The sequence below is a fragment of the Paenibacillus dauci genome (genome assembly GCF_000971985.1).
GTDB classification, from domain to species: Bacteria; Bacillota; Bacilli; order Paenibacillales; family Paenibacillaceae; genus Saccharibacillus; species Saccharibacillus dauci.
Genome location: NZ_LAQQ01000001.1, coordinates 1,211,098 through 1,268,768, shown reverse-complemented (window position 1 = coordinate 1,268,768; position 57,671 = coordinate 1,211,098). Strand labels below are relative to the sequence as shown.

Here is a 57,671-nt window from a genome sequence, read left to right as displayed (position 1 = left end):
GGGTCATGGCTCTACATTTATACTGACACTGCCGAAGTATACACCATCCCAAGATTCCCTCTAAAAAAGGTTTGTGCGAAACGGAAAGCGGATGATTTTATCCAAGCGCGAAGTAACTTTGGGCAGGGGAATTGACAGTGTCATACCCGCTGAATTAAGCTAGGGGTGACAAGGATAATGAGCAGAACCAAAGAGGGGTTTTCCCTATGAAAATAGACTGCGAATGAAGATAGCGGGAGAGTCTGCGGATGTATGTGATCCGCCACCGAAGGAGCAAGTCGGCGGGAATGCCAGCCCCCGGCCAATCTCTCAGGTACCAGGAACCGCTGCCGGACGCAACTCTGGAGAGAGCGCAAGCCACCCAAGGGGTATGACAGGAGCAATGTCAGTAGGCAATACTGACAATTCCGTCCAAACTCTCAGGTAACGAGGACAGAGCAATAGGCCCTTGCAGGCCATGCTCTGTCCTTTTTTGTTGTTAATTGATTCAGATATGGCAATATGTTCATATTTAGCGGAGACAGACGGCAGGGCGGAGAATATCTGCAGCACACTCTGCCGAAAAACAACTTGTTCAAAATAACAATTCACAGGCGCATATGCGGGAAAGAGGAATCAGAATGCGTTTTAAAAATGTATTCAATATTATCGGTCCATCGATGGTCGGTCCATCCAGTTCACATACGGCAGGAGCAGCACGTCTGGGCCGGGCAGCCAGACAGCTGCTGGGCGTTTGTCCGGAACATGCGGATATTATTCTATACGGTTCATTTGCAGAGACGTACTGGGGGCATGGTACCGATCTGGCGCTGGTGGGCGGATTGCTGGACTACAGTCCGGATGATCCACGTCTGCCGGATGCAGCGGAGGAAGCTGATCAACTGGGAATGACGATTCAATTCGATAAAGGAAGCGGTAATTATCCGCATCCGAACTTTGTACGCATCCGGCTAAAGCAGGGTGAACATACCGCCGAACTGGCAGGTGCTTCGATCGGAGGCGGCAATATCGAGATCCATGAAATGAATGGGTTCGATCTCAGAGGGTCCGGTCAGTACCCTACACTGGCAGTAGAGCATCAGGACAGCAAAGGCGTACTGGCGGATATTACGCGCACCCTGAGCGAATCGGAGCTGAATATCGGCTTTATGGACGTGGACCGCAAATCACGCAGTGGTGAGGCAATGACAGTCATCGAACTTGATAGTGCCCCGGTTCAGGCAGTACTCAATCGAATCGAGCAGTTGCCTTATGTCACCCGTGCGGTAGTTATTAATCTGGATTAATGGAAGGTTGTGAATCGGAATGCAATTCCGTTCGTTAAAAGATATTATCAGACTGTGCGAGGAACGTTCGCTAACGATAGCAGAACTGATGGTGCAAGAGCAGGTCAAGGAAACCGGAGTATCACGCGAAGAAGTCGTTCAGCAGATGACGGATTATTATCATATTATGAAAGAAGCCGTACACAAAGGAATCACGGAAGATACAGTGTCTCGCAGTGGATTAACCGGTGGTGATGCACGCCGGGTATACAATTACCTGAATAATGGCGAAACTGCATCTGGCAGCGATGCAACGCGGGCGATGTCCTATGCCCTCGCCGTATCCGAAGTAAATGCTTCGATGGGTCGCATTATCGCGACACCGACAGCAGGGTCCTGTGGTATTATTCCTGGTGTATTTGTAAGCACACAGGAACGGTTTGGCTGGAGCGATGAGCAGATGGTGATGGGTTTGTTCGCCGCTGGAGCGATTGGCTATGTTATTGCCAACAACTCGTCCATCTCCGGCGCAGAGGGCGGCTGTCAGGCTGAGGTAGGCTCGGCGATTGGTATGGCGGCAGGAGCAGTCGTTGAACTGCGACAGGGTACACCGGAGCAGGCGATGCATGCTGTCGGTCTGGCTCTCAAAAATACGCTGGGACTGATCTGTGATCCGGTAGCCGGACTGGTAGAGATTCCGTGTATTGTACGTAACGGTCTCGGAGCAGTAAATGCACTGGCAGCTGCCGATATGGCGCTGGCCGGCGTACGCAGTGCAATTCCTTCGGATGAAGTGGTGGATGTTATGCTACAGGTAGGGCGTTCGATGCCGAGTGAACATCGCGAAACCGCACGCGGTGGTCTGGCCCAGACACCGACCGGCCGCAAAATTACAGAAGAGCTGCGTCGTCGCAGACAGAATAACGGCAATTAATTTGCTGAATGAGAACTGTGCAAAAGTATAGATTCAATACATGTATTATCAATTGTAGTCATAGAAGATCCTTTTTTATATCATGAAAGGGATCGTATTATACGATAAACACAACAAAGATATATATAAGGCAGCGTCCTGTAAGGGGGCGCTGCCTTTTTTGTATAAATCAATAAAAAAACCGCAGTCATCAACAGGGATGGCTGCGGTTTGTAGGTTATATGATTAATCTTGCAGTACCAGAGGGCGAAGTTTGGCTTCGATCTCTGTACGGTGTGGTTCCAGGAAAGGAGGCAGAGACAGCGTTTCGCCAAGCGAATCCATCGACTCATCAATATCAAATCCCGGTGTATCGGTAGACAGTTCGAACAGGATACCGTTTGGTTCACGGAAATAGAGTGCACGGAAGTAGTGACGATCCACTTTACCGGAGTTCGGGATGCCCAATTTGGATAGTTTCTCCGACCAGGCATTGTACTGCTCTTCATTGGGTACACGGAAAGCTACATGATGGACACCACCACGGCCAAGTCGGGCAAATGGCAGTTCCGGACGTGTCTCGATATGCACTTCGGCACCAGCGCCGCCTTCACCAGTTGCATAGACCTGAATATCGGCATGCTGTTCACCAGCCAGGGATGGATAGGAACCGACGTGACGGAAGCCAAGTATTTCGGTCAGAATCAGTACTGTATTCTCGGGATTGGCTACAGTCAGTGTGACCGGACCCAGACCGAGGATACCATACTCTACGGGCACATCCGAGCCAGACCATGCTTGTCCGGGAGCAACGCCCTGTTCATTGTTGTCAGCAACCAGAATCAGACGGGTGCCTTCAAAATCCTGAAAAGCGAGTGTATCGCGTCCAGCACGAGATTTAATTTCTTCATGGGTTACATTGAGGCTGTCAAACCGGTCGGACCAGTATTGCAGAGCAGCCGTATCAGCTACACGCAGGGAAGATGCAGAAATGCTGGATACACCCTGATACGTAGGACCAATGCCCGGCAGATCGAAGAAGGTCAACTCACTGCCTGGAGAAGCAACACCATCTCCGTAAAAGAGGTGATAGGAAGTAGTATCATCCTGGTTAACCCCTTTTTTGACAAGACGCATTCCCATTACTTTGGTATAGAATTCAAAGTTCTTTTCCGCTTTGCCCGTCATGATTGACACGTGGTGAATACCTAACAGTTCCATAATAATCATCCTCCTGAGATGGTATATATAAATTGTTTTTGTATTTGAAATCTTAATGTTAAGATAATTATAGCATGAGTTTGGAAGATTGCAATAGGGCAGATGAATTTTTGTGAGAAAAGTATAGCGACTTTATTTATGGGAGCAAAAAGAAAATTCATATGCACTACTGGGCTTAACAAACACCGAATAATTAAACAGGATGAAAAAAACTGATATTCGTGAAGAACCAAAAAAGCTGGATTCGTTTTTCAGTTTTCGATGATTTACACGCTTCTCCATATCAAAAGGGACCTGATCTTTGGATCGGGTCCCTTTTGCGGTTGCTGATTATTTATTTACTCAATGAGTTGTGGAAATAAGATCAACAGTAGAAGACAATTATCAATGATTCGATAGACCGCCGCTTTCTGCCCGTGTAGTTTCCCGAGTTCGGTATGCGTCTGTCTCCAGTCCGATTTCCGGGAAGACTTTATTCAGGTCAGGGAACTTGGCAAGAATCTGCTTATTGTCCGTACGCAGATCCATTTTGCTGTAATCGTAAAATCCTGCCTGTCCAACGGTATTGATAAAGTCATTGCCTGTTATCGTAGTATCTCCTTTTTTGGGAACAACGACACTTGGTGTGTTAACGAGCATATTGTCCATCATTTTGGTTCCGTTTGGATATTCCGGATGCCAGCTTGGATCCAGAATGCTTCCCCATAATGTATGGTCATATCCGTATTTTTCCTGAAGTGTTTTACCATATTGGGCCCATGGATTGCTGTCTGGATTCATCTCGCGCAGCTGATCAGCGAAAATACTCTTGACCCCGTGGGTCTTTTTATCACCGCGCTGGTCGATCTGAATCATGTTCGAATCTACAACCAGATTATTTTTGGCAATATTATCATGACCATTCAGCAAAATACCTTTGGTGGAACCCTGAATAATATTGTACTGGTAATTGTCTCCGCTGTCCGCACCATCGGAATAGAAGCCATTGGAGCGCTTATTATGATGGATAAAGTTATAGCGGAGTACATTGCCATAGGAAGCCCAGTCCTGCGCCGTATAGAACGCACCGGTATCGCCTTCGATCAATGAAGTATTGTGTACCTCATTATATTCAAAAGTCAGATTGTTGCTGTATACATAACGTACAGCATCTTTGGGTACATCATGCATCAGGTTATGGTCAAATGTGACGCCAACCGAGTTACGAACCAGAATCGGCTCCAGATGAGTCAGTTCACCTACATGATGAATATGATTGTTGGTTACACGACTGTTGGCTGCCGTCAGGCTTTTACGATCACCAGCATCATTGACACTGATTCCGAATCCGCCCAGTTCATAAATATCGTTGCTCTGGATCAAATTGGAGGAGCCGCCTACATCGAGAATACCGCCATTCCCCAGGTTGCGCAGGGTATTGGCAGCCAGTGTGATATGATCACTGCTTTTGAGTTCAATTCCGTTGCCCATGCTGCCTTCAATTGTAAAGCCCAGCAGCTGCACATAGGATGCATTCCGGAAAGAAACGACCGGATTCTCATTGTCGGCAATAATAATATTCAGGTTCTGGATTTTGCCGCCTTTTGGATAGTAATAAAGCTTGTGATCCTTGAAGTCGAGAGCCCATTCGCCGGGCTGATCAATTTCGTCCAGATAGTTGAGTGCCCGCCATTCTTCAATACCTGTTCCGATCCGGTAAGGAGCACGGATCTTGGCAGTATATTCTGAATCAGATGCTGACTCATAGACATTGGCACTTACCGTCTTGGCATCATAGACATCCTTGGTTACTGCCGGCTGTTTGATACTCTCATCCGGATAATATACAGGCGAAGGCTGCTCACCGAGATAGGTCACCGGTGAACTGGTCTTAGAACGGTCTGCCTGCAGAGAAGCGGAGGTATCCGCTGAGGTACTGTTCTTCTTCGGAGCAGTCGATTCTTCTGCAGAAGTACGATCTGTATTCGAAGCCTCCGCTGCATCGACAGGAGCAGCCAGCGACTGAAGTGTTACCGGCTTGGCATCTTCTGCTTCCTGCGCAGGGTCTGCAGTTTCGGTCTTGAGCAGGGAGTCATCGGTCAACTCTTCCTTAAGCTCGACAGACTTGGTTGTACCGCCTTCCTGATACATTGTATACGCTGTACTGGATGTATCTACATCATGCAGCGCATCGTCAGCTGAAGGAGGCGTAGTCAGGGACTGCTGATTTTTATACGTATCGGCCAGAGCGGATGTGCTGTTGCGATAATCGACAACCGCTTTGCTCCACTTGGAGCCCATTCCGCCATCCGGAATATCCTTCAGGGTGATAACGTGGTGCTTGGTATCAATTTCCTGAACCGAGCTGGTTATTGGACTCCATACGGTTCTCCAGAATCCTTTGAGATAAAGGGGATGACCGGTTTCCAGTGACTTTTTCCAGCGTTCGGAACGGTTGGTTCCATCCAGATCCAGCGTATTGGTTGTATCATCGTTCTCGGGAATTCCGCCTTCCCCGTAATAAAAGGATTTGGCATCGGCAGAGCCGTTGATAGTCGTCCAGCCTTTACGATGATTGTTCACCGATTCTCCCGGATTCGGCCACTGGGAGATGGGCTGGCGTTCACCATTGGCAATCAGATCAACAATACCCCATTGCTCGGTAAAAGAAGTGCCTCCTCTAAAGTGAAAAATATGCTTGAATCCTTTTTGAGTCATATCCAGCTCATACAGATTGTTGGCATAGACATTGGGATGAACCCTGGCTACTGCGTCCTTGCTGAGCGGCTTCCAGTCGGATGCCGGCACATGTACACCATTAGTGAGTGTCACATGTTCGCCGGGATAACTGCGATAGATAATAGGTCTGTCTGCTGTACCGGAATCCTGGTCATTCAATTCCAGAGTAGAAGTCTCATATTCTCCGCCTTTGATCCAGACGGTTATTCCATGCTCGGGCAGTTTACCCTTTAGCGCACGGATAACATTTCTTGCCTTCTCCAGAGTGGCATATGGTTTAGCTTCGCTGCCATCTCCACTTGTATCACTACCGGAAGTTGCAACATACAGATTCATCCCGGTTGCTGTTACCGCTCCGCTGCTCAGTACGGCAGTCCCCTGGATGGTTGCCTGTTCGGCAATCGCGTAGGGAACGACCGTCGCACTGGACAGCGCGAGTACAGTCGTAAGCGATACAATTTTTTGAAACGTTTTCATGTGTATGAATTCCCTCCATTCTCTTTGTATGCGAGTAATCGGAGCAATAAGGTGTCCCCGTCATGATGCAGTACCTGATTTATAATCTGCAACCACCTCCTTCACAGAATCATTCGACCAAGGCCATTATATATAATAAAAGATTGTCGAGAAATTAGCAAAAACAAAAAAATATATCATTAAATGTAAAAATAGTCTCATAAAATTAATATAAGTGTTTCTTTTTTGTAACCATTTGAGCATAGCTTGTTCAATGTTGTCAAGTTTAGGAGAAAAAATGGTTCGATTGAACAGTAGTAACAAATGCGTATTATCCGTGTATAATACGGTCTGCCATTTAAAAATTAAACAGTGATGATAAAGGAAAAGTCAGGAAAATCCGAATAACTATAATAGCAAATATACCCTTTTGCCCTATGTAATAGTGCTGCATTCCTATCGGCTCTACCAACTTTTATGAAACTTTATAAGTGCATAATGAATACTTGATTTTTATACCCAAAAAAAGCCGAAATCCCGGATGAACAGGACTTCGGCTTTCTGGAGTCAAGGAAATGAAGAAAAAAGATAGTCGTTATGAGTACAAGATAGCTATGCTCTGGATTACAATCTATTCAGTAAATTGAATTAACGATTAGTTAAGCCTCCGGACTGTGCACGAGATATTACTTTGGTACGGTACTGATCCTGTACCAAGCCGATTCTTGGAAAAATAGTGTTGAGTCCGATGAATTTCTCCTGAATTTGTGGGTTGTTGGAGCGGAAATCCATATTTTTGGCGTCGAAAAACTGAGCATCAGCGATATTAGTGAAATTCAGATTATCTTTTACGGTAAAAGTACCATTTTTCGGAGTGGTCACTGCACCGCTTTGAACAAATACATTGTTGGAAATATTGGATCCGTTCGGGAATTCAGGATGCCAGTTTGGATTCAGAATATCTGCCCACAGATTGGTAGTATAGCCATAAGTCGCTTTCAGATCTTTACCGTACTGCAGCCATGCGCCGGAAGTCGGATTTTTACTGATCAGATTCTGGGCATAGGCGCTGGTAGCAGTGTAACCGCGCTGAATACCGCGATCATCGATTTGTCCTGCTTTTTGCGTATCAATTACCATGTTATTGCGGGCCAGGTTATCATGTCCGCCACCCATCAGGAAGCCGGTCTGGGACTGTTGGATAATGTTTTTGCTGACTACATCGCCACTGTCTCCATCATCAAAGTAGAACCCGTTGGAACGTTGGTTGTGGTGGATAAAGTTGTAGCGCAGTACGTTACCGTATGAAGTCCAGTCTTGTGGTGTGTAGAAAGCACCTGTATCACTTTCAACCAGAGAGCTGTTGTGCACTTCGTTGTATTCCATCAGCAGATTGTTGTTAGAAGGATATTTGATAGCCGCTTTTGGGGTATCGTGCACCAGGTTATGATCAACAATAACACCAACCGATTCACGAACTACAATACCTTCAAGGCTGGACAGTGTACCGACTTTGGAAATGTGGTTATTGCTAATTTTGGTATTGGAATTGGCCAGTGTTGCACGGTTGCCAGAGTAACCGACTGTAATTCCACTTGCGCCAACTTCAAATACATCGTTACTTTGAATGATATTGTTGTTGCCATAATAATCTACAATGCCGCTTCCGGTTACATAACATACATTGTTGCCGGCGATTGTGATATGGTGAGAGCGTTGCAGTTCAAATCCATTACCCATACCACCTTCGACGTCAAAGCCGAGAAACTGGATATATGCAGCATCATTGAATTTGACGATGGATGATTTATTGTCGGCGATAGTTACGATTTGTTTGCTCAGATCGCCTGTAGGATAGTAATAGATTTTACCGTCTTTAAAGTCCAATGCCCATTCACCCGGTACATCGATTTCGTCCAGATAGTTGATGGCTTTCCATTCTTCCAAGCCACTGCCGACACGGTAGCCGACGCTTGTATCAGGAATAAATGGCTCGTTGGCAGCTGTCAGGCTATATACGCCGGATGTGACAGTAGATACGAGTGGAGGAAGAGCCAGAGAAGGGGTTCCGTATACATTGGATGACACGCCATCATTGGTAGAAGACAGGTAGGTAACAGGTGATTGTGGAGTGAGTGAAGTAGAGGTGCTGTATACATTGGCAGTAACACTGGAAGGGTTGAGGGTACGATTGGTATTTACAACAGTCGGACTGAATTTGTCGCCCATGCCGCCGCTTGGGATATCTTTGAGGGAGATGATGGAATCTGCAGGATAGATAGCGCTCACTTTACTTGTTACCGGGCTCCATGCTGTTCTCCAGAACCCTTTGAGATAAAGGTCGTGTCCCTGAGCGATGGATTTTTTCCAGCGTTCGGCACGGTTAGTGTTGTCGGCATTCAGATCATCAGTCGAATCGCCGTCTTCTGGAATACCGCCTTCGCCATAGTAGAACGACTTGGAATCGGCTGAACCATTCATTGTCACCCAACCAGCGCGATTGGAGTTGATGGATTGGTTTGCGTTGGGCCACTGGGCAATTGGTTGGCGGATACCGTCAACGATCAGATCGGCGATGCCCCATTTCTCGGTAAATGTGCTGCCACCTTCAAAGCCTGCGATGTTCTGGATACCCAGAGCCGCTGCATCAATCTCACGCAACTGGCTGGCGTTAACAGCAGGATTTACACGGGATGCTGCATCAGCGCTAAGTGGTTTCCACATTGTAGGATCAATACCTTTACCGGTAGTCAGGTTGACTGTTTCACCAGGATAGCTACGATAGATGACTGGTTTGTCTGCTGTGCCGGAATCTTGTGGGAACATATCGAGTGTGGCTGGAAGATTGTACGTTCCGCCTTTGACCCATACGGTTACGCCACCGGTTGGCAGAACGCCTTTATAAGCACGTACAGCCGATCTTGCTTTAGTGATGGATTTATAGGGTGCGTCTTTGGTTCCTTTACCTGTAACATCATTGCCTGTCAGATCAACATAGATATTGGCACCTGTCTGAACGATATTGCCGCTGCTGATCATTCGTGCAGAGGCTGCATAAGTTGTTTGAGTTTGTACTGGCAGGAAGCTAACCAGTAATGCTGCCGATAAAGTGAATGCTGTCCATTTTTTGAAGTTCATCATGATGTATTCCCCCTGATATTATAATTCCGGTATCTGCCCGGTAAATAAATTGAAAGGTAAGAACATTTTTACTTAACCCGTGAAAAGAAGAGTAAAAGTTGGAACGTTCAGCCTCGTAGCTGAATGACCATTTTGTCGAATGACCGGGTACAAAGGAGTAGAGATGGTTCTACTGGCTTATCGTTGCTAGTAGTTCATAGGTGAAGTAAAAATGTTCCTTTCGACATAATTTAGTATATTACAACTTTTAAAGGCTGATAACCGCCTGAACTTCTTATTCTTTATTAGAGGAAATAGAGTAAATTAATAGGACATATAGTATCTAATTCCTATTACATACCAAGCAAATGCCTAATTGGGACCTTATAGACGATTTAGCTCCCTGTATATTCCCATAGATAGGAACTTCTCTACATGCAAAAAGCCCCCGGAATAGTCCGGAGGCATAGTAAAAGGCCTAGTAATAGTACGGATAGTAATATTAACTCACAGGGTTAGCGTACGACGGGACGATAGGAATCCTTGAAAAGTCCAATCTGTGAATAGACTTGATTGATATTGGGGAACACGGAGAGGACTGCACGATTCTTTGTCTGTGGATGTACAGAAGAATCACTGTTGGCGAATCCTTCCAGGTCAGTTAGCCGAATATTCTGAATTCTGGTATTGTGCGCAATCATGACGACTCCTTTTTTCGGACCTGCAATCATTCCGGTATCCACAAGTATATTATCGAAGAACCTGGTACCATTCGGATACTGGGGCTTCCATTTAACATCCAGCACATCCGGCCACAGGTGATGAGTATTATAACCGTATGTTTTGGCGAGGAGTGTACCGTAGCTTTTCCAGGGTTCTTGCATCGATTTCATCTTTTGTAGTAGAAGCCCCTGTTCACTATTTGGTGAATAATTGCGTTCAATACCCCGGTCATCGATCTGGATGGAATAGGAATTGATAATCAGATTGCTGTGAGCCTGATTATAATGACCACCGCCAAAAAGAAAAGCCTTGTAGACATCACTGACAACATTATTATAGTAGGTGTCTCCGCTGTCTCCGTCATCAACATAGAATCCGTTAGCGAATGGACTGTCATCAATATGATTGTAGCGTAGCACATTTCCATACGAAGACCAGTCCTTTGCTGTATAAAAAGCACCCGAATCGCCATCAGTTTGGGAAAAATGATGAATCCGGTTGTACTCGAACAGCAGATCATTATTAGAAATGTAACGGATACCATGTTTCGGCATATCATGCAACAGATTATGCGTAACGCGGACACCAATCGATTCACTGATAATCATGCCTTCTAGATGAATCAGATTTCCAATACGATAGATGTGATTATTTACAATTTGTGTATTGGCAGGAATAAGCTTCATTCGATCACCCGCTTCGCCGACACTGATCCCGAAGCTTCCTGTTTCATAGATATCATTGCTGCGAATATCATTGTCATGTCCATGATAATCGAGAATACCACCACCAGCGACATTACGCACTGTATTGCCTGCCAGTGTAATATGATGGGTCTGCTCCATCTCAATTCCGTTGTCCATTCCGCCTTCAATAGTCAGATCAACCAGCTGGATATGGGAACTATTGAGCATTCGAATAATGGGACCGGAATGATCAGCAATAATGATATCCTGTTCAGCGATTCTGCCAGAGGGATAGTAGTACAGTTTACGATCATGGAAGTCGAGAGCCCACTCTCCGGGAGTATCAATCTCATCCAGAAGATTGATCGCCTGCCACCCTTCGGTGCCGCTACCTACCCGATACACCTGAGCAGTTACCGTAGAAGGCGGCTCAGCATAGACATTATTATGAACAGTGCCTAACTCATAATCGATATGGATTCCTTTCTCGTAAGGGTCAGATTCTCCCCGGTAGGTACTACCAGTTACCGAAAGAAAGCGGGTCTCCTGAAAGAGCGCTCCGGGAGCGTCCGGACTCCATTTGGACCCCATGCCGCCTTCGGGTATATCAAGCAGCCGTATCGTATTTTGTTTCACGTCGATCCGTTCCACCTTACTCATGACCGGATCAAAGTCGGTCCGCCAGAATCCACGCAGATACAGATCATGTCCCTGCTGCATGGAAGCTGCCCAGCGGGTACTGCGCATGCTGCCATCTGTATCCGTATCATTGATAGTGATACCATCGGTTGGATGACCTCCAGGTCCATAATAAAAAGACTGGGCATCAGCAGAGCCGTTCATGGTCGCCCAGCCCGGTAGACCACCGCCAACTCCCTGGTCTGGATTCGGCCATTGAGAGATGGGTTGTCTGGTTCCATTTACGATCAGATCCGGAATCCCCCATTCCTGAACAAATGTCGTACCTCCGGGAAATCCATCAATGTTCTTGATATGAAGTGCTTCCAGATCCAGTTCTCGCAGTTCGCCTGCAGACACTCTAGGGTGAACGCGTGCAGCAGCTTGGGGATTGAGTGTTTTCCAGGCAGCAGCCGGGATAATTTTGGCAGTAGTAATAGTTGCACGCTCACCGGGATAACTGCGGTAGATTACCGGACTGCCGGGAGTCCCGGAATCCTTTTCCAGAAGCTCCAATGGACCGGTAAGAGTGTATTCCCCTTTTCGCAGCCATACGGTTACCCCACCGGGGGGACGCTGCTTGTACGTATTTCGGACAATAGATTGGGCTTTGGACAGTGTGCGATAGGGGCGTTCGAGGGTTCCATTATTGATCGTATCACTTCCAACTGTAGATATGTAGATATTAACCGTTGTTACAGGAGACATAGGCGATTGTGATGAGTCGGATTCAGTCGAAAAAGCAGCTTCACCATCAGCAGCATGTACAGGGATCGTTCCAGACAACAACAGGCTGGTCAAGAGACACAACGATTGCAGTACATAATGACTGCGTTTCATAATTTCACTCCTATTCATAATTGATATTGAATGTGCGATACTGATGTCTGACAACAGGGACAGAGACAGTGGCAATTACGGTTACAATTACGATGAAGTGTTGCTTGGCAATTATATACTGAAATCTGGGTCTTTGATACGGTTTTAACTGTAAAATACAGGTAATATTACTAATATCCTCATATATATCATTTATTCCACATAATTATACGTATTTCCTCATCGATTGGTCAGCTATGTATCATTTGCGAATAGGTATCAAGCGACAAGGATGCGAAAACATTATAGGGTATCAATAAACCTTCTTGATGATAGACATGCCAAAAAGCCCTGGATTAATCCAGGGCTTTGGTTTGAGACTCAAGCTGCTATTCTACTTGTTAGTTGGAGCAGCCTTGTGACTCAGGATCGATCAGGAGTGTGAATCGGGTGCGGAGTGGTTGCTTAATCCATTGTATTGATTGCGTGCAACCGGCTGAACACGGTACTGATCCTTGTAGAGCCCGATTTCGGTAATTACTTTGTTGAGTGAAGGGAATTTGCTAAGAATCGCCTTGTTCTGGGTTCGAAGATCCAGATTGTTATAGTTATAGAATCCAGCCTCATTCAGCGTATTCAAAATGACATTCCCCTGAGCGGCCACATCGCCTTTTTTGGGAATCTTGATTGTTGCTCCGCCCACCATTACGTTATTATTCAGTTTGCTACCATTCGGGTACTGTGGATTCCAGCTGGCGCTCAGCACCGAGCTCCATAGATTGCCTTTCATGCCATACTGTTTGGCGAGTTTCTCACCATATGTTTTCCACGGTCCACTCATCGGATGGAAGCCGCGGAGAAGCTTGGCATATTCGCTGTTCAGTCCATAATTCAGACTATCAGAGCGGTCATTGATCTCCATCGATTCGGTCTCAATCAGCAGATTGCCGATCGCGACATTATGATGACCATTTTCCACGATAAAGGCACGCTTGGTATTCTGGATAATATTGTTCTGATACGTGTTACCGCTGGAACCTCCATCGGCATAGAATCCATTGGAGCGCTGATTATGATGAATCATGTTATAACGAAGTACATTGCCATAGGAAGACCAATCCTGGGCCGTATAGAATGCACCGGTATCACCTTCAACGAGCCCTGTATTATGTACCTCATTGTACTCAAATAACAGTTTGTTGCTAAAGGTGTAACGAATCGCATCCTTAGGCACATCGTGCAGCAGATTATGATCGATCCGCAGTCCAACCGACTCGCGTATAATCAGAGGCTCCAGATGGATGAGTATTCCTGTATTGTAGATATGATTATTGGTGATTCTTGTATTGGCAGCAGTTAATTTGGCTCGGCTGCCTGCCTTGTTGACACTAATGCCAAAGCTGCCGGTATCATAAATATTATTACTCTGAATCATATTCTGACTGCCGCCGGAATCGGTAATACCGCCGTTGCCCATATTGTGTATGGTCAGTCCTGCCAGTGTAATATGATTGCTGTTCTGTACATTGATAGCGTTGCCCAGCCCATTTTTGAGTTCAAATCCAATAAATCGGAGATGGGAGGCACCATTAATACGAATAATCGGATCTGTACGATCGGCGATTACCGTGTTCATTTCCTTAATAGGTTTGGGCGGATAATAATAAATTTTACCGTCTTTGAAATCCATAGCCCATTCACCGGGTTGATCGATTTCTTCCAGCAGATTGAGCAGTCGCCATTCTTCGCTGCCGTCACCTATACGATAATGATTATCGGCAGTTGCTTTATTGGCAACCGCACTGAATTTGGAGCCGATTCCGCCCGCTGGTGTCTGAGACAGATGAATAGAGCGAGAAGAGGGCTGAATCTCATTGAGGCGTATCGTTGCCGGACTCCAGACGGTACGCCAGAATCCCTGCAGATACACACCATGTCCAGTCTGAATCGCTCTTTGCCAGCGTGCCATTCGTCCCAGATTACTCGTATCTTTGTTCTGTTTATCATCATAGTAAAAAGAGTTCTCATTTACGATACCCGAGGCAACCGCCCAGCCTGCACGATTACCAGCAGAAGCATCATCTTTGTTGGGCCATTGGGAGACCGGCTGCATCGCATCGCTGGCAATCAGCTGCAGAATGCCCCATTTTTCGGTGAAATAATCACCACCGGTAAAGCCCTGAATATTCTGGAATCCCAGCTTTTTCACATCCAGCTCCATAAGTTGGCCAGGTTGAATCGCTGGATTCACACGCTCGCGTGCTTCTGCGCTAAGTGGTTTCCAATCGGACGGATTCACGGCTGTTCCGTTGGAGAGCGTGGCTACTTTGCCAGCGTAGGTCCGATAAGTGATCGGTGCCTGAACCGTTCCGGAATCGGCAGCTGTCCATTCGAGTGTAGCAGTGACATTATAATTGCCTTCTTTTACCCAGACGGTAGCTCCACCGGATGGCAGCGGCTTGCTGCGTTTGCGCAGATCATCGCGAGCTGCTTGAATCGTAGCGTAAGGATGCTGCTGGCTACCATCCTGATGCTGCGCATTGGCTGAACTATCCACATACAGATTGATTGGAGTAGAGGGGTTTTCGCCGCTATCAAGCGCACCCTGTCTGGAATCTGCGTGCTCACCCTGCCATAAAGGGAATAATAAGAGCAGGATCAGACCGCTCATCAGTACTACATACTTTATGTTTTTCACCTGCAATACCTAACCTCCCTTTTTTTCTTATTAAAGGTAGTATATGAAGGGAAGAACAGCAGTGTCAATTTTTTGGATGGTTAAACGGCTTAGTCTTTGTACCTGTTTGTTAATTCACCAACTGAATCAAAAAAGAAACCAGTCCGCAGGTAGCAGTCTGGTTTCTTCTATAAAAGCATTTTATGCATAACGACAAAGGAGTTTAGTTACGGTTGGTTAATCCGCCAGTCTCTGCACGGGTCACCACGCGGATACGGTAAGCGTCCTGCTGCAGACCGATTTGCGGGAAGATGCTGTTCAGGTTAGGGAACTTGGACAGAACTTCGGAATTTTTGGAACGCAGGTCCATCTGGTTGTAATTGTAGAAAGAAGCAGAGCTTATGCTATCGATGGTGCTGTTGTTGGCTACAGTGTAATCGCCATATTTGGGCTTGATTACACTGCCTACCTGAACAAGAGCGTTATCGATAATTTTGGAGCCATTGGAGTATTCCGGACGCCATGCAGGATTCAGTATATCGGACCACAGATTGTCGGTATAACCATATTTGGCTTTGAGCTGGGCTGCATAATTCAACCATACACCTGATGTTGGATTCTTGTCGCGCAGTGTATCAGCGAAGATACTGCTCACACCATAGTTTTGGGTGACTGTAGCGCTGATTGCCAGGGTATCGCTGCGATTCTCGATCCGTGCTGTATTGGAAGCGACAATTACATTGTTTTTGGCAATATTATGGTGTCCATTCAGCTGCAGTGCACGATCAGATCCCTGGATAATATTGTTGTAGTAGTTATCGCCGGCATCGCTGCCATCTGCATAAAATCCATTGGCGCGCTGATTGTGATGGATAAAGTTATAACGCAGATCATTACCATAGGAAGACCAGTCTTGTGCAGTATAGAAAGCACCTGTATCGCTTTCCGCGAGTGCCGTATTATGAACTTCATTATATTCAAAAGTCAGATTGTTATTCCGCTCATAACGCATAGCGTCTCTTGGCACATCATGTACCAGGTTGTGATCGACCCATACACCTACAGAGTCACGGATTACGATACCTGCCAAATGAGCGTGTTGTCCGATATGATGAATATGATTGTTGGTAATACGGGTGCTTGCCCCTGTCAGAGTAGCACGGTCTCCAGCATTACCGATACTGATACCAAAACCGCCAGTGTCATATACATCATTGCTTTTAATCATATTGGAATAGCCGTACGTATCGATAATACCGCCATTACCGACATTCATTACTGTATTGCCGGCGATAGTGATGTGATGGCTTTTTTGCAGATCAATTCCGTTACCGAGAGTATCTTCGATCTGGAAGCCGAGGAAGGAGATATAGGATGCGCCATTCATTTTGACAACGGCGTTTGGTTTGTCTGCGATTTCGACATCCATATCGGCAATATTGCCATTTGGATAGTAGTAGATTTTACCGTCTTTAAAATCGAGTGCCCATTCGCCCGGTTGATCAATCTCGTCCAGCAGATTGAGTGCACGCCATTCTTCGGTACCTTCACCTACACGGTAGACAGGATTCGAGCCGGCTACTTCTTTGCTGAATTTGGAACCCATGCCGCCAGCAGGCATATCCAGCAGAGTGATGCTGCCATCGGAAGTATTGATGCTTTGTACTTTGCTCATGAGTGGAGACCAGAGTGTTCTCCAGAAGCCTTGCAAATAAAGGTCATGTCCTTGTGCAATGGAGTTTTTCCAGCGTTCGGCACGATTGGTTCCATCTGCATTCAGTGCATCTATTGTATCTCCGTCTGCAGGAACGCCATCTTCACCGTAATAAAAAGATTTGGCATCTGCCGAGCCGTTGACTGTAGTCCAGCCGCCGCGCTTGCCGCCTGCAACTTCTTCGGGATTCGGCCACTGTGAGATTGGCTGCAGTTCACTGTCAACGATCAGGTCGATAATTCCCCATTTGTCGGAAAAGGAAGTTCCGCCTGGGTAAGAGTTAATATTGGTAAGGCCAAGGGAGCGGACGTCCAGCTCTACCAGCTTGGCAGCACTGACTTTGGGATTTACTCTTTTCTGTGCTTCACTGTTTAACGGTTTCCAAAGTGTAGGATCTACGGATACGCCGTTGGAGATAATTACTTTTTCTCCAGGATAGGAACGATATACAATCGATTTGCCATTGGTTCCGGAATCGGAAGCTGTTAATTCAAAAGTACCGGTGATTTTGTACGTTCCGCCTTTGACCCAGACAGTGATTCCACCAGCGGGAAGCACTCCTTTTTTGGCACGGATAGCATCACGGGCCTGGGGAAGTGTCTTGAACGGCGTATCTTTGCTGCCATCTCCACCAACAGCTACCGAGCCATCTACATAGAGATTAAGTCCTGTATTCGTAGTAGCTCCACTGCTCAAAGTAGTTACATAGCCATTTAATGTACGATCTGCATATACAGAGGCCGGGGATGCAATAGATCCCAGCACTAATGTACTCATTAGAAGAACAGCTGCAATAGACTTCTTTCCAAACATAATAAAACTCCCTTTCTCAACTGGATATCCTGACTGGCTATATGAGATGTTTTTTAGAAAATAAGATTAGTAGAAGATAAGCAGGAATGTGTAATAGTTATTTTGTCGGATATAGCAGTCTATTTATTAATATTTATAGATAAAATTGGTTAAAAAATAACAAAAATCGACTTTTTATGTCAATGAAAGAAAAAAGGGAATCCCGACTATCCGGGATTCCCTTCAGTTATGAGTAGAGAAAGAGAGAGTAAGATACAAATTTATGAGTACAAAGATATATATGACTTAACGATTAATTTATTCATTAAAATAATTATCGGTTGGTTGTGCCTCCAGACTCTGCACGAGATACAACTTTAGTACGGTATTGATCTTGCATCAGGCCGATTCGTGGGAAAATAGTATTAAGTCCGCTGAATTGAGCTTGAATTTGTGGATTATTGGAACGGAAATCTAAATTTTTAGCATCGTAAAATTGAGCATCTGCGATATTGGTCAAATTCAGATTATCTTGAACGGTGAATGTACCATTTTTTGGAGTAGTTACAGCGCCAGTCTGAACAAATACATTATTGGAAACGTTGGAGCCGTTCGGGAATTCCGGATGCCAGTTCGGATTTAGAATATCCGACCAGAGATTGGTGGTATAGCCATAGGTCGCTTTCAGATCTTTACCGTACTGCAACCACGCGCCGGAAGTTGGATTTTTGCTGATTAGATTTTGTGCATAGGCACCTGTAGCAGTATAACCACGCTGGATACCACGATCATCGATTTGTGCAGCTTTTTGAACATCGATCAACAGATTATTACGTGCTAGGTTATCATGTCCGCCACCCATCAGGAAGCCGATCTGAGACTGCTGGATAATGTTTTTGCTTACTACATCGCCACTATCGCCATCGTCAAAGTAGAAACCATGTGAACGCTGGTTATGATGGATAAAGTTGTAGCGTAATACGTTGCCATAGGAAGTCCAATCCTGCGGTGTATAAAATGCACCAGTGTCGCCTTCAACAAGGGAAGTATTATGCACTTCATTATATTCAATTAACAGATTATTGTCGGAAGGATATTTGATAGCTGCTTTTGGCGTATCGTGTACCAAATTGTGATCCACTGTGACACCGACAGATTCGCGAATAACAATACCTTCGAGGCTGGACAGTGTACCTACACGATAGATATGGTTATTGGTAATGCGGCTGTTGGAGTTTGTCAGGTTGGCGCGGTTGCCGGCAAAACCGATTGTAATCCCGCTTGCACCCACTTCAAATACATCATTACTCATAATTACGTTATTATTACCATAATAATCTACAATACCGCTTCCAGTAACATAAGATACGTTATTACCTGCGAGAGTAATATGATGGGAACGTTGTAACTCGAATCCATTACCCATACCGCCTTCCACATTAAAACCAAGGAACTGGATATAGGCAGCATCGTTGAATTTAACGATTGAAGATTTATTATCAGAGATCGTTACGACCTGATTAGTCATATCGCCAGTAGGATAGTAATAGATTTTGCCATCTTTAAAGTCCAGCGCCCATTCGCCCGGCTGATCAATTTCATCGAGGAAGTTGATCGCTTTCCATTCTTCTAGTCCACTGCCGGCACGATAACTAACGCTTGTATCTGGAGTAAACGGTATACTGTTGGGAGCTGTCAGTGCGTATACATTGGAAGTAGCAGTTGCTGATGCACCGATTGAAGGAATAGCCAGGGTCGGGAAGTTGTAAGCATCGGATAAAACCGTAACAGGTGATTGGGCAATAGTAGGAAGAGATGAAATGGCAGGAGTAGAAGTGGATAAATTAATAGATGTCGAGTATACGTTGTTAGTGACATTATTTGACTGGATAGTCGGGTTGGAAGGGACAATCGTTCGGCTATATTTGTCTCCCATACCGCCATTTGGAATATCCTGCAGCGAGATAATGGATTCGGCTGGATAGATGGCACCGACTTTGCTGGTTACCGGGCTCCAGGCTGTTCTCCAGAATCCTTTGAGATAAAGATCGTGTCCTTGTTCGATCGATCTTTTCCAGCGTTCGGCACGATTGGTATGATCCGCATCCAGCTCGTCAGCGGTTTCTCCATCTTCCGGAATGCCGCCTTCACCGTAATAGAAGGATTTGGAATCCGCTGATCCATTGGCTGTTGCCCAGCCAACACGATTGGCACCTGTTGCTTCATTTCGGTTTGGCCATTGAGAGATCGGTTGACGAACACCATCGACGATCAGATCTGCAATACCCCATTTTTCCGTAAAGGATGTTCCGCCTTCAAATCCGGCAATATTTTTGATACCGAGAGCGGCAACGTCAAGCTCGCGCAGCTTGCTTGCACTTACAGATGGATTTACACGGGCAGCAGCGTCAGCGTTCAGTGGCTTCCAGAGCGTAGGGTCGATTCCTTTACCTGTAGTCAGATGGACCGTCTCGCCTGGATAACTGCGATAAATAACAGGTTTGTCAGCTGTACCGGAATCCTGGGGGAACATCTCCAGTGTGGCCGGCAGAGTGTATGTTCCGCCTTTGACCCATACCGTTACGCCACCAGCTGGCAAAGCGCCTTTATAGGCACGTACAATAGATCTCGCTTTGGTGATCGTTTTGAATGGAGCTTCTTTGGTACCTTTACCAGTGATGTCGTCTCCCTTGGTGTCTACATAGATGTTAGCACCCGTCTGTGGAATACTGCCGCTGCTCAGTGTCTGGCCTGTCGCTGCATAAGTGGTTCCGGTTTGTCCAGGTAAGAAGCTGATCAACAATGATGCCGACAAAGTCAGTGCAGTCAATTTCTTGAATGTAATCATGTTGTATTACCTCCTGAGGTGTGGGTGTACCGGCTAACAATCCGGTAGGTAAATAATTTGAAAGGTCGAAACATTTTTACTTGATCCGTGAAAATACTAAAGGGTATGGTTTAGAAAGAATATCTAAAGTCCTGTATGGAGAATTTTAAATTAGAAGTTTGGTGGTTCCAAGTCCCTATGAGTTCTAGTCTTCATAGGTGAAGTAAAAATGTTCCTTTCAATATAATTAAGTATAATATATAAAAAATAAACAGATAATCGCCAATAATTCCCATCTTTTCTATAACTAATAAAATGTGAAATGAGAAGAAGGTACCTAGGCAATGGCTACTTCTTCTTCTTTTTAGGAAGTCAGTCAGCTGATTTTCCCGGTCTATCAGTGAACTCCCGGGATTTAATCTAAACGGTCCTACAAAAAAATGCCCTTGATGAACTCAAGGGCAGGATAAAATATAATATTATAAATTAATACTATTTATTTCCATATTTTTATATAAAATTCATGATTAATTAGGACGGTATGCATCTTTAAACAGTCCAATCTGTGAATAGGTAGTATTAATGTCTGGAAATACAGATAATACGACAGCATTACGAGTATAAGTCTGGACATTATAGGGAGATTTGCCAAATACCTGCAGATCTGTTAGCCGAATATCATTGATCCGGGTATTATGGGCAATCATGACTACTCCTTTTTTGGGAGAAGCAATTGGTCCAGTATCAACCAGAATATTATCGAAGAACCTTGATCCATTCGGATACTGCGGATTCCAGTCAGGATCAAGCACATCGGGCCATAGATTATGCGTATTGTATCCATAGGTGGTAGCCAGTACAGTGCCGTAGCTTTTCCATGGTTCAGCAAAAGGATGCTTCTCGAGCAGCGGCTGTGCCTGTTCGCTGTCCGGTGTATAGTTGCGCTGTATGCCCCGGTCGTCAATCTGCACCGAAGCGGCGTTGATAATTAGATTGCCATAAGCCTGATTATAATGTCCTCCGCCAAAAATAAAAGCTTTGGAGACATCGCTGATAATATTATTATAGTAGGTATCTCCGCTGTCTCCATCATCTGCGTAAAATCCATTGGCTCTTGGACTGTCATCAATATGGTTATAGCGCAGTACATTTCCATAGGAGGACCAGTCCCTCGCGGTATAAAAGGCACCAGCATCTCCATCGATCAGGGAAACATGATGCACTCGATTGTATTCGAATAGCAGATCATTGCTGAATGCATAACGAATACCGTGCTTGGGCATGTCATGGAGCAGATTATGCTGGATTGTAACCCCGATCGATTCGGTGATGATCATGCCCTCCAGATGGATCAGGCTGCCGATATCATGAATATGATTGTTGACGATCTGGGTATGGGAAGGAATCAACTGCATTCGATCCCCTGCCTGACCGACACTGATCCCGAAGCTTCCTGTCTCATAGATATCATTGCTTCTGATGACATTGTCATGTCCGTAATAATCAAGAATGCCCCCACCGCCAACATTGCGGATGGTATTACCTGCCATTGTAATATGATGGGAGTGCTTGAGTTCAATCCCGTTATTCATGCCGCCTTCGATTGTCAGCCCGATGAACTGGATATAAGTAGCATCATTCATTTTGATAATCGGACCGGACCGATCGGCTACTATAATATCCTGATTGGCAATATCACCGTTTGGATAGTAATAGATTTTGCGGTCTTTAAAGTCCAGTGCCCATTCGCCGGGTAAATCAATCTCATCCAGCAAGTTAACGGCCTGCCATTCTTCCTTGCCTGTACCTACGCGGTATACCTGATTGGTTACAGTAGGCGGATCCGGCTGTTCGGTGTATACATCCTGATAGACGCTATCCTGTACACGGTATACACTGTTATCTACATTCTGCGCATTCGACGAACCTGCATAAGGATGGAGATGCACAGAAGGACCGGAAGCCGGTGGCTCTTCAACACCAGGTGCCGCCTGACTCCATTTAGACCCGATGCCGCCTTCGGGTACATTAAGCAGCCGGATTAGATTGCGATCTGCGTCAATCTTTTGTACCTTGCTCATAACCGGATCAAAGTCTGTCCGCCAAAAGCCGCGCAGATACAGGGAATGACCTTGCTCTACCGAGTTCGCCCAGCGGATGCTGCGTGCTGTTCCGTCTGCATCCATATCATTGGTCGTAATACCATCCTTTGGTTGACCACCAGGACCATAATAAAAAGACTGTGCATTGGCGGATCCATTCATGGTGGCCCAACCGGGACGTCCGCCGCCAACTCCCCGATTGGGATTCGGCCACTGGGATATCGGCTGACGGGCGCCATTGACGATCAGATCGGGAATTCCCCACTCCTGGATAAAAGTTGTACCACCAGGGAATCCCTCAATATTCCGTATACCAAGCGCTGTCAGATCAAGCTCTCTCAAATCTCCGGCGTACACGTCAGGATGAACACGTGCAGCAGCTTCGGGAGACAGCTGGTTCCATGCGGTTGAAGGAATAACTTTGGCTGTAGTAATGACAGCCTGTTCGCCTGGATAACTACGGTAAATCACAGGGCTGCCTTCAGAGCCTGAATCCGTTTCCTGAAATTCAAGTGGAGCAGGCAGAGCATACTTGCCGCCTCGCATCCAGACAGTTATCCCGCCCTCGGGCAGCGTGCTATAGGTGTCACGGATGACGGATCGTGCTTTGCCTAGTGTACGGTAGGGACGTTCCAGCGTACCATTGTTAAGACCGTCACTTCCGGTTGGAGAGAGATAGATGTTGACCGGTGTGACAGGAGCCAACCCGGAAGGAAGCTCATCTATACCTGCTTGATCGGCAGAAGATGTACTACCGGCAGCATGAGCAGGAACACTGGTGGACAATAAGAGCAGTATACTGGTCATCAGACACAGCAGCTGCAGTACATAATGACCGCGTTTCATTATTTCACTCCTTTTATAATAGAGAATATGAATAGAAGAACATAACTGCTTGTAGGCAGAATTAGAGCAGGCTAAAGTATTACCTGGCATTGATATAATAAATTATAGTTGTTTTGAAACAATTTTATGCAAATTAATCCAAAAATATTATAAATATGATAAAATATAGCACTAAGTCTTTAAAATGAGATATTGATCAGTGGTTGTCAGAAAGCAGAATTTTTATTTGAAAATAGTTGTGAAACGGGCTCTTGAAGCGGATTGAAGCAGCAGGACGCCGGGTTATAATGAAGTAATACAGTAGATGATGTACTGAAGGCATAGAAGTATGTGGAAACAGGTATGGATTCGATATTTAAAAGACTGCCGGATCCATATATCCTGCAGTAGATATAAAAAAAGCTGCTGTACCGAAAAGGCACAGCAGTTCAAACGTTTCAAGATTAAGCGCGATCCAGCAGAGTCTGGTAAGTGGATGCATTCATACCTTTCACAAGACGAATCAGCAGTTCTTTGGCTGCATCATAATCATCGGTATGAATAATGGAAGAAGATGTATGGATATAGCGGGCACAAATACCGATAACGGTCGAAGGAACGCCGATGCCATTCAGATGAACAGCGCCTGCATCTGTTCCGCCCTGGGATACAAAGTACTGTACCGGGATATGATGGGCGCTGGCTGTATCCTGAATATATTCTACCATTCCGCGGTGGGTAAACATGGTCGGATCATAGATACGCAGCAATGCGCCTTTGCCGATGTGGCCGAAGGCATTGCGGTCTCCGGTCATATCATTGGCAGCGCTGCAGTCCAGTCCGAAGAAAAGATCCGGCTGGATCATTTGTGCAGCAGTGCGGGCGCCGCGAAGTCCGAGTTCTTCCTGCACGGTAGCGCCGGAATAGACGGTACCCCCGAGTGTTTCACCATGAAGTGCCTGCAGCAGTTCAATCGCGAGACCTACCCCGTAGCGGTTATCCCAGGCTTTGGCCATAATTTTCTTGGGATTGGCCAGTGGAGTGAACTCGCAGACCGGGACGATCTGTAGACCGGGACGGATACCGAGCGATTCAGCTTCTGACCGGTCATCTGCACCAATATCAATATACATGCTGCGGATGTCTACCGGTTTGTTACGCTGTTCTGGACTGAGCAGATGGGTAGGCGTAGAGCCGACCACTCCTGTAATCGGTCCATCGTCAGTAATAATATGCAGCCGCTGTGCCAGCACGACCTGGCTAAACCAGCCGCCCAAAGGCTGGAACAGTACAAGACCCTGCTCCGTAATGCCTGTCACCATAAATCCTACTTCATCAAAATGTCCAGCTACCATCATTTTTGGGCCGCTTTCTTCACCGCGCAGCACACCGAACAAACTTCCCAGCCGATCCTGTACAAATTCATTGGTATACGCAGACATCTTTTCCTTGACCAGCTGACGCAGTTCCCGCTCAAAGCCGGAAACGGCAGGGAATTCAGTTAATTGTTTAAACATCTGAAGTGTGTGTTGATCCATTCGATTGTTCACTCCTTAGCATGATTTGGCTCATATCAGTATGAAGGCACTGTCGAAAAATGTCCAACCATCTCCATAACCTTTTGGTACATGTAACCATTTTTATTTCATCCAAAAGTGACTCTATCCTATCCTTCATGTACAATATATGGTATACCAGTATTTCTGTTATGAAATATTCTTATATAGTAAAAATAATCCAGCAGCAGAAAATGGATTTTGTCGAATCTGCTAACTGGTGCTTTTGAATCTATGAACCTGATGTAGGAGGTTTTTAATATATGCCGGCACGTAAGGAATCGATGCACGTTATCGCAGCTGTAAGATCCAACCTGGAATCATGCATACTTGGCAAGTCTTTTGAAATAGAGCTTCTGCTGACTGCTCTGCTCGCAGGTGGACATGTCCTGATTGAGGATGTTCCCGGTACAGGCAAGACGCAAATGATCAAGGCGCTCGCAAAATCAATGAGCGGTCAATACCGACGGATTCAGTGTAATCCGGATTTACTGCCGAGTGATATTACCGGCGTATCTATTTTCCATCCACGCGATGAGCAGTTTTATTTCCGGCCGGGTCCGGTAATGACCAATATCCTGCTTGCCGATGAGATCAACCGCGCTACAACCAAGACTCAATCAGCGCTGCTGGAAGTTATGGAAGAACGCAATGTTACGGTAGATGGAGAGACGCATCCGCTGCCGCATCCATTTATGCTGTGTGCGACCCAGAACCCGATTGATTTTGAAGGAACCTATATGCTGCCCGAGGCGCAGCTGGATCGGTTTATGATGAAGATTACGATTGGCTACCCAGATGAGCAGACCGAGAAAAATCTGCTGCTTCAGCAGGGAGCTGCAGGCCAGCCAGTGGATCGTCTGGAGCCTGTAACCGATATGCAGAGTATTGCCGATATCCAGCATGATATTCGGGGAGTGCATATGGACGAATCCGTCAGCGATTATCTGGTACGAATTATCCGTGCTACACGGGAACATCGTTCCGTGCTGCTGGGAGCAAGTCCGCGTGCTACACTGTCCTTTATGATGGCTGTCAAAGCCTATGCTTTTATTCATGAACGCGATTTTGTGCTGCCTGATGATGTAAAGCGTCTAGCACCTTATATTATCGGTCACCGTATTCTGCCTCGTCCGGAAGCCCGGATGGAGCGGATGGGCGCAGACCGGATTATGCATCAGATTCTGGAGCAGATCCCGGCTCCCGTATCGGTGGGGCCATAATATCATGAGAGCATTATTTTCATATTTGCGGCTCAACCTGCAGCGCCAGCACCAGCCGTCCAAATTATGGCTTGTTGTGCTGGTATGGATCGGTTGTCTATTGTATATGCTTTTTCAGGGTGGCAAAACGTCGGTCATGTTATTTTCCATGGTGACACTGCTGTCTCTGTATCTGATTGGCGGAGGCTTTCGCGGCGTGGGACGCGCGCGGGGCAGCCGTCATTTGTCTATCGGCGGTGATCATAGCGAAATTATTCATGCAGGTGATCAGGTACAAGTTCGCCTGAATGTAACGATTCCGGGATTCCTGCCACTGCCTTATGTGATTGTTCGCGAGACACTCAAACGCCATAACGGCGAATCCTGGTCTTTTGAGGAGAGTCTGATTCCGAGTATGCGTGGCAAGGGAGAGCTGCTGTTCCAGACGCCGCCGCTGGAACGTGGACGTTATCGTTTTTATGAAACGGAATGTATCAGTGAAGATATTTTTGGATTATTGGAGAACAGAGGCAAGTTCAATGCACCAGGAGAGTTTCTTGTGCTGCCACGAACGGTTTTTGTGCCTTACTGGGAAATGGGTTCAAGACACTCCCGTCTTGGCGGACAGCAGACATCGCAGCTGATGTCCCGGCCAGAGACGAATCAGATTAATGGCGTACGCGACTACGTATATGGTGACCGTATTTCCCGTATTCACTGGAATGCCACAGCACGTACCGGCATCTGGAAATCCAAGGAGTTCGAGCACGAGGCATTGCCGAAGACGGTGCTGGTACTGGATGGCATGGCTGAACATTACGAGTCGGGTACCCAGTTTGAATTGGCTGTCTCGGTCGCTTCTTCGATGCTGGAATATGGTATGCGTGAGCGTATGGGAATGGGACTCTTTACAATCGGTGAAGAAAATTATTCATTCCTGCCGACGGATCACGCTTCCGACTGGCACCGGATGCAGGTACATCTGGTCGATATTATGTCGGATGGACGTGGAGAGATGCTGCACAAACTGGAAAAGGATGCACGTCTGTTCCCTGCAGGTTCGCTCTTTGTTCTGATCAGCCCGCTCCAGGGAGATAAAGCCTGGGAAGCGTTCCAGTTTGCAAGACTGCGTCAGATGAATCCGGTACAGATCCGTATTGAGAGCCCGGATCAACAGGGAAATGGACAGGAGAATACGGTTGATCCTGTACGGGGAATGTCCAGCTATACGCTGAATTCGCTGGATCAGCTACCGCTGGTTTTAGGAGGTAGAACCCTATGATGAAATGGTGGAGCGGTATTCGAAGCTCCTGGTATTACTCACTGTGTCTGCTGTGGGTAATGATTATTGCTTATCAATGGATTCAATATGCAGCAGACATCTGGTATACCGAGACGACGCTGCTTGTACTCGGAACGATGGCTGCTGTTGCGGTTATAGATATTATACTGCCGGTGAATGCCTGGTACCGACTGCTGATCAAGCTGGTCGCTGTGATTGTGGTCGTCTATTATGCTCTTGATTATAACGGGATCTTTTTCTGGCAGCCGGGCGAGTCTTTTACTTCGAATCTGGAGCTATTCATTGAGACGCTTCGGTCGTATGTATGGTTTGTCATCTCGGCCTGGGTGTTGCTAGAGGTGTCCGCGCGTATTGGTACGTCGCGCCGGGCGATTATTATGTTCGTTGGTACGAATATTCTGGCGCTCGCGGTACTGGATTCTTTTACTTCGGCAACATTATGGCAGGAAGTGGCATGGGTCGTATTTGCTGGAATGGGCTGGCTTGTTAGTAATCATTTCCGTTATTTTCAGGAAAGATTCCCCAAGGGCTGGAAGCATCTTCGTAGATACCCGCTAAAAATTATATTCAATATTGCGGTGATTTTTTCGATTGTACTGCTCGCCGGAATCAATATGCCGGAGATTCAACCGACACTCAAAGATCCATATACCGCCTGGAAAAATTGGCGCGGAGAGTCGGTAATTACGATCAATGGATCCAGTCCGCTGAATGGTCAGGGTGCTTCGTCCGGTTACAGCCGAGAAGACTCCAATCTGGGTGGCGGATTCAACTTTGACTATACGCCGGTAATGACAGTAAACACTACTAGCCGTAGTTACTGGCGCGGGGAGACCCGACTGGCTTATTCGGGTACAGGCTGGATTGACCGTTCCAGTAATGGCTGGAGGGAACTGGACCCGGTAGAAGCTGGCGACAATCTGTCCCTGGATGAAAGTTCGGATGTAGAGAAGCGTACAGTCAAACAGCAGGTCAAAATGCTGTCCGACAATAAGACGACATATCCGGTGCTATTCGGTGCTTATACGATTGCCCGTATCGAAGATGTGAATGGTGGGGACGATACGAGCCAACTGGACTGGCGCAGTAACAATGGGGAAGTTCACTGGAGCCAGACCCGGCAGAATCGCCAGTATCCCGAATCCTATTCGCTCGTCTCCCGAGTACCGGTTGTTCCGATAACCAAGCTTGAAAATGAAACCTATAATCAGCTGTATGAAGGCAAATCACTGGAGCCGTATTTGCAGGTTCCATCAGATTTCCCCAAACGGGTCAAAGATCTGGCGAAGGAAGTAACGGCTTCGGCAGAGACGCCTTATCGCAAGATCGAACTGCTGCAGCAGTATTTGCAAAACAATTATGCCTATACCAACAATCCCGATTTGTCCCGTAAAAAAAGCAGCGACTTTGTCGATAGCTTTTTGTTTGAGATCAAAGAAGGATATTGTGATTATTATTCCACCGCTATGGTTATGATGGCACGTTCGCTGGATATTCCGGCACGCTGGGTAAAAGGTTATGCTCCTGGTCAGGCATCCGGTTATGTCACCAATGACTATTTCCCGGACGGTGCAACGGAATATACCGTAACCAATGCAGATGCTCATTCCTGGGCAGAAATTTATTTTGCCGGTTATGGCTGGATTCCGGTCGAAGCAACACCAGGATTTGATATGCCGCTGCTGACTGAGAATGTACAGACACCTGCAGCAACTCCGGATACACCGGAGCCGGAAGCAGAAACGCAGCAGCCGGAAGCAAAAGATACCAAGACACCGGTACAAGCTTCTGATTATACTGTGCATCCTGCGATTATCTGGAGCGCATTGGTTCTGATCGTTGCCTGGGCGGGATTTATGCTGTATCGTTATCGCCGCCAACTCAAAGCTGCATACATGCGTATACGCTATGGAGAACCGATGACACCACAGCAAAAAGTCATGGAGGAATCCAAGCGCTGGCTGAGCTGGATGAAGCGGCATGGCATGGACCGTCAATCCCATGAGACGCTGAGAGAATCCGTAAGCAGGTGGCGGGAAATGCGTCCCGAGCTGGGCGGAGTACTGGATAAGATGCTGGCTCTGTTCGAACGGGCGAAGTATAGTCCGGAAGTTGTCACCGAGGACGAATGGGTATCCATGAAACAGTATGTACAGGATTTACGAAAGTTATGGCGCAAATCTGCCGCAAAGTAGTATAATGAATAAAGTGCGTATTGGACGATCTCGATAGAGTATTATCCTTTATTGTATTATGGTCACAAAAGAGCCAGAGTATCCCGATCAAAAAAATACCATGAAGTTCAAAATAACGCCGCATAGCGGCGTTTCTTTTTGTCAGAGTGGTTAAATTTATGATATAGTTTGTCGTATGAAATCGAGGTGAATAAAGCTTGTTTGAATTGCTCATTCCTAAATTACGTGTAAACACTGTATTTGATATTAATCTGGAAAAGCTGTACGCCCAGGGGTATCGGGGGATCATTACAGACCTTGATAATACACTGGTTGGTGCCAAATCACCTGCAGCTACGCCTGAACTGATAGAATGGTTCGCCAAAGTAAAAAAGTACGGATTTGAACTGATTATTGTATCCAATAACAAAATGGACAGGGTGTCCCTGTTTGCGACTCCGCTGGATATTAAGTTCGTGCATGCAGCACGTAAGCCGTCCAATGCCCCTTTCCGGAAGGCGATGAAATTGATGAACTGCCGCGATGATCAGACGATCGTTGTGGGGGATCAGCTGTTGACGGATGTGTATGGAGGGAATCGTCTGGGCTTATTCACAGTTCTGGTGCTGCCTATCGCTCTCAATGAAGAGGGCTGGCGAACCCGGTTTAATCGTCAGGTGGAACGGCTGGCAAGAACAAGACTTCGCAAAAAAGGCTTATGGTCTGAGGAGGAACGCAATAAATGACAGAATTGAGCGGATTAACCGCTGGAACCAAATGCAGCGGCTGCGGTATTGTGCTGCAGACCGAATCCCCGGATCATCCGGGCTATATACCGGCACAGGCGCTTGAACGGACACCACTGCTGTGTCAGCGCTGTTTCCGTATACGCAACTACAATGAATCGTCGACAGTAACGGTAGATCAGAGTGAATTCTTACGTCTGCTTGGTCAAGTAGGGGAACAGGATGCTCTGGTAATCCATATTGTCGACCTGTTCGATTTTCATGGCAGTGTCATCTCGGGATTACAGCGCTTTGTAGGCAATAACCCGGTAGTACTCGCTGTGAACAAAACGGATCTGCTGCCCAAAGTAACCAACTGGAACAAAATCCGTAACTGGGTTCAGAAGGAAGCCAAGGAGCTCGGACTCAAAGTAGAAGATATCGTACTGTGCAGTGCCAAGCAGAATACCGGCTTTGACCGTCTACTGGATATTGTCGGTTCGATGCGTGGTAACCGTGATGTGTACGTAGTCGGAGCAACCAATGTTGGCAAATCGACACTGATTAACCGTCTGATCTCCGATTATAGTGATCTGGAAGAAGAGTTGACCACTTCCCGTTATCCGGGTACTACACTGGATACGGTAAATATTCCGCTGGATGATGGCCATTATATTATTGATACACCGGGAATTGTATATGAATCCCGTTATACCGAGCTGGTAACCAAGCAGGATCTGGCAGCGATTATGCCGGACAAACCGCTCAAGCCGCTCGTATATCAATTGAATGAAGGGCAATCGCTGTTCTTCGGTGCTATGGCACGATTTGACTTTGTGCAGGGAGGGCATCAGTCCTTTACCTTCTATTTAAATAATCGTCTCAAAATCCACCGGACCAAGCTGGAACGTGCAGACGAGCTGTTCGCCAATCATGCAGGGGTTATGCTGGCTCCGCCGGTCAAAGCGGATCTGGACAAGCTGCCGGCATGGACACGCCACGAATTGCGTATTCCAAAAGGCAAACCGACAGATATCTTTATCTCCGGACTGGGCTGGATCAAAGCCAACAGTACGGAAGGTGCGCTGGTCGCTGTACACCTGCCAAAAGGCGTAAAAGTGATGATGCGTCCGTCGCTGATCTGATCATCTCTAAGTTATGAGGAGGATGAGAATAATGACTGACCGGAATCAGGAAAATAAATCAAATGCTCTGCTGCTTGGAGTTATGGGTGACCCAATCGGTCATTCCATGTCTCCGGTTATGCATAATATTGCGCTCGAAGCAGCTGGACTGCCTGGAATGTATGTACCGCTCCATGTAAAGCCCGATCATCTGGCCGAGGCGGTCACTGGTGCCAAAGCGCTTGGGTTTGCAGGCTTTAACGTTACGATTCCACACAAAGTAGAAATCATGAAGCTGCTTGATGAGCTGGATGAATCGGCCATCAGCTGCGGTGCGGTGAATACGGTGGTTATTCGTGATGGTCGCATGAAAGGCTACAATACCGACGGTATCGGCTATGTACGCTCTCTTCGCGAAGAAGCGGGCGAGCTGACTGGCAAGCAGGTTACCGTTCTCGGTGCGGGCGGAGCAGCCCGGGGAATTATCTACGCGCTGCTCAAGGAAAAAGTAGCCGGGATTACGATCATCAATCGTACAGTCGATAAAGCTGTGCAATTGATCGAGGAGCTGAATACATCCGGTGCAGCAATGCAGACAGCCACGTATGAAGAGCTGAAGCAGTATCTGCCGCAGACCGATATACTCATTAATACGACCTCGATCGGAATGCATCCGAATGTGGACGAGACGCCTGTGGCAGCCGAGCAGATTCCAGAAGGCATTATTGTCAGTGACCTCATTTACAATCCGATGGAGACGCGTCTATTGCGTGAAGCACGTATCCGGGGCTGTCGTACGGTAGGCGGCTTGGGCATGTTCATCTATCAGGGCGCGTATGCGTATGAATACTGGACAGGTCAGGATGCACCGGTCTCACTGATGCACAGTGCGGTGCTGGAAGCTCTGAACCATGAAAATCATTAATTATAATTAAGGGGATATTCAATGTTAACTGGAAAACAAAAACGTTTTTTGCGCAGTCAGGCGCACCATCTCGATCCGATTTTCCAAATCGGCAAAGCCGGTATGAATGAAGGAATCGTTCGTCACGTAGTTGATGCGATCGAGACGCGCGAACTGATGAAGGTATCTGTACTCAACAACTGCCTGGAAGAGCCAAAAGATCTGGCAGAGCAGCTGGCTGAAGGTGCAGGTGCAGAACTGGTACAGGTAATCGGTCGTACGATCATTCTGTACAAAGAGTCCAAAGATCACAAGCAAATCGAACTGCCAAGAGGTTAATACAGGTAGCCGGTCTGCAGGAATAAAAAATGATTCGGTGGTGGGTTCATGAAAGTCGGTATTATGGGAGGTACATTCGATCCTGTGCATATCGGGCATATGCTGGCCGCAGAGGCTGCGCTGGAAGGCTGCGGACTGGATGAAGTCTGGTTTATGCCGTCACATGTTCCGCCGCACAAGCATGCGGCCGGCGTGAGCGGTGAACAGCGTCTGGAAATGGTAGAGCAGGCAATTGGCACCAATCCGGCATTCCGTACGCTGGATATCGAGCTGGTGCGCGGTGGTATATCCTATACGATTGAGACCATTCGTGCGCTGCAGGAGCGATATGACCAGCACGAATTCTACTTTATTATCGGAGCGGACATGGTGAATTCGCTGACCGAATGGCATGGTATCGAAGAACTGGCCGAACGTCTGACATTTGTCGGCGTGGGACGCCCGGGTTCGGTTATTCATACAGAGACGATGCCTGCCTATCTGCAGCCGCGGGTGATACTGGTCAATATGCCACAGGTGGATATCTCTTCCACAGACATCCGTGAACGTCTCGCTGCCGGAAAAACAATTCGTTATATGGTGCACGATCATGTGTATGAATATATCAAGAGGAGTGGCATCTATGAATCTGACACGCGCTGAACTCATTCAATCCGTCTCCTCTCAAATGCCGGAAAAACGCTGGCGCCATACCGAGGGTGTCATGCAGTCTGCTGTTGTGCTCGCCCGGCGTTATGGAGCCGATCCCGACAAGGCTGATATTGCCGCTATTCTGCATGATGTAGCCAAATACTGGCCGAGTGACCGTCAGGAGCAGCTGCTTCGCGACAAGGCGCTCAATGATGAACTGCTGTTATACGACAAGCCGCTATGGCATTCGGAGATCGGTGCTTATGTCGCCGAGACCGAATATGGTATTGAGGATACGGAGATCCTCAATGCGATCCGCTATCATACCTCCGGCCGTGTAGGCATGACGACTCTCGAAAAGGTCATCTGTCTCGCGGATTATATTGAACCTGGTCGCGATTTCCCGGGAGTCGATCATATTCGCCGTCTGGCGGAGACCAGTCTGGAAGCCGGACTGGTTGCAGGATTTGATTCCACGATTAATCTGCTGCTCGCGCGGCGTCAGGTGATTTACCCGTTAACCGTTTTGTCCAGAAATGATCTGGTCAAACAACTTGAATTGGAGGGAGAACTTTAAATGGCATTAAATCCGGAACAATTGCTGCAAATGACAATTGACGCAGCCGAAAGTATAAAAGCTCACGACCTGGTGGCACTGGACCTGAGAGGAATCTCACTGGTAGCCGACTATTTTGTAATCTGTCATGGTAATTCCGATACTCAGGTACAATCGATTGCATCCGAAGTACGCAAGCGCGCGCATGACGCCGATGTAGTTATCCGTGGTATGGAAGGTGTAAATGCTGCACGCTGGATACTGATTGACCTTGGTGATGTGGTAGTACACATTTTCCATCGTGATGAGCGTGAATATTACAATATCGAGCGTCTGTGGTCTGACGCCAAAGTGGTGGAGAAAGTATGAGCCTGGAAGCAGGAACCATTGTTACGCTTCCCATAGGGCGTGAAGTATCCCCGTATGGCTTCTTCCTGCTCGATGGTGAACAGGAAGTCTTGATGCACTACAGTGAATTGATCGGCAAAGTAAAAGTAGGCGACCAGGTAGAGGTCTTTATTTTCCATGATACCGAAGATCGCCTGGCGGCTACCATGAAAAAGCCGCTGCTGACCTTCGGTGAACTGGGCAAGCTCAAAATTGCCGATCTGCATCCGCGTTTGGGTGCATTTCTGGAAATGGGACTGGGGCGCCAACTGCTGCTGCCAATGAGTGAACTGCCGGAGAAGCCCGAACTGCGTCCGCAGATCGGTGACGAAGTCTATGTGGTGATGCAGCATGATCGTCAGGGTCGTCTGCTGGCCCGTCTTGCAGGTGAAGAAGAGTTCAGTCCGCTGGTATTCCATGCACCATCCACCTGGATGAATGAGTGGGTGGAAGCACTGGTATACAAGCCGCTGCAAATGGGTACTTTTGTACTCGTAGATGGCGGTGTACTCGGTTTTGGTGCACTGGGTCTGATTCATCAGAACGAGCGCAGCCGGATGCTGCGTCTTGGTGAGCGGGTCAAAGTCCGTGTAACCCAGGTACGTGAAGAAGACGGACGTCTCAATCTGTCCATGATCCAGCGCAAGGAAATCGGACGTGACGAAGATTCGCAGCGTCTGCTCTCCTTCATGATGGATCGTCCGGACAATGCGATGCCGTATTCGGATCGTACCCCGCCTGATGTGATCAAGCAGCGCTTTGGGATCAGTAAGGCAGCCTTCAAGCGTGCTCTGGGCAAGCTGATGAAAGAAGGCGTAGTCGTACAGGATCAGAACTGGACACGTATGGTGGACAAGGATGCTCCTGCTGCTGAAGGATCGCCGGAATCCCAGTAATACAATGAACGAATGATTTCCAATACAGACGGAAAGGCGAGGACTGCCTTATGCAGTTCGAGCCTTTCTGTTTTTGCATCAGCCCGAAATACGGACGTGCAAAAACAGGGAAGGACGGTTAAATTAGTGCCATACCGTAAGTTTGCCTATGTATATGATGAATTGATGGAAGATATGCCTTATCCGGACTGGCTTCGTTTTGTACGTGAGGCCTGGGATCGCTATGGAATGCCGCGTACGGTAGCGGAGCTGGGCTGTGGTACAGGCAGTATTACGATTCCACTGGTGAATTCCGGCTTTCGGATGACAGGGATTGATTTGTCCTCGGACATGCTGTCGGTTGCCCGTGACAAAATGGAATCGACCCCGCAGGGACACCGATTGTTTCAGGATGGCAGTGTACAGTGGATTTGCCAGAATATGACGAGTTGGCAAATGCCGGAGCTCGTAGACAGTGTTATTTCTTTTTGTGACTGTCTCAATTATCTGACCGAACCGGAAGATGTGATTCATACGTTCCAGTCGACCTATAATGGTCTCAAGCCAGGTGGTACTTTTATTTTTGATGTGCATCATCCGAATACGCTGCGTCGTTATGATGAAGAGCAACCATTTATGCTGGATGACCGGTCGATCTCTTATTTATGGACTTGTGAGTATAATGGGGCACGCACAGAGATTGAGCATCATTTGACTATTTTTGCCCGGGTTAGTGAGGATAGTCAGTCTCTCTATGAGCGTTTTGAAGAAGTGCATATTCAGCGTTCGTATGAACAGAAGTGGCTGACTACCGAGCTGTACAAAGCAGGATTCCGCGATGTGAAATGCTATGCCGACTTTGAATGGGTAGAAGCAGGCGATGATGCAGCCCGTTTATTTTTTGTTGCGGTAAAGTAATCGGATTGTGATAGAATAATGGGATAATACGTAAGTATGAAGCTCCTGAATTATAGGAGCTTTTTTTATTTTGATAGCGGAATTCATTACATATTAGAGCAGCTGACAAATTGAGAAAAATGATGATATTTGTCGAAGCATGAATTGTGTATAATAAACATATTAGATAGAATCCTACAACAAGCAAATAATCCGGTAAATTCAATGCTACGATGATGGGGACGAGAGATGCAGACGATTACTCAGACACTGTTGAACAATCTTACCTTTTTGACGACTGTACTTTTTTTTGGCAATCTTTTTTTGAAATTTATTGAGCAGAAATTATATAAAGTGAAATGGCTGGTTCCACTGCTTGCCGGGTTGTTTGCAGGACTCATCGGGATTTGTATGATGAGCTTTTTCTCTATACGCTTGAATGAAGGAACCAACACGGTTATGGTGGATTTCCGTCAATTGGCTATTATGATTTCCTTTTATTATGGAGGATCATGGAGTGGTCTGATTTCGGCAGTAATTATAGGGATATATCGTCTGTTCAGTGGTGAGCCTTTGCAATTCAGTTCCTGGATCGGCTTTGGCAATGCCATGTTCACCTATGTAGTAACTTCATTGTGTATGCGCAAGCAGCGCGAAGTATCGCTAAAAGTATGGTTCAGAGCGATCATCGCTACATTGCTCGTCTATATTGTTGCCGTCACCATTTTGCAGGCGATAGAACATATTATGATGAATCTGTTGTTTGGACTGCTGTATATTTGTGCCGGTCTGTTCGCTTATTATATTATCCGCTATATTCAGCGAGCGGATGATACATTGATGAAAACCCGGCAAGCGGCCAATCATGACTTTTTGACCAAACTCTACAATCCGCGTGCTTTTGACCGTCTGTTCCGGCAGACGATTGAAGAAGCCAAGGAGCAGCAGCAATCCTTTGCATTGGTAGTAGTAGATATCGATTTTTTCAAAAAAATTAATGATAATTACGGACATCTGAATGGAGATACGGTATTGGTTCAGGTAGCCGAGGTGATCGGACGAACGATTCGTGCAGGAGATTACTGCGCCCGTAAAGGCGGAGAAGAGTTTGCAATTATCCTGAAGGACTGTAATGAACAGGAGGCACTGGATCTCGCCGAGCAGATTCGGGCTGCCATGGCACAGCATACTTTTGTACTGGAGGAAGGTAAGGATATTCATCTGACCATCTCGCTTGGAGTCAGCTGCTATCCATTAACCGATCCTACCCGATTGTTCCGTGAGGCTGACCGGGCGCTATATGAAGCGAAGGGGAATGGACGCAATCGGGTTGAACTGGCAGTTCGCTCAGTAGAAGAATAGATAATTATTAAAAAGGCTGTCCACTCCTGATGCTTACAGGAGAGACAGCCTTTTTGATGATTGTACTTTTATTTATGATACATAACGAATACATGGAAAGGAGCAATGGCCATCTAGATAATCGATTCCAGTGGAACTGGAAGTTGTTTTTTCTGCAAATCAACTCTGCCTGAGAAGAAGGTCGCACCACCGCCCATATCGGACAGACGATCCGGAGTCAGCGCATTGACCAGATGAGCAGGCTGATGATCGGAAGTATCCGCCCATAATCCTTGACTGACGACCACGCCAGGCAGTACGGTCTCTCCTACAGCGGCAATTAATTCACAGGAGCCATACTGGTTGGACACAATAACGGTATCACCATCCATAATTCCTTCATTTTCGGCATCAGCCGTATTCAAAAACAGTCGCGGCATTTTTTCCATACCGGCATGTTTGGCATTATTCGAGAAGGTAGAGTTCAGGAAGTTATGCGTTGGTCCCGGTACAAAAATATAATTATGGCGATCCTGTTCCTGAAGCGGAATATACGTAGGCAGTGGTGGCAATCCTATTTGGGCCATGGTACTGGAGTAGAGTTCTACTTTGCCACTTGGTGTCTCCAGACGTTCCGGATAGATCGCCGAGCGGTTTGCCTTGATATAATGATGGTCCTGCAGTGCATCATAATGAATCCCCTGTAAATACGGGTTAGCCGGATGATCCAGAGCCTGGCGGATCATCTGTTCATCGCTATCCTGCAGCTCGGTTTCTTCAAATCCCATTGCTGCTGCCAGCAGACGAAATACTTCGGTATTGGACTTGCTCTGTCCGTACGCTTCGATAATCGGCTGTCCAAGCTGCATGTAGTGGTGCCAGTAAGACGTATAGAAGTCCAGATTCTCGAACGAAGAGGTAGCAGGCAGTATAATATCGGCATAAGCTGCTGTCTCTGTCAAAAACAGATCATGCACTACTGTAAAGAGATCTTCCCGTTCCAGCCCTTGACGCACCTGTGCAGCGCGTGGCGCTACGACAGCCGGATTGCAGCTGTATACATAAAGGGAATGAACAGGCGGCTGCGTGTCGGTTAGTGCCCGGCCCAGCTGATTCATGTTAAAGGAGCGCGTATTCCGGTTTTGCAGCAGATCCGGACGTTGCAGGGCTGCTGCATTATGAGCCAGATAAGCAGAGTTGGAACGAATGGCTCCACCGCCGCGTACCAGCCATTGTCCGGTCAATACGGACAGACAGGTAATGGCACGGGTATTCATGCCGCCATTGTCATGATGCTGTAATCCATTGCCGATACGAATCATGGCCGGCGAAGTTTCGCTGTACATTCGTGCCAGTTTGTAAATATCATCCACAGGAACGCCTGTAATTCCGGATACAGTCACCGGATCATACGATTGCACATGCTCACGCAGTTCTTCATGACCAACTGTATAATTATGCAGGAAATGTTCATCCACCCGATTCTCTGCAAATAATATATGCATCAGGCCAAGTGCCAGTGCTGTATCCGTTCCGGGTAGTATCGGGATAAACCAGTCTGCCATCCGGCCGGTCTGATTACGGTGTACATCGATGACAACGATTTTGGCACCCTGTTTGCGTGCCTGCTGGGCGAGTGTGATCTGGTGCATATTGGTACTGACTGCATTGATGCCCCACAGGATAAACAGCCGGGTATGCACCGTATCTTCTGGATCGGTTCCGATACTGCCTCCCATCGTATATTTAAAACCGGCACCTCCAGCAGCTGTACAGATCGTCCGCTCAATCTGACTGGCTCCCAAGCGATAGAAGAACCGGCGATCCATGCCTTCCGCGTTAATATTGCCCATGTTGCCGTAAAAACTATATGGCAGAATGCTCTCCGGTCCATGCTCGGTGATCAAGCTTTTCCAGTGTGAAGTAATGGTCTCGATTGCCTCATCCCAGGTAATCGGTTCAAACTGGCGACTACCTTTGGGACCTACACGTTTGAGCGGCTGGGTAAGACGCTGCTCATCATAGATCCGTTCAGCCATATGTCGTACTTTATTGCATATATTGCCACGGGTTACCGGATGTTCGGGATCGCCGGCGATTTTGGTGATTTTGCCATTTTGCTTGTGAACGAGCAGTCCACACTGATCCGGACAGTCCAGCGAGCAGACCGTTTTGAAGATGCCATCCGGTTGTTGAATATAAGCAGACATGAATCACTGCTCCTTTCGATAGGGGGTTCTTTATAAGGTATGCAGAGATATTTATCTACTACCATTGCACTGACAAGTGCACATGAAAATATAAAAATGTTATAAGTCGACAGAATTAGTCAGGATTATACTGCTACATATCATAGCTTGTCCATTATAATTGCACAATCCCATTATTGAATTAATCATGCCAATAGATAGTAATCCATAATAAAATTGTAAAATTAATACAAACTGACGTAGAATAATGTGTACACTGAAAGCAGGGAGGGACAGCGGTGAAGAATCGAATTTTATTAATAGAAGATGATGTATCGATCAGTGAATTGATTCAGACGCAGTTGATCAAAGAAGGATTTGATATGAGCTGTGTTTATGACGGAGAACAGGCCCTTGAAGCATTTTCGGAAAAGTCATTTGATATGATTTTGCTTGATTTGATGCTTCCGAAACTGGATGGAATTGAAATTCTAAAAATTATCCGGGCGCAAAGTACTGTGCCTGTATTGATTATGTCTGCCAAAGATGGAGATCTGGATAAGGCTCTTGGTCTGGGATTTGGAGCAGATGATTATCTATCCAAGCCATTTTCCATGATTGAACTGACAGCCAGAGTCAAAGCCAATATCCGCCGTGCGCAGCAGTATTCTGCTCCGGTAACTCCTGCCGAGAATCAAGACAAAATACATATTGGTGAACTCAATCTGAATACGAATAATTATACAGTCTACAAAAATGAGAACGAAATCAAACTAACTGCCAAAGAATTTCGGATTCTGCAACTATTCATGACCCATCCGAAAAAAGTATTTACCAAAGCCCAACTATATCATCTGGTCTGGCAAGAAGATTACTACGGCGACACCAATGTGATTAACGTACATATGAGAAGACTACGCGAGAAGATTGAAGATGATCCGTCTACCCCTAAATATATCCAGACGTTATGGGGAATCGGCTACAAGCTGGGAGAGTTCTAGATGAATATCATTGGGACAATTATTATTGTTATGCTTTTGCTGCTCGTTGTGTTCCAGCAGCATCGTTATAGACAGCAGCAGGCCAATCTTCTATATGCATATACCAAATTAAAAGCAATTACCGATCAGCATACCGACGAGAAATTACTGCTGCAGACCGAGGATGTTCATTTGAAAGCACTGCTTACTGAAATGAATCGACTGCTGGATCACAACCGCAAGACAACCGCCTCTTATTATCAAATGGAAATATCTATCCGCAAAATGCTCTCCAATATATCTCATGATCTGCGTACCCCACTGACAGTAGTGCTTGGTTATCTGGAAATCATATTGAATGACCCCGATCTCACCCGAGCCGAAGTGGATGTTTTGCTTGCCAAAGTTCACCACAAAACAATAGAAGTGCTTCATCTAATGAACAAGTTTTTTGATCTAGTCAAACTGGAATCCGGCGATCACGAGATTGAGATTTCCCAAATCGATGTCAGTGAAATTTGCAAAGCCAATATATTAGGCTTTTACGATATTCTGACGGCGCAGGAGATAGAAGTAGTGATTGATATTCCAGAAGATCAACCTCTTATGGCATATGGTAACGAAGAGGAACTGCACCGTATCCTGAATAACCTGCTATCCAATGCGATTCAATACGGAAGTGACGGACATGTACTTGGACTATCGGTGTATCGGCATAATGATCAGCATATAGGCATCGATGTATGGGATAAAGGCAAAGGAATCGGCGAGAAACATCAGGATCGTATCTTTGAGCGAATGTATACGCTGGAAGATTCCCGAAATCGACTGTACCAGGGAAGTGGACTGGGACTGACCATTACCAAACGGCTTGTAGAGAAAATGGGCGGTGATATTTCGGTCATCAGTAAGCCTGATGAAAAGACCGTATTTACTGTGCTGCTCAAATGTCATTTGTAATATAGACGGGTAACAGCTTCGTGGTATACAGCGAATCAGGAAATTAAGAAATAAGTAAGGGTTGATTAATAAAAAAGCAATTTCACTCCTGTAAAGTCAAAGTATCAGTCATCCATTACATGGAGGAGGTAAATCCATTGACGTATCTGATCAAAACATATCAGTTAAGTAAAAGCTATGATGGTCATGCAGTAGTCTCCAATTTGAATATGAATGTCCAAAAAGGAGAGATCTACGGTTTGCTCGGACCCAACGGTGCAGGCAAAACAACAGTCATGAAAATGATGACCAATCTGATCAAGCCATCCAGTGGCGAAATCGAGATATTCGGCGAGACAGTAACCGAGCATTCCTATGAGATGCTGAAAAGAATCGGCAGTATAATCGAGTTTCCCGTGTTTTATGAAAAATTGAGCGCACGTGAGAATTTGCAGCTGCACTGCGAATATGCCGGCTATTATGACCATCTGGCGATAGAAGAAACACTCACACTTGTGAATTTGCAGGCAGTCAATAACAAACCGGTCAAAAGTTTCTCGCTGGGCATGCGTCAGCGTCTTGGGATTGCTCGTGCCATTATTACCAAGCCGGAGCTGCTGATTCTGGATGAGCCGATTAACGGGCTTGATCCTATCGGTATCAAAGAGCTGCGTGGTCTGTTTCAGACGCTGTGTCATGAGTACCGGATGACCATGATCATTTCCAGTCATATTCTGAGTGAAGTAGAACAGATCGCCGATACGATCGGTGTAATCAACCAGGGCCAGCTGATAGAAGAAATTACTGTAAAAGAGATTCATGAGCGTTATACCGAATATATCGAAATTCGGAGCGATGATGTACAAAAAGCAGTGTATATACTGGAGGAAATCCTGTGTATCGATAATTTCAGGGTGATAGATGGTGGCTGGATACGCATCTATACGTTGTCTCTACCACAAACGGAAATTGCCAAACAATTCATTCTGTATGGTATTCATATCGAGGAAATAAAGAAAAAAAGCCTTTCGCTGGAAGATTATTTTATCCATCTGCTGGATAGGGGATTACAACATGCTTAAATTAATCCGCCTTGAAATTAAAAAATATCAATTGTGGCGTTACATAAAGGGCGTACTGATTGCGAATCTCTGCTTTTTGGCACTTCTGATATTGATCTATGTAATGGAGACCAGAAGCAGTCGGATTCCTTTTGAGAGCTATGATATGGCATTTCTGATTATTGATAGTGTAGTACGGGCAACTTTCACTGTATTTGCTGCAGTATTGATCGCAAAACTGTTTTTGGAAGAATACAAGACCGGGTCGATCTCTGTGCTGTTTATGTATCCGATCAAAAGACAGAAGCTGATGATTGCCAAGGTACTGTTAATCATGATATTCACGTTTGCTACAATCTTTTTGTCGAATCTGATGCTGGGCGGATTTTTTTATCTGATGAACCAGATGCTTCATTTTTTGGCTGAACCGATGACGCTTGGTATATTTATGCATAACTTGCGGAATATACTGATTAGTGCGCTGGCTTCTGCCGGTATTGGTCTGATTCCGTTATATATCGGAATGCACCGCAAATCGGTACCGGCTACACTTGTATCCGCAGTATTGATTGTTGGTGTTACGAGTGCCACAAGTAATGATTTCTCCATGTTCTCTATCACAGCTGTCCCGGTGAGTCTGGCTGCTGTAGGGCTGCTGTCTGCCTATCTATCCATTCGCAATGTAGAGACCAAAGACATTGTGTAATATTCATAACCATCAAGCCAATTGGCGAGGAGAGTACTGGAATGAAACGTTCGTTATTTACAGGTATTACTATAATCATAGTAGCCGTATTCGTTATCGGCTATTGGGGCTACACTCATTTTAATCAAAAGATAAGTATTCATGAACAGAAATCCATGCCTTCTACTTCTGTTCATAGTCTGATGATCCATACCTCTGCTCCTGATGTCGAACTGCTGCCTGGAGAACAGGATCAGATTACCGCTACGCTGGATGGCAGTATATATGCCAATTCCAAAGAAAAATATTCATTCACAATGGTACCGGAACAGGGCGTTATGAATATCCAGATGGATACACAAAATAATAGACTGGGTATTCAATTGGATCCTCTCGATAATCTAAAACTGAAAATAAAAGTTCCATCCAAAATATGGAACGAGATTACAGTCATAACTTCATCGGGTCAAATCAACCTTCATGATGTGTCGGCTAACAAGATAACGACGGAGTCCAGTTCCGGAGAGCAGCAGATCTCCGGATTACAAATTGCGGGCACGGCTCTTTTCCAGACTACCAGCGGCAACATTACAGCAAAGGATAATGATATCGCAGCGGCCGCATGGGAAACGACCAGCGGGACGATTCGCTCAGTGCAGTTATCCGGCCAGCGTACACAGATGACAACTTCATCCGGTGAAATCGAATATATTGAAGGTCAACCGGTATCGGATGTGCAGCTGACTACTTCAAGTGGTGATGTGAACGCCGAGATTAGATCTGCCAGTAATTCATTGCAGCTGCTATTTACAAGCAGCTCGGGAACAGCAGATATCCAGATGAACAAAATGACGTTCAAGGAGAACTCCGAGCACCATATACGGGGTGTGATAGGGACTGGCACAGTTCGGCAGCAGATTACGGTAAGTACCAGTTCCGGTGATATGAGGATGAGCCAATTATAGTGTACATCTGCTTAACGATTATGCAGCAGGTTTTCTTTTTTTGACCACCGGATATTTCTTTCATTGACTTTACCGGCTAACTTTTTTACAATAAAACCATTGTTACAACCGGACAGCATCTGCTGACTGGTCCATACTTAATGCTCAGTGAAAAGGAATAGTAATATCAGCAAGCATTACATAGAGAGTCGGCGGCTGGTGCAAGCCGATATGATGCTGGTGTGAACTCGCCTTGGAGATATGTGTCAGGAATCATGGGGTTGATCCGAATATTCATTTGGATGAATATAACCAATTCTGAAACACATCGGCTTCCTACCGTTATCAGGCAACTAAGTGAGTGAATGGTGAAGCATACCTGTTCGCTAACTAGGGTGGTACCGCGAGATTCAACCTCTCGTCCCTAGCGATAATATACGCTGGGGACGGGAGGTTTTTTGTTGCTTTCGGACATAGAAGCTGTGTCGTCCGGATGGAGAACAAAGCGCAGCATATGGATAATGGCATTACCGGAACAACCATACTTACTAAGAGGAGGAAATAATATGACAGAAGTACACACGTCCCAGCCGGGATATCGTCCGCAGGAATTGGAACCCAAATGGCAAGGCTATTGGGATGAGAACAAAACATTCAAAACAACCGAGGAGCCGGGCAAACCGAAGTTTTACGCGATGGACATGTTTCCTTATCCATCCGGCGCCGGTCTGCACGTAGGTCACCCGGAAGGCTACACAGCGACAGATATCGTTTCTCGCTACAAGCGTATGCAGGGCTACAATGTGCTGCATCCGATGGGCTGGGATGCATTCGGTCTGCCGGCCGAGCAGTATGCGATCGATAATGGCGGTCACCCGCGTGAATTTACCATTCAGAATATTAATAATTTCCGCCGTCAGATCAAGTCCCTTGGTTTCTCCTATGACTGGGATCGCGAGATCAGTACAACCGATCCGGATTATTACAAATGGACCCAGTGGATCTTTATCCAGCTGTATAACAAGGGCCTGGCTTATATCGCCGAGATTCCGGTAAACTGGTGTCCGGCACTGGGTACGGTACTGGCGAATGAAGAAGTTATCGATGGCAAGAGCGAGCGCGGCGGTCATCCGGTTATTCGTCGTCCGATGCGTCAATGGATGCTGAAGATTACCGAATATGCAGATCGTCTGCTGGAAGATCTGGATGAGCTGGACTGGGCAGAAAGCATCAAGGATATGCAGCGCAACTGGATCGGCAAATCCAAAGGTGCAGAAGTTACTTTCCAGGTAGATGGTACAGAAGAAGAGATTCGCGTCTTCACCACTCGTCCGGACACCCTGTTCGGAGCTACTTACTGTGTACTGGCACCTGAACACCCGCTGGTAGAGAAGATTACAACGGCTGACCAGCAGGATGCAGTCAAAGCGTATCAGGAGAAAGCTTCTCACAAGAGTGACCTGGAACGTACGGATCTGAACAAAGACAAGAGCGGTGTATTCACAGGCGCTTACGCAGTGAATCCGGCTAATGGAGAGAAACTGCCGATCTGGATCGCGGATTATGTACTGGCTGCCTATGGTACCGGTGCAATTATGGCGGTTCCGGCTCATGATACACGTGACTGGGAATTCGCGCAGAAGTTCGAACTGCCGATTATCGAAGTGGTTGCTGGCGGCGATGTGACGAAGGAAGCTTACACCGGCGAAGGCGAGCACGTGAATTCCGCTATGTTGAACGGTATGCAGATGGAAGAAGCAATCTCTACCATGATTCAATGGCTGGAAGAAAACGGCAAAGGCGAAGGCAAAACGACCTACCGTCTGCGTGACTGGCTGTTCAGCCGTCAGCGTTACTGGGGTGAGCCAATTCCAATCCTGCATCTGGAAGATGGCACGATCAAGCCGGTACCTGAAGACAGCTTGCCGCTGTTGTTGCCGGATCTGGAAGAAATCAAGCCATCCGGTACAGGAGAATCACCACTGGCCAATGCAACCGATTGGGTCAACACCATCGATCCGGAAACAGGCATGAAAGCACGCCGCGAGACCAACACGATGCCACAATGGGCAGGGAGCTGCTGGTATTACCTGCGTTATATCGATCCGAAAAACAATGACGAACTGTGCTCCAAGGAAAAGCTTGATTTCTGGATGCCCGTTGACCTGTATATCGGCGGAGCCGAGCATGCGGTACTGCATTTGCTGTATGCACGTTTCTGGCACAAAGTACTGTACGATATCGGCGTAGTCAATACCAAGGAGCCTTTCCAGAAGTTGATTAACCAGGGCATGATCCTCGGTACCAACAACGAGAAAATGAGTAAATCCCGTGGTAATGTCATTAACCCGGATGATATTGTGAATGAGTATGGTGCGGATACGCTGCGTCTGTATGAGATGTTCATGGGACCACTGGAAGCCACCAAGCCATGGAACGAGAATGGTGTCGAAGGTATGCACCGCTTCCTGGCACGTGTATGGCGTTTGTTTATCAATGAAGAAGGTGGCATCAGCTCCAAGATTGTCGACAACGGTAGCGATGACAACTTCAAACGTACCTGGCACAAAACGATCAAAAAAGTAACCGAAGATATGGAAAATCTGCGCTTCAATACGGCGATCAGCCAGCTGATGATCTTTATCAACGAAGCTTACAAAACGGATGAGCTGCCTCGTGAGGCGATGGAGAACTTCCTCCAGCTGCTGTCTCCTCTGGCTCCTCATATTGCCGAAGAATTGTGGTCCCGCCTGGGTCATAGCGGCGGAATCACCTATGTAGAGTGGCCGAAGTACGATGAAGCCTGGACAACCGAATCCGAAGTAGAAATTGTTATCCAGATTACCGGCAAAATTGTACAGCGTGTTAATGTAGCCAAAGATATGGACGCCAAAGCAATGGAAGAATTTGCGATGTCCCTCGATGCGGTCAAACAGGCGATCGAAGGCAAAACGGTTCGCAAAGTTATTGCAGTACCGGGCAAACTGGTTAACATTGTAGCCAACTGATTAAGCATTTCTTTGTCATAAAAAAACAAGCCTAACGGTTAGCCATACAGATGCCAGCAATTTATGTTTAATCGAATATCTATCGAATAGTTAACATTTAATAAGTATTACCTCCTATGCGATGGGAGACCAATTACCGGGATACCCGGTAATGAACCGGGTCCCGACAAACAGAGGTGCAGGTATGAAACGTAATATGATGTGGATAGCAGCCGTGTCGGCTGTACTTGGAATCGGTCTGATCTGCTTTGGAGCAGGACAGCCGGACGATCAGGGAACTTCGTGGGTGGTGCTGAACGAACGAGCATCAGCTTCACTCACCGAGAATCCGCCGGCTGATCAGGCAAAGAAACCTGCTGCGAATGCGCTGCCCAATGCTGGAGCTGCTGCTCCGCAGCCAGTCAGTGCCCCGCCGGCAGTGTCATCAATTCCCGCCGATCAGCTGTCTTCCTCAGCCAATCAGACTTCAGAACAATCGGAGGCTTCGCTGAAGAGCAAGGATCAACAAGCAGTCGTATCCGGTTCACCGACCGGTACAGCTGCTGCTTCAGCAGGGTCGTCTGCAGAAGCAGGGAACGGCACTGATTCGTCCGTTACCGGTACAGCACGCCGTTCAGGTGAGACAAGCTCCCGATCGGGTTCTGCTGTCGAATCTCCCGCCAGCGCTAACCTGGCAGAAGATACATCCGGCAGAATTAGCATCAACCAGGCAGGCTTAACCGAACTTACTGAACTGCCCGGAATCGGCGAAAAGAAGGCACAGGCTATTATCGATTACCGTAATGCACACGGTCCTTTTCGAAGTGTAAGCGAACTGGACAATGTCAAAGGGATCGGCAGCAAGATGCTTGCCAAACTGCTGCCATACGCAAGGCTTTAGATGGTTAAGGAGGAAGACCAGGATGCGTAAAGACTGGGATACGTACTTTATGGATATTGCGCATATGGTATCCACACGTTCACGCTGTCCGCGCCGTCACGTGGGATCTGTACTTGTACAGGGCAAAAAGCTGCTCGGTACTGCGTATAATGGAGCACCGATGGGTGTGCCGGACTGCTCGGAAGCAGGCTGTATGATTTCCGAAGAAGTGGAACTGGTCATATCCGGTGGCATAGAGACCATGGTCAAAAAGCAGCGCTGCATTCGTACCATTCATGCCGAGCAGAATCTGCTGCTGTTTACCGACCGCGCAGACCGGGAGGGCTCGACAGTATATGTAACGGATGAGCCGTGCTGGACATGTGCCAATATGCTGGCCAACAGCGGGATTATCGAGGTGGTCTATCACCGCGCCTATCCCAAGGACACCCGTAAAGTACATGAAATGATGCGTCAGAAAGGAATCGTATTTCGTCAGCTGCAGGCTTATGAGCCTCCGCAGCAGACTGTAGTTATTGATTAATGGAATAACATGATTTGCCATGCATACAAGCACTGTCTGTTATCTCTCATCGCACAAGAGAATACGAAGTAGAACATAATGGAAGAACCATTATTCGATCCTCCGGATGTCCGACATCCTGAAGAGAAGATAATGGTTCTTTTTTTGTGCTGTTATTTGGAGAATATACCTCAAATCTTGCTGATATATGTTTATGCAGGTGAAGTTGATGATTATAAAGGATTCTCCCATACCTCTGCTTCTATACCATTATTCTCTCTGTGTGATGGGATGGTATCAAGAACGATCTGCAAATTTGATAGTCAAAAGGAGAAGCAATGAAAACAAGACCACTGGTTGCACTCTGTACAGCCTGGGTTACAGGCTGTACGTTTGCAGCTGTTTTACAATATGGAGGCTTTGGATGGGGATTGCTGGGTCTGCTGCTGATCGCAGGGGCGCTGTGGATTAGCCTCCCGGTTCATAGGCGTTCTATTCTGATTCTGGGCTTAACACTTGTCTGTGCTGCCGTATACTGGAATTGGAATGACAGACATAACAATAGCATTCTTCCTTCATTGCTTCAGCAGTCGCCGCAGCAGATGAACGAGCAGCCCGTTCAGACAGAAGGCGTGATTACCAATCTGCCGGAGATCGATGGAGACCGGGTCAGCTTTCGGATGAAGCTGTATGTACTGAAGCAGTTGGGAGCAGCCAGTAGTCTTCCACAACCGGAGACAGTCATGGTCCAACTGAAGCTGACTGCTCGTCAGGAGCTGCAGGAGGCAGCCAATTGGCAGCGTGGAGATCGAATCGCTCTACGTGGAACCTGGAAAATGCCTGGTGAAGCCCGCAACTTTGACGCTTTTGATTATCGTCGTTATTTACGGACCCAGTATATTCACTGGATGATCAAAGCCGAGGGCGCTTCTGCTATACAACCTTCTGCACTTACGGTCAATGGGCCTGCGTCCTGGAGTTGGCAACTGCTGCGCTGGAATGATCATACCCGTCAGATACTCGGCAGCAGGATTGAACAGATTTTTTATACTGAAGACAATGGTTATATGAAAGGACTGCTGATCGGGGATGCGGATGATATAGACCCCGAGCAGTTCGCTTCTTTTTCAAGACTTGGCCTAACACATATTCTGGCGATATCGGGACTGCATGTAGCGATCTATACCGGTCTGCTGCTCTGGCTGTTTCGCAAAATAGGTCTGACAAGGGAAAGAGCCTGTCTTGTGGTTATGCTGCTGCTTCCTGTCTATGTGCTGTTAACCGGAGCCTCGCCTTCTGCTATCCGGGCAGGTATTATGGGAATGATTGCTCTCTATGCGGCCAGTCGTGGATTACTTAAGGATGGACTGCATATTTTATGTGCAGCCTGCTGGGGGATGCTGCTGTATGAACCGTATTTTCTGCTAAATGTAAGTTTTCAGCTTTCTTTTGCTGTAACGGCAGGATTAATTCTGTATGTACCATTGATGCAGCCTTTGCTGCAAAAATTGACTTCCCGTCTGGCTGGCCCGATAGCAGTTACGCTGGTGGCGCAGCTAATTTCGTTTCCGCTGACGATTTATTATTTTAACCAGTTCTCGCTATTGTCATTCGCAGCCAACTTTCTGCTGGTTCCTGTATCGAGTATGATTGTGCTGCCGGTAGGATCGATAGCCCTGGTACTTAGCTATGGCTGGCTGCAGGGGGCGATATGGCTTGGAAGTATCGTCTCCTGGATCAATATCCTATCGTTTCGGATGATTGATTGGCTGGATGGGCTACCAGCTATGTTGACGATCTGGCATGCTCCGCCGCTCACTTGGATACTATTTTATTATGCAGTCTTATATATGTTGCTTCGCTACGGCAGTGACTTACTGGGATGGAAAAAGGAACAGATTTCTGGTGACAGCAATCCGTCTGATCGTCTACATACTGCAATATCAGGCATCGGAGATATACATCCTACAGCGCCTCTGCCTCCGGTACATCGAAGCATGAGAGAGAAACAATATGGAATATATAGTCACAAATCATATCGTATGATGTCACCATGGCTCCGTCGCCGAATAATCGGAATATTGATATCGCCATGTCTGCTGCTTGTTTTAGTAATCTATGCATATCTCAGTCCCCTGCAGCATGGGGATGGTATTGTACAGTATCTGGATGTAGGTCAGGGAGACAGTATTTTGATTACTACTCCGGGTGGCAAGCATATTCTGGTGGATGGCGGCGGCACGATGGATTTTGGGCAAAAAGGGCAGGAATGGCGCAAACGCAAAAATCCGTATGAGATCGGGCTCAAACTGCTGGTTCCTCTGCTCAAGCAAAGAGGCATTCATCAGCTGGATGCCGTTATTCTGACACACGGCGATCATGATCATGCAGGCGGACTGCTGGCAGCAGCAGAACAGATACCGATTCGCCAGTTTGTATTCAACGGGACGATGCCCAAAGGCAGTGGATTGGACAAATTAATACAGGTGCTGCTGGAGAAGAAAGTTCCGATATATGGTTCCCTGCCAGGACTGAAGCTGCAGCCAGATCAGCAGACAGAACTTTCTTTTCTGGCGCCGATTGCTGTTACTTCTGGTACAGGAGTGAATACCGAATTGTCCAGTGATACCGAACAGCCTGCTACTCGCTATGCAAGTGCGGAGCAGTTCAGTAATCTTCCAGCAATCCAGCCCCTTCCACGCAAAGAAGAGCAGAATCATTATTCGGTCGTTTTTTTGATGACGATGAATTCACGTCGGTTTTTGTTTACAGGCGATGCCGATCAGACGCAAGAAAAAGGAATCCTCTATGATCTGACATCCAGATACCAATCGCAGCCTCTCCTGAGGCAGCAGAATCAGCAGCAAACTTCCGATAATCCAACCACCTCTGTACCTGTGGATGTGCTCAAAATAGGTCACCATGGCAGCCGAACATCTACTTCAGCAGAATGGCTTCATTACTGGCAGCCTGCATTGTCTGTAATTTCGGTCGGTCAATATAATACCTATGGGCATCCTACCGAGGAAGTACTGGAACGAATCGAGGAAGTTGGCTCCGATGTAGCACGTACAGATCAGAATGGTGAAGTGCAGATAAGGGTAAATGCAGATGGTCAATTGCTGCGGCGCACGCTGCTGCCTTCTCCTGTATCATCGAAATAGCAGAAATTTCGTCGACCATATATCAAACTCTTTTACTCGGTAAGTGACTTCAGCCCGTAGCCCAAAAAGCTGCGGGTTTTTAAAGTTATGGCCCAGAAGATGACGAACAGGTCGGATTTTGGTATCCTGAATACAGCTCTCATCCGTATTGACGCCGCAATTGCTCCAAATTCGCTCCAAAAGTGATCTGGAAATGGCCTGGATTCGAATGTTTCCTACATAGGGTAAGTGTTTACAAAGCCATTCATCAGTATCTTCCGGGATGCATCAATAAATTGAAATTATTTTAAAAGTACTGCAACAATTAGACGGTGTTATACGTCTAGGGGTTGTAAGGAGAGGGGGATCCTCCGTGGTGGAGCAGGGACTCATCAAGGCCGCCCAAGAGGGAGACCGAGATGCTCTAATCACCCTATTAAGAGAGATAGAACATCATGTGTACAAAACAGCTTACTACATTTTGAACAATGAACAGGATGCTCTGGATGCGGCTCAAGAGGCACTGATCCGTATTTACACCAAAATCGGTTCCTACGAAGAAAAAGCACAATTCAAGACCTGGGTACAGCGAATCGTGACGAATATTTGTATTGATAAATTCAGACGCAGTAAACCTACCGTTTCCATTGAGGAACACGAAATGGTGTTCGAAGGTCATGACGATGTAGAGCATGAAGTGATGCGCGCCTATACATCCAAGGATGTGCGGGAAGCGATCAATCAGCTGCCGGAACATCATCGTACCGTGATTGTACTCCGGTATATTCAGGACCTGTCTTACAATGAAATTGCGGATTGTCTGGATCTACCTTTGAATACAGTAAAATCGTACCTGTTTCGAGCCCGGCAACAATTACAGAATCTGCTAGCAGATTATGAGAAAGGAGGAATGATTGGATGAAACGTGAAGTAGCGGAAGAGTGGATGAGCCGCTATTTGGACGGTGACCTGAATGGGGAAGATACGAAAGCCTTGTTCCGTTATATGGATGAGAATCCAGATGCGGCAGAGACATTCCGGATTATGACGGCTTTATCGTTACGCCTGGAAAAGTTACCTGATGTCACACCAAAGTACAGCCTGGTAGATGCTATTCTGCCACAGCTCGATCTGCTTGATGAAGAACGGCGTGCAGAAAGTGCTTCCGAGATCGGTATTATGGAACCACAGCAGAACGATCAGGATGAATTGGCAGAACGCCGTCGTCAGCGTCGAACCTGGCGTGAACGACTGCCGGTACGTACAATCGGTGGTATCGTTGCTGCCGGTGTGGTACTGGGTGTATCGATCGCCAGCTATGAACCCAAAACACTTACCGACGCAGGAGCGCCTTCTTCACCATTCACTTACAAGCAGCAGGAAGAAGCCCAGCCGGACCCAGGCAGTATCTCTTCACCAGCGAATACAGAAAGTACTCTGGATTCGCCGGAATCAGATCAATCGTCTACCGGAAGTCAGGAACCATCCAATGGCAAGGATATCAAGGAACCTGAGACTTCATCCAATACGCCTTCTGCAAGTGAGAGCACGAAGACACCTCCAGCTTCCAAAGAGCCGGAGCGCAGCGTGACTCCACAGGAAAGTACCAATACACCGGATACCCGCGAGGAGCAACCTCCTGCATCGGGTAACCGTGGTGGAATTTCTTCAGGGGACAATGGAAATTCGTCAAATGATCGCTCACAGCAGCCAGCTTCGAATCCGAAAGTATCTTCCGAGAAGGACTCCAGTCCAGCAGACAGCACCAAAGCACCGTCTGCAGATACGGGTACTGCGAACAAAGATACGGCTCAGGATAAGCAAAGCGCAGCGGATAGCAATCCGGAATCAACCGATGCTCCTTCGATGCAGTCGCAGGAAAGCACTACACCTGATCCGAATGCATCCAGTAGCGATACACCAAAAGCGGATAATGCGCCAGCAGATACGCCTACACTCGAAACCAAGAGTACCGAACGTTCTTTGCTACCTTCTACTCCTAGTGTGAATGCACCGAAGCAGGAGCAGGAATGGAAGTCTCCTGGTGCAGATTATACGGTCGTACTCACGACAGATAATATTCTGCGGCTGGATAGTATCGCAGAGGATAACGTGAATGGACGTACGGTTGTCTCTTCCATTACGCTGAAGGGGAGCTTGGTCAGCGGTAGATGGTCGGATGATGGCAAAATATTCACTTATCAGGTTAACGAAAACGGCATAAGCAAAACGTACAAAATTACGATCGGTAACGATTAACAAGAGAGATAAAAAGGTTAGAATGACCTGGAATCCTGCCGTGCTGGTATACAGGCAGGATACGGGGTAAAGCATCCTGTAGATAAAATATAGTACATTGCTGAAATAAAGGGCTTTCTGCGAGAAAAAGCAGGAAGTCCTTTGTCGTCTGTTCCTTTTTCCGTTACAATAATGATATTGAAATCAGGAGGAACGGAATATGGATCTGAAGACAGCAAGTAAAGACATTCAAAATAACAAACCTGCCGCTATCTATGTATGTTACGGTGCGGAGAAATACCGGATCAAGGAATTTATCGACTTTGCGACCCAGCAACTGATTGAGCCGGAGCATCGCGATTTTGCGCTGGCGCATTATGATCTGTCGGAGACGGCTCTCGAAACAGTCGTAGAGGAAGCGGAAGAGATTCCTTTTATGGTGCCGCGCAAGCTGATTATTATCAAGGATTCTTCAGTGCTCACAGCCGGCAAGGATAATAGCAAGCTTGAACACCGGGTAGAATCGCTGCTGCGCTATATGGAAGAGCCAGCCGAGTACTCCATTTTGCTGTTTTGGGTCAATGGAGAGAAACTCGATGAACGCAAAAAAATCGTTAAAGCGATCAAAAACCATGCCTGTGTACTGCCGTTTCAGCCGATGGGAGCCGAAGAGCTGCTCGGCTGGCTGATCCGCCATGCCAAAAAGCAGGAATGCGAATGCTCTACAGCAGCAGCTGAAGCGCTCGTACAGTCAGCAGGCACGGGACTGGGGATTTTATCGGCAGAAATGGATAAACTCTGTCTGCACGCAGGCAGAGGCGGTACGATCACTGTAGATAGTGTGCAGCAGCTGGTTGCCCGCAGTACCGAACAAAATGTATTTATGCTGGTAGAGCAAATTGCAGCGGTACGCCTGGAACAGGCATTGACTATTTTCTACGACCTGCTCAAGCAGCGCGAAGAACCGATCAAGATTGCTGCCCTGATTGCCCGTCAGTTCCGGATTATGCTGCAGGTAAAAGAGCTATCGGGACAAAACTATTCCCAACAGCAGATCGCTTCACAGCTTGGTCTGCATCCATATGCGGTCAAAATCGCTGGTGAACAATCCCGCAAATTCGAAAGCCAGAAGCTGCGCTCGATCGTCGCTCATCTGGCCCGGCTCGATTACCAGATGAAAACAGGTGCTATTGATAAGGTACTCGGACTGGAAATGTTTTTGCTGCGGTTGGGTGCGTAATCGAACTTAAATAAATCAAAAAAAGCTCAGGAGCATAAATCCTGAGCTTTTTTAATCATGATCAGTAGAAGTGTGGACTCGGTATACGAATAAAATTCCCGACCAGGTGCCTGGTTATAGGCTAACAGAGAGTAGTGAGATTATTGTATTGAGATATTTATTTTCTGTACCACAACAATAAACCCCTGACCGGAGAACCGATCAGGGGTTTATATTAATCAAGCTTAGGCTTGGCTGGAAATTGCGTTCAGTTTCTTAGCCAAACGGGATTTTTTACGAGCAGCCGCGTTTTTGTGGATATGGCCTTTAGATACAGCTTTATCAAGGCTTTTGGAAGCAGCAGCAACAGCAGTTTTTGCAACTTCAACATCAGTATTCACAAGTGCAGTATCTGCAGCTTTCACGCTAGTACGCAGAGCGGACTTTTGTGCAGCATTCAGAGCACGACGCTTTTCGCTAGTTTTTACACGTTTTACTGCGGATTTAATGTTAGGCATTACATTCACCTCCTGTAAAGCATATACGGTTCATCGTTAAGACTCACAACTCTAAATATTTTAGCATGGACTATTATCAAATGCAATACTATCTTACTTGTAGAAATTTATTCCCGATAATCCTTTCATTTTACTTCCTGTTGTGGGATTGCTGGGATATCAACCAACTGCTATAATAAATTGATTAATGGAATGGTTGACCTTTCAAGTAGGACCGGACCATCAGCATTATATTTCAGGCTTATGTTGGGGGTAAGGAATGACTGATATTGCAGCAAGACAGCAAAAAATTCGTAATTTCTCAATTATTGCGCATATAGACCACGGTAAATCAACACTGGCTGACCGTATTCTGGAGTACACTGGCGCACTGACTTCACGCGAAATGCAGGAACAGGTACTGGATCAGATGGACCTGGAGCGTGAACGCGGAATCACTATCAAACTGCAGGCAGTACGTCTGACGTACAAAGCCGATGATGGCGAAGAGTATCTGCTTAACCTGATCGATACACCGGGACACGTCGACTTCACGTATGAGGTATCCCGTAGTCTGGCAGCCTGTGAAGGCGCTTTGCTGGTCGTGGATGCCGCACAGGGGATTGAAGCACAGACGCTGGCGAACGTGTACCTGGCACTCGATAATAACCTGGAGATTCTGCCGGTTATTAACAAAATTGACCTGCCAAGCGCTGATCCGGAGCGTGTAAAGCAGGAAGTAGAAGATGTTATCGGCCTGGATGCAAGTGAAGCCGTACTGGCTTCAGCCAAAGCAGGAATCGGAATCAAGGAAATCCTGGAACAGGTTGTAGCGAAAGTTCCTGCACCAACCGGTGATCCTTCGAATCCATTGAAAGCGCTGATCTTTGACTCGCATTATGATCCATACAAAGGGGTTATTATTTACTCCCGGATCGTGGACGGCAAAATCAAAGCCGGCTCCAAAATCAAAATGATGGCTACCGGCAAGGAATTCGAAGTTATCGAAGTCGGTGCCTTTATGCCGCGTATGACGATTGTCGATGAACTGAATGTTGGCGATGTTGGCTTTATTGTAGCGGGTATCAAGACTGTGGGCGATACGCGTGTCGGGGATACGATTACCGATGCGAAGAATCCAACCCTGGAACCATTGCCGGGTTATCGTAAAATCAATCCGATGGTATATTGCGGTCTGTATCCGATCGAATCGTCCGACTATGTAGATCTGCGTGAAGCACTGGAGAAGCTGCAGCTGAATGATGCTTCCCTGAGCTTTGAACCGGAATCATCCAGTGCCCTGGGCTTTGGTTTCCGTTGTGGATTCCTTGGACTGCTGCATATGGACGTTATCCAGGAGCGGATCGAGCGCGAATTCAATATTCCGCTGATCACGACTGCACCGAGCGTTATCTATCATGTGACGCTCACCAATGGAGACGTTATCACTATTGATAACCCATCCAACTATCCGGAGCTTGGACGGATCGAGTATGTGGAAGAGCCTTTTGTCAAAGCTTCCATTATTGTACCGAATGACTTTGTAGGAACCGTAATGGAGCTTTGCCAGACCAAACGCGGTGAATTTATCAATATGGAATATCTGGATACAACCCGTGTTACGATTACGTATCAGGTGCCATTATCCGAGATTGTATATGACTTCTTCGATCAACTGAAATCCAGCACCAAAGGGTATGCATCCTTTGACTATGAGATTTCTGGTTATCGCAAGTCCAATCTGGTCAAAATGGATATTCTGCTGAACGGCGAACAGGTCGATGCATTGTCCTTTATCGTTCACCGGGATCGTGCGTATCATCGTGGACGGATTATC

Annotated in this window: 40 protein-coding genes, 1 riboswitch and 1 other annotated feature (2 of these 42 only partly in view); of the genes, 29 read left to right on the top strand and 11 right to left on the bottom strand. The window is 46.8% G+C overall.

Features of this window, described 5'->3' with window-relative positions; translation table 11 throughout:
• The 3 genes from WH46_RS12815 to sdaAA form a co-directional block, all read left to right on the top strand.
• Positions 1 to 64, top strand: partial view of a sensor histidine kinase gene (locus WH46_RS12815; RefSeq protein ID WP_046226919.1) — the 3' end only. Its footprint begins 2,720 nt before the window's first position; 64 of the gene's 2,784 nt are visible here — the last part of the coding sequence; the start codon falls outside the window, past its left edge; its stop codon occupies positions 62 to 64.
• 159 nt (positions 65 to 223) lie between these two features.
• Positions 224 to 336, top strand: a riboswitch (glycine riboswitch).
• Positions 337 to 620: 284 nt separating this feature from the next.
• Positions 621 to 1,286: an L-serine ammonia-lyase, iron-sulfur-dependent subunit beta gene (sdaAB, locus tag WH46_RS12810; protein WP_046226918.1), complete on the top strand. Its 666-nt coding sequence runs from the start codon at positions 621 to 623 to the stop codon at positions 1,284 to 1,286.
• Between the two features lie 19 nt (positions 1,287 to 1,305).
• Positions 1,306 to 2,199 carry an L-serine ammonia-lyase, iron-sulfur-dependent, subunit alpha gene (sdaAA, locus tag WH46_RS12805; RefSeq protein ID WP_017811894.1) on the top strand — a complete coding sequence of 298 codons (894 nt, stop codon included), beginning with the start codon at positions 1,306 to 1,308 and terminating at the stop codon, positions 2,197 to 2,199.
• A gap of 225 nt (positions 2,200 to 2,424) precedes the next feature.
• Here sdaAA and WH46_RS12800 read toward each other — a convergent pair whose 3' ends face one another.
• From WH46_RS12800 to WH46_RS12760, 9 genes are all read right to left on the bottom strand, one after another.
• Complete coding sequence (locus WH46_RS12800) at positions 2,425 to 3,399, bottom strand: ring-cleaving dioxygenase (RefSeq protein ID WP_046226917.1); 975 nt, start codon at positions 3,397 to 3,399, stop codon at positions 2,425 to 2,427.
• A 384-nt stretch (positions 3,400 to 3,783) separates the two neighbouring features.
• Positions 3,784 to 6,594 (bottom strand): right-handed parallel beta-helix repeat-containing protein, encoded by a 2,811-nt coding sequence (locus tag WH46_RS12795; protein WP_046226916.1) that lies wholly within the window; start codon positions 6,592 to 6,594, stop codon positions 3,784 to 3,786.
• 627 nt (positions 6,595 to 7,221) lie between these two features.
• Complete coding sequence (locus tag WH46_RS12790; protein WP_046226915.1) at positions 7,222 to 9,714, bottom strand: right-handed parallel beta-helix repeat-containing protein; 2,493 nt, start codon at positions 9,712 to 9,714, stop codon at positions 7,222 to 7,224.
• Between the two features lie 494 nt (positions 9,715 to 10,208).
• Complete coding sequence (locus WH46_RS12785) at positions 10,209 to 12,620, bottom strand: right-handed parallel beta-helix repeat-containing protein (RefSeq protein ID WP_046226914.1); 2,412 nt, start codon at positions 12,618 to 12,620, stop codon at positions 10,209 to 10,211.
• Positions 12,621 to 13,032: 412 nt separating this feature from the next.
• Positions 13,033 to 15,297: a right-handed parallel beta-helix repeat-containing protein gene (locus WH46_RS12780; RefSeq protein WP_231584331.1), complete on the bottom strand. Its 2,265-nt coding sequence runs from the start codon at positions 15,295 to 15,297 to the stop codon at positions 13,033 to 13,035.
• Positions 15,298 to 15,499: 202 nt separating this feature from the next.
• Positions 15,500 to 17,767 carry a right-handed parallel beta-helix repeat-containing protein gene (locus WH46_RS12775; RefSeq protein ID WP_231584329.1) on the bottom strand — a complete coding sequence of 756 codons (2,268 nt, stop codon included), beginning with the start codon at positions 17,765 to 17,767 and terminating at the stop codon, positions 15,500 to 15,502.
• Between the two features lie 349 nt (positions 17,768 to 18,116).
• The gene (locus tag WH46_RS12770; protein WP_046226911.1) at positions 18,117 to 20,630 is read right to left on the bottom strand and encodes a right-handed parallel beta-helix repeat-containing protein; all 2,514 of its coding nucleotides are present in this window, start codon (positions 20,628 to 20,630) and stop codon (positions 18,117 to 18,119) included.
• 506 nt (positions 20,631 to 21,136) lie between these two features.
• Positions 21,137 to 23,557: a right-handed parallel beta-helix repeat-containing protein gene (locus WH46_RS12765; protein WP_046226910.1), complete on the bottom strand. Its 2,421-nt coding sequence runs from the start codon at positions 23,555 to 23,557 to the stop codon at positions 21,137 to 21,139.
• A 443-nt stretch (positions 23,558 to 24,000) separates the two neighbouring features.
• Complete coding sequence (locus tag WH46_RS12760; protein WP_046226909.1) at positions 24,001 to 25,074, bottom strand: M42 family metallopeptidase; 1,074 nt, start codon at positions 25,072 to 25,074, stop codon at positions 24,001 to 24,003.
• A gap of 281 nt (positions 25,075 to 25,355) precedes the next feature.
• Here WH46_RS12760 and WH46_RS12755 point away from each other — a divergent pair, with 281 nt between their 5' ends.
• From WH46_RS12755 to WH46_RS12695, 13 genes are all read left to right on the top strand, one after another.
• The gene (locus WH46_RS12755) at positions 25,356 to 26,315 is read left to right on the top strand and encodes an AAA family ATPase (RefSeq protein ID WP_017811886.1); all 960 of its coding nucleotides are present in this window, start codon (positions 25,356 to 25,358) and stop codon (positions 26,313 to 26,315) included.
• A 4-nt stretch (positions 26,316 to 26,319) separates the two neighbouring features.
• Entirely contained in the window at positions 26,320 to 27,576 is a 1,257-nt protein-coding gene (locus WH46_RS12750) for a DUF58 domain-containing protein (protein ID WP_046226908.1), read from the top strand.
• Entirely contained in the window at positions 27,573 to 29,792 is a 2,220-nt protein-coding gene (locus WH46_RS12745) for a DUF4129 domain-containing transglutaminase family protein (protein ID WP_046226907.1), read from the top strand. Before WH46_RS12750 ends, WH46_RS12745 begins: the two co-directional genes overlap by 4 nt.
• 197 nt (positions 29,793 to 29,989) lie before the next feature.
• Entirely contained in the window at positions 29,990 to 30,517 is a 528-nt protein-coding gene (locus WH46_RS12740; protein ID WP_017811883.1) for a YqeG family HAD IIIA-type phosphatase, read from the top strand.
• Positions 30,514 to 31,641 carry a ribosome biogenesis GTPase YqeH gene (yqeH, locus tag WH46_RS12735; protein ID WP_046226906.1) on the top strand — a complete coding sequence of 376 codons (1,128 nt, stop codon included), beginning with the start codon at positions 30,514 to 30,516 and terminating at the stop codon, positions 31,639 to 31,641. The genes WH46_RS12740 and yqeH overlap by 4 nt, the downstream gene beginning before the upstream one ends.
• A 31-nt stretch (positions 31,642 to 31,672) precedes the next feature.
• Positions 31,673 to 32,545: a shikimate dehydrogenase gene (aroE, locus tag WH46_RS12730; RefSeq protein ID WP_046226905.1), complete on the top strand. Its 873-nt coding sequence runs from the start codon at positions 31,673 to 31,675 to the stop codon at positions 32,543 to 32,545.
• A gap of 21 nt (positions 32,546 to 32,566) precedes the next feature.
• Entirely contained in the window at positions 32,567 to 32,863 is a 297-nt protein-coding gene (gene yhbY, locus WH46_RS12725; protein ID WP_017811880.1) for a ribosome assembly RNA-binding protein YhbY, read from the top strand.
• A gap of 48 nt (positions 32,864 to 32,911) precedes the next feature.
• The gene (gene nadD, locus WH46_RS12720; RefSeq protein WP_017811879.1) at positions 32,912 to 33,505 is read left to right on the top strand and encodes a nicotinate-nucleotide adenylyltransferase; all 594 of its coding nucleotides are present in this window, start codon (positions 32,912 to 32,914) and stop codon (positions 33,503 to 33,505) included.
• The gene (yqeK, locus tag WH46_RS12715; protein ID WP_017811878.1) at positions 33,486 to 34,070 is read left to right on the top strand and encodes a bis(5'-nucleosyl)-tetraphosphatase (symmetrical) YqeK; all 585 of its coding nucleotides are present in this window, start codon (positions 33,486 to 33,488) and stop codon (positions 34,068 to 34,070) included. The genes nadD and yqeK overlap by 20 nt, the downstream gene beginning before the upstream one ends.
• A complete protein-coding gene (gene rsfS / locus WH46_RS12710) occupies positions 34,071 to 34,418 on the top strand; it encodes a ribosome silencing factor (protein WP_017811877.1) in 348 nt (115 codons plus the stop codon).
• Positions 34,415 to 35,332, top strand: a complete 918-nt coding sequence (locus tag WH46_RS12705) for a CvfB family protein (protein WP_017811876.1) — start codon at positions 34,415 to 34,417, stop codon at positions 35,330 to 35,332. The genes rsfS and WH46_RS12705 overlap by 4 nt, the downstream gene beginning before the upstream one ends.
• Positions 35,333 to 35,497: 165 nt before the next feature.
• Positions 35,498 to 36,229 carry a class I SAM-dependent DNA methyltransferase gene (locus WH46_RS12700; protein ID WP_046227259.1) on the top strand — a complete coding sequence of 244 codons (732 nt, stop codon included), beginning with the start codon at positions 35,498 to 35,500 and terminating at the stop codon, positions 36,227 to 36,229.
• Positions 36,230 to 36,457: 228 nt separating this feature from the next.
• Positions 36,458 to 37,570, top strand: a complete 1,113-nt coding sequence (locus WH46_RS12695) for a GGDEF domain-containing protein (RefSeq protein WP_052714215.1) — start codon at positions 36,458 to 36,460, stop codon at positions 37,568 to 37,570.
• Positions 37,571 to 37,683: 113 nt separating this feature from the next.
• On the opposite strand, the gene WH46_RS12690 is transcribed toward WH46_RS12695, so the two are convergent.
• Positions 37,684 to 39,759 (bottom strand): molybdopterin-dependent oxidoreductase, encoded by a 2,076-nt coding sequence (locus WH46_RS12690; RefSeq protein ID WP_046226904.1) that lies wholly within the window; start codon positions 39,757 to 39,759, stop codon positions 37,684 to 37,686.
• Positions 39,760 to 40,037: 278 nt separating this feature from the next.
• Here WH46_RS12690 and WH46_RS12685 point away from each other — a divergent pair, with 278 nt between their 5' ends.
• From WH46_RS12685 to holA, 12 genes are all read left to right on the top strand, one after another.
• Entirely contained in the window at positions 40,038 to 40,739 is a 702-nt protein-coding gene (locus WH46_RS12685; protein ID WP_046226903.1) for a response regulator transcription factor, read from the top strand.
• Positions 40,740 to 41,678: a sensor histidine kinase gene (locus tag WH46_RS12680; RefSeq protein WP_046226902.1), complete on the top strand. Its 939-nt coding sequence runs from the start codon at positions 40,740 to 40,742 to the stop codon at positions 41,676 to 41,678.
• A gap of 137 nt (positions 41,679 to 41,815) precedes the next feature.
• Positions 41,816 to 42,739: an ABC transporter ATP-binding protein gene (locus tag WH46_RS12675; RefSeq protein ID WP_046226901.1), complete on the top strand. Its 924-nt coding sequence runs from the start codon at positions 41,816 to 41,818 to the stop codon at positions 42,737 to 42,739.
• Positions 42,732 to 43,424, top strand: a complete 693-nt coding sequence (locus tag WH46_RS12670; protein ID WP_046226900.1) for an ABC transporter permease — start codon at positions 42,732 to 42,734, stop codon at positions 43,422 to 43,424. Before WH46_RS12675 ends, WH46_RS12670 begins: the two co-directional genes overlap by 8 nt.
• Before the next feature lie 41 nt (positions 43,425 to 43,465).
• Entirely contained in the window at positions 43,466 to 44,368 is a 903-nt protein-coding gene (locus WH46_RS12665; protein WP_046226899.1) for a DUF4097 family beta strand repeat-containing protein, read from the top strand.
• A gap of 138 nt (positions 44,369 to 44,506) precedes the next feature.
• Positions 44,507 to 44,776, top strand: a binding site (T-box leader).
• A gap of 137 nt (positions 44,777 to 44,913) precedes the next feature.
• On the top strand, positions 44,914 to 47,355 hold the full coding sequence (gene leuS / locus WH46_RS12660) for a leucine--tRNA ligase (RefSeq protein WP_046226898.1): 2,442 nt from the start codon (positions 44,914 to 44,916) through the stop codon (positions 47,353 to 47,355).
• A 184-nt stretch (positions 47,356 to 47,539) separates the two neighbouring features.
• Positions 47,540 to 48,235 carry a ComEA family DNA-binding protein gene (locus WH46_RS23385; protein ID WP_231584328.1) on the top strand — a complete coding sequence of 232 codons (696 nt, stop codon included), beginning with the start codon at positions 47,540 to 47,542 and terminating at the stop codon, positions 48,233 to 48,235.
• A 22-nt stretch (positions 48,236 to 48,257) separates the two neighbouring features.
• Positions 48,258 to 48,758, top strand: coding sequence for a deoxycytidylate deaminase (locus WH46_RS12650; RefSeq protein WP_046226897.1), 501 nt, complete (start codon positions 48,258 to 48,260; stop codon positions 48,756 to 48,758).
• A 317-nt stretch (positions 48,759 to 49,075) separates the two neighbouring features.
• Positions 49,076 to 51,901 (top strand): ComEC/Rec2 family competence protein, encoded by a 2,826-nt coding sequence (locus WH46_RS12645; protein WP_052714213.1) that lies wholly within the window; start codon positions 49,076 to 49,078, stop codon positions 51,899 to 51,901.
• Positions 51,902 to 52,253: 352 nt separating this feature from the next.
• Positions 52,254 to 52,802: an RNA polymerase sigma factor gene (locus WH46_RS12640; protein WP_017811864.1), complete on the top strand. Its 549-nt coding sequence runs from the start codon at positions 52,254 to 52,256 to the stop codon at positions 52,800 to 52,802.
• The gene (locus tag WH46_RS12635; RefSeq protein ID WP_046226896.1) at positions 52,799 to 54,139 is read left to right on the top strand and encodes an anti-sigma factor family protein; all 1,341 of its coding nucleotides are present in this window, start codon (positions 52,799 to 52,801) and stop codon (positions 54,137 to 54,139) included. Before WH46_RS12640 ends, WH46_RS12635 begins: the two co-directional genes overlap by 4 nt.
• A gap of 199 nt (positions 54,140 to 54,338) precedes the next feature.
• Positions 54,339 to 55,358, top strand: a complete 1,020-nt coding sequence (gene holA / locus WH46_RS12630) for a DNA polymerase III subunit delta (protein WP_046226895.1) — start codon at positions 54,339 to 54,341, stop codon at positions 55,356 to 55,358.
• 224 nt (positions 55,359 to 55,582) lie between these two features.
• Here the strand turns inward: holA and rpsT are convergent, their stop codons facing one another.
• The gene (rpsT, locus tag WH46_RS12625; protein ID WP_017811861.1) at positions 55,583 to 55,855 is read right to left on the bottom strand and encodes a 30S ribosomal protein S20; all 273 of its coding nucleotides are present in this window, start codon (positions 55,853 to 55,855) and stop codon (positions 55,583 to 55,585) included.
• A gap of 259 nt (positions 55,856 to 56,114) precedes the next feature.
• Between rpsT and lepA the strand changes: the two genes are divergently transcribed.
• On the top strand, positions 56,115 to 57,671 hold the 5' portion of the coding sequence (lepA, locus tag WH46_RS12620; protein ID WP_017811860.1) for a translation elongation factor 4. Its footprint extends 258 nt past the window's final position; 1,557 of the gene's 1,815 nt are visible here — the first part of the coding sequence; it begins with the start codon at positions 56,115 to 56,117; its stop codon lies beyond the right edge, outside the window.

Bases quoted from the DNA above. Each gene is read 5' to 3' on its own strand.
- rsfS (WP_017811877.1), top strand. From the start codon at position 34,071: ATGGCATTAAATCCGGAACAATTGCTGCAAATGACAATTGACGCAGCC.
- WH46_RS12795 (WP_046226916.1), bottom strand. From the start codon at position 6,594: ATGAAAACGTTTCAAAAAATTGTATCGCTTACGACTGTACTCGCGCTG.
- WH46_RS23385 (WP_231584328.1), top strand. From the start codon at position 47,540: ATGAAACGTAATATGATGTGGATAGCAGCCGTGTCGGCTGTACTTGGA.
- nadD (WP_017811879.1), top strand. From the start codon at position 32,912: ATGAAAGTCGGTATTATGGGAGGTACATTCGATCCTGTGCATATCGGG.
- WH46_RS12705 (WP_017811876.1), top strand. From the start codon at position 34,415: ATGAGCCTGGAAGCAGGAACCATTGTTACGCTTCCCATAGGGCGTGAA.
- yqeH (WP_046226906.1), top strand. From the start codon at position 30,514: ATGACAGAATTGAGCGGATTAACCGCTGGAACCAAATGCAGCGGCTGC.
- WH46_RS12760 (WP_046226909.1), bottom strand. From the start codon at position 25,074: ATGGATCAACACACACTTCAGATGTTTAAACAATTAACTGAATTCCCT.
- WH46_RS12645 (WP_052714213.1), top strand. From the start codon at position 49,076: ATGAAAACAAGACCACTGGTTGCACTCTGTACAGCCTGGGTTACAGGC.
- WH46_RS12670 (WP_046226900.1), top strand. From the start codon at position 42,732: ATGCTTAAATTAATCCGCCTTGAAATTAAAAAATATCAATTGTGGCGT.
- holA (WP_046226895.1), top strand. From the start codon at position 54,339: ATGGATCTGAAGACAGCAAGTAAAGACATTCAAAATAACAAACCTGCC.
- WH46_RS12745 (WP_046226907.1), top strand. From the start codon at position 27,573: ATGATGAAATGGTGGAGCGGTATTCGAAGCTCCTGGTATTACTCACTG.
- WH46_RS12650 (WP_046226897.1), top strand. From the start codon at position 48,258: ATGCGTAAAGACTGGGATACGTACTTTATGGATATTGCGCATATGGTA.
- WH46_RS12775 (WP_231584329.1), bottom strand. From the start codon at position 17,767: ATGAGTACATTAGTGCTGGGATCTATTGCATCCCCGGCCTCTGTATAT.
- aroE (WP_046226905.1), top strand. From the start codon at position 31,673: ATGACTGACCGGAATCAGGAAAATAAATCAAATGCTCTGCTGCTTGGA.
- WH46_RS12700 (WP_046227259.1), top strand. From the start codon at position 35,498: ATGGAAGATATGCCTTATCCGGACTGGCTTCGTTTTGTACGTGAGGCC.
- WH46_RS12695 (WP_052714215.1), top strand. From the start codon at position 36,458: ATGCAGACGATTACTCAGACACTGTTGAACAATCTTACCTTTTTGACG.
- WH46_RS12690 (WP_046226904.1), bottom strand. From the start codon at position 39,759: ATGTCTGCTTATATTCAACAACCGGATGGCATCTTCAAAACGGTCTGC.
- sdaAA (WP_017811894.1), top strand. From the start codon at position 1,306: ATGCAATTCCGTTCGTTAAAAGATATTATCAGACTGTGCGAGGAACGT.
- WH46_RS12750 (WP_046226908.1), top strand. From the start codon at position 26,320: ATGAGAGCATTATTTTCATATTTGCGGCTCAACCTGCAGCGCCAGCAC.
- rpsT (WP_017811861.1), bottom strand. From the start codon at position 55,855: ATGCCTAACATTAAATCCGCAGTAAAACGTGTAAAAACTAGCGAAAAG.
- WH46_RS12765 (WP_046226910.1), bottom strand. From the start codon at position 23,557: ATGAAACGCGGTCATTATGTACTGCAGCTGCTGTGTCTGATGACCAGT.
- WH46_RS12790 (WP_046226915.1), bottom strand. From the start codon at position 9,714: ATGATGAACTTCAAAAAATGGACAGCATTCACTTTATCGGCAGCATTA.
- yhbY (WP_017811880.1), top strand. From the start codon at position 32,567: ATGTTAACTGGAAAACAAAAACGTTTTTTGCGCAGTCAGGCGCACCAT.
- WH46_RS12755 (WP_017811886.1), top strand. From the start codon at position 25,356: ATGCCGGCACGTAAGGAATCGATGCACGTTATCGCAGCTGTAAGATCC.
- WH46_RS12680 (WP_046226902.1), top strand. From the start codon at position 40,740: ATGAATATCATTGGGACAATTATTATTGTTATGCTTTTGCTGCTCGTT.
- WH46_RS12770 (WP_046226911.1), bottom strand. From the start codon at position 20,630: ATGATTACATTCAAGAAATTGACTGCACTGACTTTGTCGGCATCATTG.
- leuS (WP_046226898.1), top strand. From the start codon at position 44,914: ATGACAGAAGTACACACGTCCCAGCCGGGATATCGTCCGCAGGAATTG.
- yqeK (WP_017811878.1), top strand. From the start codon at position 33,486: ATGAATCTGACACGCGCTGAACTCATTCAATCCGTCTCCTCTCAAATG.
- WH46_RS12665 (WP_046226899.1), top strand. From the start codon at position 43,466: ATGAAACGTTCGTTATTTACAGGTATTACTATAATCATAGTAGCCGTA.
- WH46_RS12785 (WP_046226914.1), bottom strand. From the start codon at position 12,620: ATGAAACGCAGTCATTATGTACTGCAATCGTTGTGTCTCTTGACCAGC.
- WH46_RS12800 (WP_046226917.1), bottom strand. From the start codon at position 3,399: ATGGAACTGTTAGGTATTCACCACGTGTCAATCATGACGGGCAAAGCG.
- sdaAB (WP_046226918.1), top strand. From the start codon at position 621: ATGCGTTTTAAAAATGTATTCAATATTATCGGTCCATCGATGGTCGGT.
- WH46_RS12635 (WP_046226896.1), top strand. From the start codon at position 52,799: ATGAAACGTGAAGTAGCGGAAGAGTGGATGAGCCGCTATTTGGACGGT.